This window comes from Flavobacterium melibiosi (assembly GCF_048158545.1).
Taxonomy (GTDB): domain Bacteria; phylum Bacteroidota; class Bacteroidia; order Flavobacteriales; family Flavobacteriaceae; genus Flavobacterium; species Flavobacterium melibiosi.
Genome location: NZ_JBLNKU010000013.1, coordinates 57672 through 115342 on the forward strand (window position 1 = coordinate 57672; position 57671 = coordinate 115342).

At 32.6% G+C, this 57671-nt stretch carries 54 protein-coding genes (2 of these 54 cut by a window edge); 39 read left to right on the forward strand and 15 right to left on the reverse strand.

Going from position 1 to position 57671, the window contains the following annotated elements; all coding sequences use genetic code 11:
• Positions 1-162, reverse strand: the start of a protein-coding gene (locus tag ACM55F_RS14855; RefSeq protein WP_416854602.1) for a type I restriction enzyme HsdR N-terminal domain-containing protein. Its footprint begins 288 nt before the window's first position; only the first 162 of its 450 coding nucleotides appear in the window; the start codon lies at positions 160-162; its stop codon lies off the left edge, out of view.
• A gap of 91 nt (positions 163-253) precedes the next feature.
• Here ACM55F_RS14855 and holA point away from each other — a divergent pair, with 91 nt between their 5' ends.
• Genes holA through ettA form a run of 3 tightly spaced genes read left to right on the forward strand, consistent with a single transcriptional unit; the run spans position 254 to position 3239 of the window.
• On the forward strand, positions 254-1258 hold the full coding sequence (gene holA / locus ACM55F_RS14860) for a DNA polymerase III subunit delta (RefSeq protein WP_416854603.1): 1005 nt from the start codon (positions 254-256) through the stop codon (positions 1256-1258).
• A gap of 60 nt (positions 1259-1318) precedes the next feature.
• On the forward strand, positions 1319-1501 hold the full coding sequence (locus tag ACM55F_RS14865) for a CAL67264 family membrane protein (RefSeq protein WP_416851025.1): 183 nt from the start codon (positions 1319-1321) through the stop codon (positions 1499-1501).
• A gap of 43 nt (positions 1502-1544) precedes the next feature.
• Positions 1545-3239, forward strand: a complete 1695-nt coding sequence (gene ettA / locus ACM55F_RS14870; protein WP_416854604.1) for an energy-dependent translational throttle protein EttA — start codon at positions 1545-1547, stop codon at positions 3237-3239.
• A 66-nt stretch (positions 3240-3305) separates the two neighbouring features.
• Here the strand turns inward: ettA and ACM55F_RS14875 are convergent, their stop codons facing one another.
• From ACM55F_RS14875 to ACM55F_RS14885, 3 genes are all read right to left on the reverse strand, one after another.
• Positions 3306-3431 (reverse strand): hypothetical protein, encoded by a 126-nt coding sequence (locus tag ACM55F_RS14875; protein WP_291247331.1) that lies wholly within the window; start codon positions 3429-3431, stop codon positions 3306-3308.
• A 76-nt stretch (positions 3432-3507) separates the two neighbouring features.
• A complete protein-coding gene (locus ACM55F_RS14880; RefSeq protein ID WP_416854605.1) occupies positions 3508-3924 on the reverse strand; it encodes a thiol-disulfide oxidoreductase DCC family protein in 417 nt (138 codons plus the stop codon).
• Between the two features lie 166 nt (positions 3925-4090).
• Positions 4091-6256, reverse strand: a complete 2166-nt coding sequence (locus tag ACM55F_RS14885) for an endonuclease MutS2 (RefSeq protein WP_416854606.1) — start codon at positions 6254-6256, stop codon at positions 4091-4093.
• A gap of 112 nt (positions 6257-6368) precedes the next feature.
• Between ACM55F_RS14885 and ung the strand changes: the two genes are divergently transcribed.
• Entirely contained in the window at positions 6369-7049 is a 681-nt protein-coding gene (gene ung / locus ACM55F_RS14890) for a uracil-DNA glycosylase (protein ID WP_416854608.1), read from the forward strand.
• Between the two features lie 227 nt (positions 7050-7276).
• Here the strand turns inward: ung and ACM55F_RS14895 are convergent, their stop codons facing one another.
• The 5 genes from ACM55F_RS14895 to porX all read right to left on the reverse strand — a co-directional run bounded on the left by ACM55F_RS14895 (position 7277) and on the right by porX (position 11495).
• Positions 7277-7651 (reverse strand): DUF4258 domain-containing protein, encoded by a 375-nt coding sequence (locus ACM55F_RS14895; protein WP_416854609.1) that lies wholly within the window; start codon positions 7649-7651, stop codon positions 7277-7279.
• Positions 7652-7687: 36 nt separating this feature from the next.
• Positions 7688-8887 (reverse strand): alanine dehydrogenase, encoded by a 1200-nt coding sequence (locus tag ACM55F_RS14900; RefSeq protein ID WP_416854610.1) that lies wholly within the window; start codon positions 8885-8887, stop codon positions 7688-7690.
• 93 nt (positions 8888-8980) lie between these two features.
• Positions 8981-9454, reverse strand: coding sequence for a GNAT family N-acetyltransferase (locus tag ACM55F_RS14905; protein WP_416854611.1), 474 nt, complete (start codon positions 9452-9454; stop codon positions 8981-8983).
• Positions 9455-9465: 11 nt separating this feature from the next.
• The gene (gene tsaE, locus ACM55F_RS14910) at positions 9466-9873 is read right to left on the reverse strand and encodes a tRNA (adenosine(37)-N6)-threonylcarbamoyltransferase complex ATPase subunit type 1 TsaE (protein WP_416854613.1); all 408 of its coding nucleotides are present in this window, start codon (positions 9871-9873) and stop codon (positions 9466-9468) included.
• Positions 9874-9941: 68 nt separating this feature from the next.
• Complete coding sequence (gene porX, locus ACM55F_RS14915; protein ID WP_416854674.1) at positions 9942-11495, reverse strand: T9SS response regulator signal transducer PorX; 1554 nt, start codon at positions 11493-11495, stop codon at positions 9942-9944.
• A 439-nt stretch (positions 11496-11934) separates the two neighbouring features.
• Between porX and ACM55F_RS14920 the strand changes: the two genes are divergently transcribed.
• From ACM55F_RS14920 to ACM55F_RS14945, 6 genes are all read left to right on the forward strand, one after another.
• The gene (locus tag ACM55F_RS14920) at positions 11935-12651 is read left to right on the forward strand and encodes a hypothetical protein (RefSeq protein ID WP_416854614.1); all 717 of its coding nucleotides are present in this window, start codon (positions 11935-11937) and stop codon (positions 12649-12651) included.
• Positions 12652-12799: 148 nt separating this feature from the next.
• Entirely contained in the window at positions 12800-13105 is a 306-nt protein-coding gene (locus ACM55F_RS14925; protein ID WP_416854615.1) for an RDD family protein, read from the forward strand.
• Positions 13106-13451: 346 nt separating this feature from the next.
• On the forward strand, positions 13452-13823 hold the full coding sequence (locus tag ACM55F_RS14930) for a VOC family protein (RefSeq protein WP_416854675.1): 372 nt from the start codon (positions 13452-13454) through the stop codon (positions 13821-13823).
• Between the two features lie 112 nt (positions 13824-13935).
• Positions 13936-14220, forward strand: a complete 285-nt coding sequence (locus tag ACM55F_RS14935) for a toxin-antitoxin system YwqK family antitoxin (protein ID WP_416854616.1) — start codon at positions 13936-13938, stop codon at positions 14218-14220.
• Complete coding sequence (locus ACM55F_RS14940) at positions 14217-14756, forward strand: GNAT family N-acetyltransferase (RefSeq protein ID WP_416854618.1); 540 nt, start codon at positions 14217-14219, stop codon at positions 14754-14756. Before ACM55F_RS14935 ends, ACM55F_RS14940 begins: the two co-directional genes overlap by 4 nt.
• Positions 14757-14790: 34 nt before the next feature.
• Entirely contained in the window at positions 14791-15270 is a 480-nt protein-coding gene (locus ACM55F_RS14945; protein WP_416854619.1) for a GyrI-like domain-containing protein, read from the forward strand.
• Between the two features lie 114 nt (positions 15271-15384).
• Here the strand turns inward: ACM55F_RS14945 and ACM55F_RS14950 are convergent, their stop codons facing one another.
• From ACM55F_RS14950 to ACM55F_RS14965, 4 genes are read right to left on the reverse strand one after another with little or no spacing between them, the layout of a single operon-like run.
• A complete protein-coding gene (locus ACM55F_RS14950) occupies positions 15385-16785 on the reverse strand; it encodes an efflux transporter outer membrane subunit (RefSeq protein ID WP_416854621.1) in 1401 nt (466 codons plus the stop codon).
• Positions 16786-16813: 28 nt separating this feature from the next.
• Positions 16814-19945 carry an efflux RND transporter permease subunit gene (locus tag ACM55F_RS14955; protein ID WP_416854622.1) on the reverse strand — a complete coding sequence of 1044 codons (3132 nt, stop codon included), beginning with the start codon at positions 19943-19945 and terminating at the stop codon, positions 16814-16816.
• Positions 19946-19978: 33 nt separating this feature from the next.
• The gene (locus ACM55F_RS14960; RefSeq protein WP_416854623.1) at positions 19979-21085 is read right to left on the reverse strand and encodes an efflux RND transporter periplasmic adaptor subunit; all 1107 of its coding nucleotides are present in this window, start codon (positions 21083-21085) and stop codon (positions 19979-19981) included.
• A gap of 30 nt (positions 21086-21115) precedes the next feature.
• Positions 21116-21610 (reverse strand): GbsR/MarR family transcriptional regulator, encoded by a 495-nt coding sequence (locus tag ACM55F_RS14965; RefSeq protein ID WP_416854624.1) that lies wholly within the window; start codon positions 21608-21610, stop codon positions 21116-21118.
• Positions 21611-21866: 256 nt separating this feature from the next.
• Here ACM55F_RS14965 and ACM55F_RS14970 point away from each other — a divergent pair, with 256 nt between their 5' ends.
• The 15 genes from ACM55F_RS14970 (at position 21867) to ACM55F_RS15040 (ending at position 38789) form a co-directional block, all read left to right on the forward strand.
• The gene (locus tag ACM55F_RS14970; RefSeq protein ID WP_416854625.1) at positions 21867-22661 is read left to right on the forward strand and encodes a 3-keto-disaccharide hydrolase; all 795 of its coding nucleotides are present in this window, start codon (positions 21867-21869) and stop codon (positions 22659-22661) included.
• 122 nt (positions 22662-22783) lie between these two features.
• Complete coding sequence (locus ACM55F_RS14975; protein WP_416854626.1) at positions 22784-24013, forward strand: HD domain-containing protein; 1230 nt, start codon at positions 22784-22786, stop codon at positions 24011-24013.
• 40 nt (positions 24014-24053) lie between these two features.
• On the forward strand, positions 24054-25097 hold the full coding sequence (gene lpxD / locus ACM55F_RS14980; RefSeq protein WP_416854627.1) for a UDP-3-O-(3-hydroxymyristoyl)glucosamine N-acyltransferase: 1044 nt from the start codon (positions 24054-24056) through the stop codon (positions 25095-25097).
• On the forward strand, positions 25090-26478 hold the full coding sequence (locus ACM55F_RS14985) for a bifunctional UDP-3-O-[3-hydroxymyristoyl] N-acetylglucosamine deacetylase/3-hydroxyacyl-ACP dehydratase (protein ID WP_416844559.1): 1389 nt from the start codon (positions 25090-25092) through the stop codon (positions 26476-26478). Before lpxD ends, ACM55F_RS14985 begins: the two co-directional genes overlap by 8 nt.
• Before the next feature lie 88 nt (positions 26479-26566).
• On the forward strand, positions 26567-27352 hold the full coding sequence (gene lpxA, locus ACM55F_RS14990) for an acyl-ACP--UDP-N-acetylglucosamine O-acyltransferase (RefSeq protein WP_143388917.1): 786 nt from the start codon (positions 26567-26569) through the stop codon (positions 27350-27352).
• Positions 27353-27405: 53 nt separating this feature from the next.
• Positions 27406-27972 (forward strand): elongation factor P, encoded by a 567-nt coding sequence (gene efp, locus ACM55F_RS14995; protein ID WP_416854628.1) that lies wholly within the window; start codon positions 27406-27408, stop codon positions 27970-27972.
• Between the two features lie 68 nt (positions 27973-28040).
• The gene (locus ACM55F_RS15000; protein WP_416854629.1) at positions 28041-28970 is read left to right on the forward strand and encodes a UDP-3-O-(3-hydroxymyristoyl)glucosamine N-acyltransferase; all 930 of its coding nucleotides are present in this window, start codon (positions 28041-28043) and stop codon (positions 28968-28970) included.
• Between the two features lie 2 nt (positions 28971-28972).
• The gene (locus ACM55F_RS15005; protein WP_416850943.1) at positions 28973-29335 is read left to right on the forward strand and encodes a nuclear transport factor 2-like protein; all 363 of its coding nucleotides are present in this window, start codon (positions 28973-28975) and stop codon (positions 29333-29335) included.
• Between the two features lie 86 nt (positions 29336-29421).
• Positions 29422-30294 (forward strand): succinate--CoA ligase subunit alpha, encoded by an 873-nt coding sequence (sucD, locus tag ACM55F_RS15010; RefSeq protein ID WP_114754538.1) that lies wholly within the window; start codon positions 29422-29424, stop codon positions 30292-30294.
• 215 nt (positions 30295-30509) lie between these two features.
• Positions 30510-30932, forward strand: coding sequence for a hypothetical protein (locus ACM55F_RS15015; RefSeq protein ID WP_416854630.1), 423 nt, complete (start codon positions 30510-30512; stop codon positions 30930-30932).
• 141 nt (positions 30933-31073) lie between these two features.
• The gene (locus ACM55F_RS15020; protein WP_416854631.1) at positions 31074-33773 is read left to right on the forward strand and encodes a DUF7619 domain-containing protein; all 2700 of its coding nucleotides are present in this window, start codon (positions 31074-31076) and stop codon (positions 33771-33773) included.
• A gap of 192 nt (positions 33774-33965) precedes the next feature.
• The gene (fabG, locus tag ACM55F_RS15025) at positions 33966-34712 is read left to right on the forward strand and encodes a 3-oxoacyl-[acyl-carrier-protein] reductase (RefSeq protein WP_416854632.1); all 747 of its coding nucleotides are present in this window, start codon (positions 33966-33968) and stop codon (positions 34710-34712) included.
• Positions 34713-34780: 68 nt separating this feature from the next.
• Complete coding sequence (locus ACM55F_RS15030; protein ID WP_416854633.1) at positions 34781-36808, forward strand: hypothetical protein; 2028 nt, start codon at positions 34781-34783, stop codon at positions 36806-36808.
• A gap of 31 nt (positions 36809-36839) precedes the next feature.
• Positions 36840-37736 carry a LysR family transcriptional regulator gene (locus ACM55F_RS15035; RefSeq protein ID WP_416854634.1) on the forward strand — a complete coding sequence of 299 codons (897 nt, stop codon included), beginning with the start codon at positions 36840-36842 and terminating at the stop codon, positions 37734-37736.
• 75 nt (positions 37737-37811) lie between these two features.
• Positions 37812-38789 carry a YeiH family protein gene (locus tag ACM55F_RS15040; protein WP_416854635.1) on the forward strand — a complete coding sequence of 326 codons (978 nt, stop codon included), beginning with the start codon at positions 37812-37814 and terminating at the stop codon, positions 38787-38789.
• A gap of 21 nt (positions 38790-38810) precedes the next feature.
• Here ACM55F_RS15040 and ACM55F_RS15045 read toward each other — a convergent pair whose 3' ends face one another.
• Positions 38811-39542 (reverse strand): YoaK family protein, encoded by a 732-nt coding sequence (locus tag ACM55F_RS15045; protein ID WP_416854636.1) that lies wholly within the window; start codon positions 39540-39542, stop codon positions 38811-38813.
• 96 nt (positions 39543-39638) lie between these two features.
• On the opposite strand from ACM55F_RS15045, the gene ACM55F_RS15050 reads away from it, so the two are divergent.
• Complete coding sequence (locus ACM55F_RS15050) at positions 39639-40637, forward strand: zinc dependent phospholipase C family protein (protein ID WP_416854637.1); 999 nt, start codon at positions 39639-39641, stop codon at positions 40635-40637.
• Positions 40638-40692: 55 nt separating this feature from the next.
• On the opposite strand, the gene ACM55F_RS15055 is transcribed toward ACM55F_RS15050, so the two are convergent.
• A complete protein-coding gene (locus ACM55F_RS15055; RefSeq protein ID WP_416854638.1) occupies positions 40693-42792 on the reverse strand; it encodes an LTA synthase family protein in 2100 nt (699 codons plus the stop codon).
• Positions 42793-42956: 164 nt separating this feature from the next.
• Between ACM55F_RS15055 and ACM55F_RS15060 the strand changes: the two genes are divergently transcribed.
• The 13 genes from ACM55F_RS15060 to hisD form a co-directional block, all read left to right on the forward strand.
• Complete coding sequence (locus tag ACM55F_RS15060) at positions 42957-43391, forward strand: thioredoxin family protein (RefSeq protein WP_416854639.1); 435 nt, start codon at positions 42957-42959, stop codon at positions 43389-43391.
• Complete coding sequence (locus ACM55F_RS15065) at positions 43391-44374, forward strand: FAD:protein FMN transferase (RefSeq protein WP_416854640.1); 984 nt, start codon at positions 43391-43393, stop codon at positions 44372-44374. Before ACM55F_RS15060 ends, ACM55F_RS15065 begins: the two co-directional genes overlap by 1 nt.
• Before the next feature lie 16 nt (positions 44375-44390).
• Complete coding sequence (locus tag ACM55F_RS15070; protein ID WP_416854676.1) at positions 44391-44603, forward strand: DUF4266 domain-containing protein; 213 nt, start codon at positions 44391-44393, stop codon at positions 44601-44603.
• A gap of 44 nt (positions 44604-44647) precedes the next feature.
• Entirely contained in the window at positions 44648-46105 is a 1458-nt protein-coding gene (locus tag ACM55F_RS15075) for a DUF3570 domain-containing protein (RefSeq protein ID WP_416854642.1), read from the forward strand.
• Between the two features lie 3 nt (positions 46106-46108).
• Complete coding sequence (locus ACM55F_RS15080) at positions 46109-46777, forward strand: response regulator transcription factor (RefSeq protein WP_416854643.1); 669 nt, start codon at positions 46109-46111, stop codon at positions 46775-46777.
• A gap of 3 nt (positions 46778-46780) precedes the next feature.
• Entirely contained in the window at positions 46781-48160 is a 1380-nt protein-coding gene (locus ACM55F_RS15085) for a sensor histidine kinase (RefSeq protein ID WP_416854644.1), read from the forward strand.
• 199 nt (positions 48161-48359) lie between these two features.
• Positions 48360-48749, forward strand: coding sequence for a hypothetical protein (locus tag ACM55F_RS15090; protein WP_416854645.1), 390 nt, complete (start codon positions 48360-48362; stop codon positions 48747-48749).
• Positions 48750-48846: 97 nt separating this feature from the next.
• The gene (locus ACM55F_RS15095) at positions 48847-53190 is read left to right on the forward strand and encodes a CusA/CzcA family heavy metal efflux RND transporter (protein ID WP_416854646.1); all 4344 of its coding nucleotides are present in this window, start codon (positions 48847-48849) and stop codon (positions 53188-53190) included.
• A complete protein-coding gene (locus tag ACM55F_RS15100; protein WP_416854647.1) occupies positions 53187-54311 on the forward strand; it encodes an efflux RND transporter periplasmic adaptor subunit in 1125 nt (374 codons plus the stop codon). The genes ACM55F_RS15095 and ACM55F_RS15100 overlap by 4 nt, the downstream gene beginning before the upstream one ends.
• A 116-nt stretch (positions 54312-54427) precedes the next feature.
• Positions 54428-55546 carry a VIT1/CCC1 transporter family protein gene (locus ACM55F_RS15105; protein ID WP_416854648.1) on the forward strand — a complete coding sequence of 373 codons (1119 nt, stop codon included), beginning with the start codon at positions 54428-54430 and terminating at the stop codon, positions 55544-55546.
• 76 nt (positions 55547-55622) lie between these two features.
• Positions 55623-56153, forward strand: a complete 531-nt coding sequence (locus tag ACM55F_RS15110; protein WP_416854649.1) for a DUF2231 domain-containing protein — start codon at positions 55623-55625, stop codon at positions 56151-56153.
• A 291-nt stretch (positions 56154-56444) separates the two neighbouring features.
• Positions 56445-57302: an ATP phosphoribosyltransferase gene (gene hisG, locus ACM55F_RS15115; protein ID WP_416854650.1), complete on the forward strand. Its 858-nt coding sequence runs from the start codon at positions 56445-56447 to the stop codon at positions 57300-57302.
• Positions 57303-57389: 87 nt separating this feature from the next.
• On the forward strand, positions 57390-57671 hold the start of the coding sequence (gene hisD / locus ACM55F_RS15120; protein WP_416854651.1) for a histidinol dehydrogenase. 1011 nt of this gene lie beyond the right edge of the window; only the first 282 of its 1293 coding nucleotides appear in the window; it begins with the start codon at positions 57390-57392; its stop codon lies beyond the right edge, outside the window.

Genomic DNA, 57671 nt, shown 5'->3' on the forward strand with positions numbered 1-57671 from the left:
AGGATATTTTTTTTCTTCCAATAAAAACTGAACTACATGCTGACGAACCCATTCTTCAGGAGTAAGAATGATAAATTTTTTCCTGATTTCATCAAAAATGGAGACTTTATTTTCGCTATTTTTGAAACGAAAATTATAAAGTTGAAAATTGAGTTTTTGCATGAAGCAAAAGTATTAAATAAGTTTAAAATTTAAAGTTTAAAGTTTCATTCGAAGCAACAAACTTTAAACTTCAAACTTTAAAGACAAAGAAATGGACGAGGTTATAAAAATTGTAAATGATATAAAAAGCGGCAACATCAAACCAATCTATTTTTTGATGGGAGAAGAGCCTTATTATATTGACAAACTTTCGGATTATATCGAAGAAAAAATCTTATCCGAAGAGGAAAAAGGTTTTAATCAAACCGTTTTATATGGAAGAGATGTTTCAATAGAAGATATTATTTCGACCGCCAAGCGTTATCCAATGATGGCGGAGCGTCAGGTTGTGATTGTAAAAGAAGCACAGGATTTAATTCGGACGATTGATAAATTGGAAAGTTATGCTGAAAACCCGATGCCTTCAACCGTTTTGGTTTTTTGTTACAAATATAAAACTTTGGATAAGCGTAAAAAATTGACAAAACTATTAGCGAAACATGGTGTCGTTTATGAGAGTAAAAAATTGTACGAAAACCAAGTAGGCGAGTGGATTAAACGCGTTTTAGCAGGAAAAAAATATTCGATTGAACCTAAAGCAAATGCCATGCTAGTGGAATTTCTTGGAACGGATTTAAGTAAAATAAACAATGAACTGGAAAAACTACAAATTATCCTGCCTGTTGGAAGTACCATAACTCCTAAACATATCGAGGAAAATATTGGTTTCAGTAAAGATTTTAATGTATTTGAATTACGAAAAGCACTAGGAGAACGGAACCAGTTAAAAGCCTATACGATTGCCGAAAATTTTGCCCAAAATCCAAAAGACAATCCTATGGTGGTGACAACGAGTTTGGTGTTTGGCTTTTTTATTCAATTGTTGAAATACCATGGATTGAAAGACAGAAATCCTAAAAATGTGGCTGCGGTATTAGGTGTAAATCCGTTCTTTTTGAAAGAATATGATGTGGCTTTGAAGAATTATCCCATGAAAAAAGTAAGTCAAATTATTGGGGCTTTAAGAGATATTGATGTAAAAAGTAAAGGTGTTGGCGCTAATGCGTTGTCACAATCTGATTTATTAAGAGAAATGCTCTATAAAATATTTAATTAGCGACTAAAATTACCGATATTTGCACTCCGAAACTTCGGGATAAATATAATATACCTAAATATGGGAATGAATAAAAATACTATCTTAGGTTGGGCTACTTTAATAATGATTATAATGGGTTTGCTCTTAATAGGATTAGGAGCTTTCCGATATGATGACGTAGCTGGTTGGGGATTTGCAGCCGTAGGTGTTGGTTTTTTGGCTAATGCATGGGTTTTTAGTTCGCTTAAAGGCAGACTTTAATAGTTATTTTAAATGTTGAATTTTAAATTTTAAATTAAAAAAAATGGCAGACGATAAAAAAGTAATATTCTCAATGTCAAAATTGAGTAAAACCTATCAAGGAGCAGATAAACCAGTACTTAAAAATATCTATTTGAGTTTCTTTTACGGGGCTAAGATTGGTATTTTGGGTTTAAATGGTTCCGGAAAATCTTCCTTATTAAAAATTATTGCTGGTGTTGATAAAAACTATCAAGGTGATGTAGTTTTTGCACCGGGCTATACAGTTGGTTATTTAGAACAAGAACCTATTTTAGATGATAGTAAAACGGTTATTGAAATTGTAAGAGAAGGTGTTGCAGAAACGATGGCTGTTCTAGAAGAATTCAATAAAATCAATGATAGTTTTGGTTTGCCGGAAGTATATGAAAATGCGGATAAAATGGAGCAATTGATGGATCGTCAAGCGCTTTTGCAAGATAAAATTGATGCATTGGGAGCTTGGGAAATCGATACTAAATTAGAAATTGCCATGGATGCTTTACGTACTCCGGAAGGTGATACGCCAATTAAGAATTTATCTGGTGGAGAGCGTCGTCGTGTAGCTTTATGTCGTTTGTTGTTACAACAACCAGACGTGTTACTTCTGGATGAGCCTACGAATCACTTGGATGCGGAAAGTGTACTTTGGCTAGAACAACATTTAGCACAATATGCCGGAACTGTAATTGCAGTAACGCACGATAGATACTTTTTGGATAATGTTGCCGGTTGGATTTTGGAATTAGATAGAGGTGAGGGAATTCCTTGGAAAGGGAATTATTCTTCTTGGTTAGACCAAAAATCAAGTCGTATGGCACTGGAAGAAAAAGTAGCTTCTAAACGCAGAAAAAATTTAGAACGTGAGTTGGACTGGGTCCGTCAAGGAGCCAAAGGCCGTCAAACGAAACAAAAAGCGCGTTTGCAGAATTACGATAAATTATTGAATGAAGACCAAAAACAATTGGATGAAAATCTGGAAATTTATATTCCAAATGGTCCACGTTTAGGAACTAATGTAATTGAAGCCAAAAATGTCGCTAAAGCATTTGGAGATAAATTGCTATATGATAATTTAAATTTCACGTTGCCACAAGCAGGAATTGTTGGGATTATTGGACCAAATGGTGCTGGTAAATCAACAATTTTCAAAATGATTATGGGCGAAGAAAAGCCTGATGCAGGAGAATTTTTAATTGGGGATACTGTAAAAATCGCTTATGTAGATCAAGCGCACTCTAATATAAATCCTGATAAATCGATTTGGGAAAACTTCGCTGACGGTCAGGAATTGATTATGATGGGTGGAAAGCAAGTTAATTCAAGAGCTTATTTGTCACGATTTAATTTTGGCGGTGGAGAACAAAACAAAAAGGTTTCCATGCTTTCCGGAGGAGAACGTAACCGTTTGCACCTTGCGATGACTTTGAAAGAAGAAGGAAACGTATTGTTATTGGATGAGCCTACGAATGATTTGGATATTAACACGCTTCGTGCATTAGAAGAAGGTTTAGAGAATTTTGCCGGTTGTGCAGTAGTAATTTCTCACGACAGATGGTTTTTGGACAGAATTTGTACACACATTCTAGCTTTCGAAGGAAACTCTGAAGTATATTATTTTGAAGGTGGTTTCTCTGATTATGAAGAGAATAAGAAAAAACGTTTGGGTGGTGATTTAACTCCGAAACGATTGAAATACAGAAAATTAATCAGAAGTTAATACCTTTCGAATATCGTTAATATCATCAAGAGGATGTCCCATAAAGGCATCCTCTTTTTTGTGCTATTATTTCTTTTTATCAGAATTCATCATAATTAAAACAGCGGCAACTAATCCTATTATTACCAAACCGAATACGACAATCATTATAAATGAACCGTTATCCCAAGAAAAAAGTGATGTGTCTTTCATAATTTAAATTTTAAGATTGGTCAAATATAGGATTACTGTTAAAAGTAATGCATGATAATTATCATAATTAATAATTTTATTCTAAAAACTTAGCTTGTAACTCTTTTGTAGGAATCATACAGCTTTGCTTTTTTCCATACCATTTGTAGCGGTTTTTAGCAATATAATCGTAAATGTAATTATTGAATGTAGTTGGTAATATTGAAAATAAAGTTCCTAAATAAAATATTCCATTTAAATCTTTTGCAATTTCCAAAATGGCCTCTGATTTGTAATAATACGCAAAACCTGGCTGATACAGAATAATACTATCCGTTTTTTTTGTGTCAATTCCTAAGTGCTTGATGGTTTTTTGACCTAAATCAGATTGTAAGGCAACAAACCTGAAAACATCTTTTGTATCATGTTTAATGATCATTTGAACGGCTGTATCGCAAAGATTGCAAATGCCATCAAAGAGGATAATTTTTTTATCTTTAGGTAAGTTTTCCATTTTTTTGTCATTACGAGGAACGAAGCAATCGCATTTCGTATATCGTTTCAATTAATCATTAAATTTAGTTTGTAAATCTCTATTTCATTAAGTTTACTCTTGTTAGTGGGTTTGCTTCGTTCCTCGCAATGACTTACAGCAACTGAATACTGTAAACGGAACTTCCTTACTTTTTCCCTGCTTCAACGAATTCCAGTGCTTCAAGGCTTACTTTCGAAGTAAATACGCCATAATTCACTACCGCTTTGTTCTTTTCAATCTTATCAATACTTCCTACTGATTTTCCGTCCAGCATTCGGACACGATCACCCACTTTAAGAATGGCTTTTGGTTTTACAACTACGGGTTTTAGTTTTTTTTCTTTCTTTTCCTGGCGAATTTCTTCTACATGAACGGTGATTTCTTCAATAACTTCTTTTTTCTTCTCAATAATAGCTTTGGCCTCTTTTGGAGTGGCTTTCTTACGTTTTGAATTTTCAATTTCAATAATTTTTAAAAACTCCCCAATTAGGTCTTTTTTATTTTTGTTATTAAAATATTTCTCGGCTATATCTTCAATTTTTTGACCAATGTAAATCGTTTTCTGATTACTATCATATAATTCCTGATAGCTTTCCAGTTTTTGTTTGATTTTCACATTGATGTTTTCCATTTTCTTGCCTTCTTCACGCACTTTTGTTTCCTCTTCTTTGAGCGTTTGTGAGGTTTTTTCCATTTTCGAACGCTCTTTCTGAAGGGTAGCAATCGTTTTATCGAAACGCACTTTTCCAACTTCAATTTTCTTTTTGGCGCGATTAATTAAACTAAATGGAATTCCGTTTTTCAAAGCGACTTCAAATGTAAAAGAACTTCCTGCTTGTCCTAAAACCAATTTGTATAAAGGTTCTAATGTTTTTTCGTCAAAAAGCATATTGGCATTCGTTGCATAAGGCAATTCATTAGTCAGAATTTTTAAATTCGAATAATGCGTTGTGATGATCCCAAAAGCCTCCCGATGATAAAACTCTTCTAAGAAAATTTCGGCCAATGCGCCACCCAATTCAGGATCAGAACCGGTACCAAATTCATCAATCAGGAACATGGTTTTTTTATTGCACTTCTTTAGAAAGTAGTTCATGTTCTTTAATCGGTAACTATAGGTACTTAGATGATTTTCAATAGATTGATTATCTCCAATATCCGTTAATATGCGATCAAATAAAAATGTTTCACTGCGCTCGTGCACCGGAATCAACATTCCGGATTGTAACATCAATTGGAGTAATCCAACCGTTTTTAACGATATGGTTTTTCCTCCTGCATTTGGGCCTGAAATAACAATGATTCTGCTTTCCTGATTTAATTCAATAGTTTGCGGATGCGTAATTTCGTTTTTCTGCTTGTTATTCAAATACAAAATAGGATGGTAGGCGTCTCTAAAATAGAGTCGGCGATCCTCTGTAATTATTGGTAATATTCCGTTTATTTTGTTTGCATATTTTGCCTTGGCAGCAATCACATCAATATCACTTAAGAAATCCTGGTACTGAATAAGCAACGGTAAAAAAGGACGAATTTTATTCGATAACTGCTTTAGTATTCGGGTGATTTCCTCTTTTTCCTCGTATTCTAAATTGCTTAGTTCACGGGAATATTTGAGTGTCGTTTCAGGTTCGATATACGCAATGCTTCCCGTTTTTGAACTGCCCAGAATTGACCCTTTTACTTTACGGCGATACATGGCAAGAACGGCTAATACTCGTCTGTTTTGAACGAAACTTTCTTTAATGTCATCTAAATAACCTAAGGCATTGTATTGCGTTAACGCTGTTCCAAAACTTTGGTTGACTTTCCCCCGAACTACATTCATATTTCGACGAATATCCAATAAATCAGGTGAGGCATTGTCTTTTATTTCGCCATATTTGTCGACTACTTCGTCGACCATAGTGATGATATCTTTGGTCAATTCGACTTGTAAAGCCCTTGTGTTTAAGTTGGGATAATAATCTTCAAATTTTTTCAGGAAATTCAACAGGAAATTCGCAGTTGATGAAATGGTGGCAATTTTTCTAAAACTACCCACTTCAAGAAAGCTGTCTTCTATGGCAAGAAATTTAATTTCATGCGTTATGGCATCAAAACCATGATTGGGAATGGCATTATTATTCTGGAAAGAGGAAACATATTCAGATGTTTGCATTAATGCTTGCATCAAGGTTTCTTTGTCTTTAAAAGGAGTGATTTCTAATGCTTTTTGTTTTCCAATATCAGTATTACAAATCGTCGAAATAGTATCGAGGACGGTTGGGAATTGTAAATCTTGTAATGTTTTTTCGGTGATGGATATCATTTTATAAGCTAAGTTGTAAAGTTTCAAAGTTACAAAGATTCAAAGTGAAATGCATTAATTTTTTAGCCGACTTTGCGAAAAACTTTGCGAACTTTACGGCAAAATAATTTACATGCAAATCAATCTCAATCCTTCTTGGCAATCCATTTTATCAAACGAAATTCAGAAACCTTATTTTCAGGATTTAATTGAAACTGTTGCCGAAGAATATAATATTCATACTTGCTATCCTCCAAAAGAATTAATATTCGCTGCTTTCAACTATTGCAGTTTCAAAGATATAAAAGTGGTTATTATTGGCCAGGATCCATATCACGGAAAAGGGGAGGCCGATGGTTTGTGTTTCTCCGTTAATGATGGTGTCAGAATTCCGCCTTCTTTGCGCAATATTTTTCGCGAAATGAGTGATGATTTAGGAACTATTTTTATGCCCACTTCCGGCAATCTGGAAGCTTGGGCGAAGCAGGGCGTTTTGCTTTTGAATGCTTCGCTGACTGTGAGAGAAGATAATCCAAATAGCCATAAGCATTTAAAATGGAACGTTTTTACGGATGCTGTAATCCAGAAAATTTCGAAAGAAAAAGAGCATGTGGTGTTTTTACTTTGGGGGAATTTTGCCCATAAAAAAGGACTCAAAATTGATCGAAACAAACATTTGGTATTAGAATCCGGACATCCATCGCCAATGAGTGCGAATCAGGGAAAATGGTTTGGGAATAAGCACTTTAGTAAAACAAACGACTATTTGAAACAAAATAGAATAAAATTAATTAACTGGATTTCAGTAGATTAATTATTTTGTTTAAAGATGTAAATACTTGTTTTACATTGCTCCCGCGTGAGTGATGGTAGTGGAGCTCTTTTTTTTGAGAGGCGTTTCAGCCTCTCAAAAAAAAGCGGGAACGTACAGCACGACCCGAAGTTGCGAGGAGGAACGACGAAGCAATCTGTAGGGTCACGCCCAAATTGAAATCGTGTTTTTTTGTAGAATTAAGTCCTAAATAACAATAATTAAAGCGTCTATTTCTTAATTATTTCTTCCAAAGTAGCTTTACCTTCTTCGTTTTTTATTTTTAGGATAATTTCTTGGCCTTTCAAGGTTTTGCCTTCAATCACGTATACTTTACCTTTACGAAATTCGGTATTGCTTTTGTCAAAGTCAACATCGCCATATTTCAATGTATTTTTTATGTCAATGGTATCAATCCATTTTTCGGCTAATATTTGGGAAGCTTTTTCAGAATAATTAAAGGGTTTGTTTCTTAAGTCATTCAATACTCTGGCATTTGGAAAATAATTGCAACGCGTATCTTTACCGGTAAAAATTGCGGCTACAACAAACAATCCTAATATTAATCCGACAAGATAATAAGCAAAACGATGTACAAACTTCATGTTTTAAATTTTTGGCAAAGGTAAAAGAAAGTTTGCTTAAAAAACAATTAAATTGATATCGTTATCAGGAATATCAAACCAATCTCCAATTGCTTTATTGGTAAGGATTCCATGATAGAGATAAACTCCATTTTTCAATCCTTTATTACATCTTAAAGCACTTTCAATTCCACCATCTTCAGCAATTTGCAATAAATAGGGAGTGATGATATTGCTTATGGATAACGAAGCTGTTTTTGAATACCGGGAAGGAATATTGGGTACGCAGTAATGCAAAACATTATTCTTTATAAAAGTGGGCTTTTCATGTGAAGTCACTTCCGAAGTCTCAAAACAACCTCCTGTATCAATGCTTACATCGACAATGACAGCTCCCTTTTTCATGTATTCAACCATAGTTTCAGTAACTACAACTGGGCAACGTTCCTGGCCTCTCATAGCGCCAATGGCAACATCACATCGTCTTAATGCTTTCAATAAAGATTTGGGTTGTATTGTGGAAGTAAAAACACGCTGATTCAGATTGTTTTGCAGTCGGCGGAGTTTGGTGATCGAATTATCAAATACTTTAACCGTTGCGCCCAGACCAATAGCGGTTCTGGCAGCAAATTCTCCAACGGTTCCTGCACCCAAAATAACAACTTCAGTAGGAGGAACACCGGTAATATTTCCGAATAATAATCCTTTTCCAAATTCATTGGTAATCATTAATTCGGCTGCAATTAAAATCGAGGCGGTTCCTGCAATTTCGCTCAAAGATTTCACTGCCGGATACGTGCCGTCTTCATCTTTTATATATTCAAATGCAAGTGCTGTGATTTTCTTTTTGGTCAAAGCCTCAAAATAGGTTTTCTTTCTGGTTTTCAATTGAATGGCTGATATCAGAATCGTTTCCCGATTCATCATTTCAATTTCGGCTAGGGTAGCGGGCTCCACTTTTAGTATCATGGGACAACTAAATACCTTTTTAGTATCATTAGTGATTTCGGCTCCCGCTTCAAAATATTCTTTGTCCGTATAACTGGAACTTTCACCTGCACCCGCCTCAATCATTACCCGATGACCATGATAAGTTAATGTATTTACAGCATCAGGTGTCAGGCAAATACGGCGTTCTTGATAACTGGTTTCCTTTGGAATACCAATAAAAAGTTCACTTTTTCGTCTTCGTATCTCGAGTTTTTCTTCTTGAGGTAATAACTGCTGTTTAGTAAAAGGTGTTATCGTTATTGGCATTAGTGCTGTAAAATTTAGGGTACAATTTACGGAAAAAGTTTTAGAAAAAGACTATTGAAGTGCTGGAAAATGTGTCGACGCTAAAATTTAAAATTAACTGATGATTCTTTCCATTTTTATATCGGCTCTTTCGTAAATGCCGTCTTCTAAAACTATTTCTACAAAACCAAATTTTTCATACAAATGGATTGCAGGCAGTAATTTTCTGTTCGAATATAAAATAAGCTTTTTAATTCCTTTATCTTCAGCGATATCTATACAGTGAACCATCATTTTTTTTCCTATTCCCAATCCTTGAACCCCATCTTTGACTGCCATTTTGCTCAATTCAAATGTGGTGTCATCGATTTTTATCAAAGAAACCGTGCCGATGATTTCGTCATTATATTTCGCATAAAAAATCATTCCGCCTTTGTCAATGATTTCGCCTTGTGGGTTTGATAATACGATTTCGTCTTTGGGTTCCACCTTGAAATATTTCTTGAGCCATTCTATATTCAAGATTTTTATAGGCTCCGTTAAAGCTGTGGTAAAAGGAATAATTTCTACTGTATTTTCTAAACTCATACGTAATTGTTTTATCTTAATTCTAAAGAACGTTTTCCATCAGCAAGCAAGGTGATTGTAATTACAGAATGTGCATCGGGAATCAAATTTGGAATCTTCTCCGCCCATTCTATAAAACACCAATTACCGGAATACAAATAATCATCAACGCCCATATCCAATGCTTCCTCTTCTTTGTTCAATCTATAGAAATCAAAATGATAAACAATTTGATTATCAATATTTTGATATTCATTAACTAAAGAAAAAGTTGGACTACTTGTTGCACCTATGACACCAAGGTTTTTACACAATTGTTTGATTAATGTCGTTTTCCCAACGCCCATTTCTCCATGAAAAAGAATTACTTTATTGGGGTTTTCGGCTATGATTTTTTGCGCAACTTCCTCGAGTTGATCTAAAGAAAAAATAACATTCATAATTTAAGTGTTCAGTGTTCAGTAATTAGTTTTCAGTGCATTTGTTTTTCTGCAAACTGACTACTTTTCTATTTTGGGTTAAAAACTAAAAAAGGAATAATCATTTCTTCCAATGAAATTCCACCGTGCTGATACGTATTTTTATAATAACTCACATAATGATTGTAGTTGTTGACGTATGCCAAAAACAAATCATTTTTTGCAAAAATATAAGAACTACTCATATTTATGGTTGGTAAACCAATATTTTTTGGTTCTTTCACGGCATAAACATCTTTGTGCTCGTACGTCAGACTGCGTCCTGTTTTGTAACGCAAATTCAAGCTGGTATTTTTATCACCTACTACTTTCGATGGATTTTTCACATTTATTGTTCCGTGATCTGTGGTCAAAATCAATTTGAAACCCATTTTTTGAGCCTGTTGAATGATTTCCAAAAGTGGGGAATTCTTAAACCAACTCAGTGTCAGCGAGCGATACGCTTTATCATCAGAGGCCAATTCTTTCACCACATCCATTTCAGTTTTGGCATGGGAAAGCATATCCACAAAGTTGTAAACAACTGTCACTAAATCATTATCTTTTAATGCTTTAAAACCTTCTGCTAATTTTTTTCCGCCCGCAAGACTTGTTATTTTAAAATAGTCTTCCTTGATATTCAAGCCCAAACGTTTCAATTGTGCCGTTAAAAACTCCGCTTCAAAAAGGTTTTTTCCACCTTCTTCTGGGTCGTTTTTCCAATATTGCGGAAACTGTTTTTCCATTTCCAGCGGTGTCAAACCAGAGAAAATAGCATTTCTCGCATATTGCGTCGCCGTAGGAAGAATAGAGTAGTAGGGCACTTCTTTTTCCAGTTTATAGTAATTTCCCACCACACTTTCAAAGGCTTTCCATTGGTCGTAACGCAGGTTGTCAATTACTACAAATAAAATAGGTTTGTCTTTTTTCTTAAGTTCAGGAAGCACTAATTCTTTGAATAAAGTGTGTGATTGAACCGGTTTATCCGCTTTTGGTTCAAACCAATCTTCGTAATTGCGCTCAATGAATTTTCCAAATTGTGAATTGGCTTCTGTTTTTTGGGATTCCAAAATTTCAACCATGCTCTGATCGTCGATATTCTCCAATTCCAGTTCCCAGAAAATCAATTTTTTATACAACTCAATCCAGTCTTCATAGGAATTCACCATCGCCATTTCCATTGTGATTTTTCTGAATTCCTTCTGATAATCCAGCGTTGTTTTTTGCGAAATCAATCGGGAATGATCCAAATTTTTCTTCAAACTCAACAAAATCTGGTTTGGATTCACGGGTTTGATTAAATAATCGGCAATTTTAGAACCTATGGCTTCCTCCATGATGTATTCTTCCTCGCTTTTGGTAATCATAATCATGGGAACCGAAGATTTTTTCTCTTTCATCTCCGAAAGCGTTTCCAAGCCGCTCATTCCGGGCATATTTTCATCTAGAAAAACAATATCAAAATTGTTGTCCTCAAAAATATCAACCGCATCACGACCGTTATTACAAGTAGTAACTTCGTAATTTTTCTTTTCCAGAAATAAGATATGTGGTTTCAAAAGGTCTATTTCATCATCCACCCAAAGTATTTTTATTTTATCCATAAGTCGTATTAACAAGTGTTCAAAAGTAGTAATTGAAAGTGCCAATTTACTGTTTTTTACAACGGTTAGTTGCTAATATTATGATAATTTTTCGTGCAATAGTGGGGAATATTGCTAAACAAAGATAAGAATTTTTTGTTCTAAAATTGTTTCTGGGCGTGCCCCATTCTCCGTAAACTACGTCTGGGTCGGGCTGTGTGCTGTATCTTTCCTTTTTAAAGAAAAAAGGAAAGGATGTCCCTTCCATCCCTCACGTACTTGCGAGGATGATTGGGGTTTAGTACTGCTTTTGGGTAAGAAAAATTCTCAGAAAACAGAATAAGATTGCTTTACTTGTAATGAATTTATTATACATTTGGAATTGCAATAATCTGATATTTGTCAGACCAAGCCAGCCAAATTTGGGTCGATTGGGATGATTTTTTAGAGCTATTATGAGTTGGCAGATATTGTCCCAGAACTAAAAACAAAAGAAATAATAAAACCTAAAATGAAAAAATTAACTTTACTTATTGGAATATCATTAATTGTAACATCTTGCGTAACAAACAAATATATTAGTAAAAACGTAAAAGCCACTGAAATTACTGAAATTAAATATTTTGCTCCATTATCATATGTGAGTTTAATTGAAAAAGGAAACAAAAGTGTATTAAATGATTCTTTGTCTTCTATTTCAAAAGTTCTTTTAGATTCAGTTATTAGAAATAATAACAATTTTAGAATTGAAAAAAGAATTGACGTAAATGGAATAAAAAACAATATAAAAGTAAATAATGAATTAAGCTTTCTAATTCAAACTATAATGAATAATAGAAAACTTGAAGGAGTAAAATTAACTCCAACAATTGATTCAATAATGAAATCTAACAAGCAACGTTTTGCTATGGCTTCAGTTACGACTGGATTTGGAAGAAAGAAAGGGAATTATGGGAACCAAGTTGCTAAAGGAATTGGAGTTGGCATTTTAACTCTTGGAATGTATGCACCTGTGCCAATTAAATCTAGTTTTTCACTATTTACAATTATATTAGATTCTGAACGAAATGAAGTTGTCTATTATTGTAAAACATTACCAATTGAAAAATCACCAACGGATTTAATGACAATTGAAAAACAATATCGAACATTATACGAAGGATATATTTATGAATAAAATAACATCTGCCTACACACGTTTGTAGTAATGGCTTGGGTTTGGTTTTTTCTTGCAAAAAAACGCAGACAACCTTAAATTTGGTTTTATATCTGTAAAGTTTAGTATTAAATCACAAGTGTCTCATTACAAAAATATTATCAGGTAAATGCAAGAGAAATATCAGCTAGTTTTAGAACGTGTTCAAGCAATTACAATAGATATATGCCTAATAATTGTACTAATGTTTACTTTTACCATTACATTAGAGTATTTTGAAAATGCTCCTAATTGGATTCGTGCTTCCTTATTTTCTGGATTATTTTTATTGTATGAACCAATATGCTCGACTTTTGGAGCTACTTTAGAAAATTATTTTCTTGATATAAGAGTTCGAAAAAATTCTAATTTAGGCAAACAAATTAATTTGATTCAAGCATTTATTAGATATTTTTTCAAGATGCTTTTTGGATGATTTTCTTTCTTGTTAATTTTAACAAATAAAAAGAAAAGAGCACTTCATAATTTAATTTCTGGAACTGTAATGGTAAAATATAAATCTGTTAAAAACCACTGATTGTAAATCAGTACTATTGGATTCTATTATAATCGCTCACAAGAATTATTATTTATAAGCAAAAAAATTGAAACGATTAACTTTAAGATAATATGAAATGAAAAAGAAACTATTGGTAATTATAGGATTTTTGACATCATTTGGACTTGGTTTCTACGTGAATACTTTGGTTTCAAATAAAAAAGATAACAAGAGTGAGATTAAGCAAGAGAAAGATAAAAATAACTTTAAAAAAGAGGGAAATATGAAATTAGGAGCATTTTCAGTGAGTCTTAGTGTCAAGGACATTCAAGTATCAAAACAATTTTATGAGAATCTTGGGTTTTCAGTATTTGCCGGTGGTTTAGAAAAAAATTATCTCATAATGAAAAATGAGAATTCACTAATCGGGCTTTTTCAAGGAATGTTTGAGAATAATATTTTGACTTTTAATCCAGGTTGGGATGAAAATGCTAACAACATAGCAAAGTTTGACGACGTTAGAGAAATTCAACGGGAACTAAAAAGCAAAGGCCTGAAAATTAACCCTGAAGTGGATGAGCAAACTTCTGGACCCGCTGGTTTTATGATAACTGATCCAGATGGAAATGTTATTTTAATTGACCAACATCGTTAATTTATTTTCACACTATGAAAGCTTGAGTATATTTTTCGGTTCGATTGTAGAAATGCTGCTGGTGTTTTTAAAAATGACCAATTCTTAACTAAAAAAATGTAATTAAATTAATATGTTAGATAAAAAATACTATGTAAACGGACAAATAGCCCATGAGTTAGTTGGAGACCAATTAACTTATTTTTTCAAAAACGGAAAAGTGAAAGCAAAAGGCACATTTATTAATGGACTGATGGAAGGTGAGTGGATATTTTATCGGGAGACCGGGCAACTTTGGCAAGTTGGAAATTTCAAAAACAGCAAGAAAAATGGTTCTTTTATTCGGTATGACAGAAACGATCAAGTAGAATATCAAGAGAGTTTTGAAAACGATAAAATCATTAAAAACAAAAAATGAACACCCTAATTCTCAAAACAGAACGATTGATTCTAAGGCCAATTGCATTATTGGATTTGGAATATATTCACGAATTGCATTCTTTGAAAGAAACGGATGAATTCAATACGTTAGGAATTCCTGCAGCTATTGAAGAAACAAAACTACTTTTTGAAAAGTGGATTTTTGAAAATAACAAAGCGTTTACGACCCATTTTACTTTTGCGGTCGAATTGAATACCGGAAACCAAATTATAGGATTAATAGGAATCAATTTGGGAAAAGTAAAATATAAAAATGCCGAAGTTTGGTTTAAATTCCACAAAGATCATTGGAACAAAGGGTACGCTACAGAATCTTTGAAAGAAATTCTCCGTTTTGGTTTTAAGGAACTGAATCTGCATCGTATTGAAGCAGGTTGTGCTGTGGGAAATATAGGTTCAATAAGCGTTTTAGAAAAAACTGGAATGACAAGAGAAGCCCACACCCGAAAATTGTTGCCGTTGTCATCTGGCTGGTCCGATAATTACGGTTACGCTATTTTAGAAACCGATTAATCATTCGCAAATTCTAAAAAAAAAACATTTTTATATGAATCCTAGAATTGAAACGCTACCGGAAACAAAACTTATTGGGAAAAGAATTACACTTTCGTTATCCAATAATAAAACAGCGGAACTTTGGAAAAGCTTTATGCCAAGGCGAAAGGAAATTAAAAATAATATTGATACGGATTTATATTCAATTCAAAAATACGATGCGTCGTATTTTAATACTTTTAATCCCAATACTGAATTCGAAAAATGGGCAGCCGTTGCTGTAACAGATTTCAATGAAATTCCAGAGGCGATGGAACCGATAACTTTGGTTGGAGGATTGTATGCTGTTTTTGTTCATAAAGGCGATGTTACGACTGCTTCAAAAACATTTCAATATATTTTTGGAACTTGGTTACCCAACTCTGAATACGTTTTGGATGACAGATTACATTTTGAACTATTGGGAGAAAAATACAAGAATAATGACCCCAATTCCGAAGAGGAAATTTGGATTCCAATCCAACTGAAATAAATTCCAGATCATTTATCAAAAACACAATAGTAATAAATGACAAAACCACTGCCGGTACAATAAGCAGTGGTTTTGAACAAACAGGAATCAATAATAATTAGTCCAGCAATCTCATTAATGCCAGCCACCACCAAGGGCTCTGTACAATTGAATTATCGCTTTATATTGTTGGAATTTATTGTCTACTAAACTTAATTTAGCATTTAAAGCATCATTTTTAGAAGTCAATACCTCTAAATAATTGGCTAAACCATACGTTAATAATTCATCCGAATAATCAGTGGCTTTATTCAAAGCATCCACTTGTTTTTTTCTAACGGTGAGTTTAAATGTTTCATTGTTGTATTGTGCCAGTGCATTCGAAACTTCTTTTCCTGCGGTTAATAACGACTGCTCAAACTGAATATAGGCTTTCTCTTGATTGGCTTTTGCAATTTCGAACCTCGTTTTAATTTGTCTTTGATTAAAAATAGGTTGCGTTAATCCCGTTACTACATTTGCAAAAATAGAGTTTGCACTGAACCATTCTTTCAAATCAATACTTTGAAGTCCGCCGGTAGCAGTGATTTTTAAGGTAGGATAAAAACCACTTTGAGCAACGTTTGTCATTTCAAAATTGTTGATTAAATTGTATTCGGCTGCAATAACATCAGGTCTATTTCTCAATAAATTGGCAGGAACACCAAGAGTAATGCTTGGCTGCATGTTTTGAGTTTCAAAAGTACTGCGTTCAATTTTATTTGAAGCTTCACCCAAAAGAACACTCATTGTATTTTCTAAAATGATGATGCTGTTCTTCAAATCAGCAATAATAATTTCAGTAGCATATTTTTGTGCTTCAGTTTGTTTTACCCCAACTTCAGTTACATTACCTGCTTTTTTTAATGCTAATATAGTTTCGATACTTTTGTTTCTATTGATCAAAGTTTCTTCGGCAACTTTTATTTGTGCATCAACCGAAAGCAGTTGGTAATAAGTAGAGGCAATATCAGTAATTAATTGGGTTTTTATTGCTTGATTTACCGCAGTTGTTTGTAGATAAGAGGCATTTGCAGCGCGCTTGTTACTTCTTATTTTCCCCCAAATATCAGCTTCCCACGAAAGACTTCCTGTCAACTGATATTGATCGGTACTTCTGTCTTGTAGCAATGCACCAAACTGACTATTTTTAGAAAGTTCTTGGTGCGTCCAATCGGCACCTGCAGAAAGAGTAGGGAAGTAGCCAGCTTTTCCTTGTTTCATTGTCGCTTGTGCAGCGGCAATATTTTGTATCGCAATACGGATGTCTAAATTATTCTCTAACCCTTTTTTAATATACCCCTGCAAAAGTGGATCTGTGAAAATTTTATCCCAAGAAACATTTGCTAATGCAGTAGTGTCTGTTGACATCACTTCATTTCTGTACAAATTTTCTGTTTGTAATTCCGGACGTTTGTAATCTTTAGCAACAAAACACGATTGCATCAGTGTTGCTGTAACTCCCAAGAGTGTGATTCTGTATATATTATTTTTCATTTTTATCATCTAAAAGTGCAACATCTGATTACTGAATTTCTATAGGAAGTGGTTTTGTAGAAATTTTTTCCTGTAATGTTTGGAAAATTATAAACAATACCGGTATTACAAATACCCCTAAAATGGTTCCAATTAACATTCCTCCAATCGCTCCAGTTCCAATAGCATTATTACCAACAGCTCCCGCACCTTTAGCTAACATTAGAGGCAATAATCCAAAGATAAATGCAAACGAAGTCATCAAAATAGGACGTAAACGGGCAACAGCACCATGAATAGCAGCTTGCGTAATACTCATTCCTTTTTTTCTGGAATCAACAGAGAATTCTACTATCAAAATGGCATTCTTGGCGAGCAATCCAATAAGCATAATAAGTGTAATTTGTAAGTAAATGTTATTACTAACATTGAATAAATAAGCAAATATGTAAGCTCCTGCTAAACCAATTGGTAGTGAAATTAATACTGCAAAAGGCAACATATAACTTTCATATTGAGCGGCTAATAAGAAATATACAAAAACCAAACACAATAAGAAAATATACAATGTTTGACCACCTGCGCTAATTTCCTCACGAGTCATTCCAGAAAATTCATAACCATATCCAAGCGGCAAACTCTGACTGGCAACTTCTTCAACTGCTTTAATTGCATCACCAGAACTGAAACCCTCATTTGGAGCACCTGTTATTTTTACTGAGGTAAACAAATTGAATCGGTCTATAGCCTGAGGTCCAAAAACTTTTACTAAAGTCACAAATTGTGAAATAGGAGCCATTTGACCATTACTATTTCTAACCAATACTTTATTTAAGGATTCAGGATTACTTCTAAACTCCGGATCAGATTGATATACCACACGGTATTGTTTACCAAACTTATTAAAATTAGAAGCATAAACTCCACCATAATATCCTTGCATAGTTCCTAAAACATCAGTAACTGTTAATCCTGATTTTTTTATGGCAGCAACATTCAAATCTATTCGGTATTGCGGATAATTTGGTGAAAAAGAGGTAGCCGCATACTTGATTTCGGGACGGCTGTTTAAAGCGGCCAAAAATTTATTGTTTACATCACTTAACTCCTGAATAGTTCCACCTTTTTGATCTTGCAATTGAAACTCAAAACCATTGGTAAAACCAAAACCAACAAGCGTAGGGCGAGCAAAAAAGAGCACTTTTGCATCTTTAACTGTTGCTGCACGCTTAAATAATTCTTGTACAATTGCATTTATTTCCTGATTGGCTTCTTTACGTTCTGCCCAAGGTTTCAATTTTACAATTACCATTCCGTAGTTACTACCAGTACCACTAATTAAACTACGACCAGAAATACGAAGCACTTCTTGTATTTCAGGAATATCTTTTACTTTATTTTCAATTTGCAATAAGACTTCCTCAGTTCTTTGTAATGAAGTTCCCGGTGGAAGTGAAACATCAGAAAGAATGGCTCCTGTATCTTCACCAGGGACAAAAGCCTTTGGCGTAATATTCAATAACAAAATAAAAATTCCTGCAAAAACGGCAATTCCTAAAAAGGCTAACCATTTGCGTTTTATAAAAAACTCAACTGATCTTTTGTATTTTGCGGTTGTTGTTTCAAATCCAGCATTAAATGCAGTATAAAAACGTTCTGCAAAACCTTTTTTCTTTGAACTAGGTACATGTTCCTTTAAGAAAATGGCACACAACGCAGGAGAAAGTGTAAGGGCGTTAATAGCTGACAATACAATTGAAACAGCTAAAGTTAATCCAAACTGTTTGTAGAAAACCCCGGCTGAACCACTAATAAAAGAAACAGGAATAAATACGGCCGACATAACAAGAGTAATGGAAATTATTGCACTACTAATATCTTGCATGGCACTATGAGCCGCTTTTTTTGGATTGTGCTCTCCAGCTTCCATTTTAGCATGGACAGCTTCCACTACTACAATGGCATCATCAACTACAATCCCTACTGCCAGTACTAACGCAAATAGTGTTAACAAGTTAATGGTAAAACCAAATAAACTTAGGAAAAAGAATGTACCTACAATTGCAACCGGTACAGAAATCGCTGGAATAAGTGTTGATCTCCAATCTTGTAAAAAGATAAAAACCACAATAAATACTAATATAAAGGCTTCAATTAACGTATGAATTACTTTTGTAATTGATTCATCCAAGAAGTCATTTGCATTAATTAATGTAGCATATTTTACCCCTTTTGGGAAATTTACTTCAGATTCATTTAATACTTTTAAAGATCCTTCAATAACTTCTTGTGCATTAGAACCAGCAGTTTGTGCAATGGCAATTGCAATAGATTTGTCACCGTTTGTATAGGCATTACTGGCATAATTAACAGCACCAAGCTCAATCTTTGCAACGTCACCTAACTTAAGGATTTCTCCGTTTTCGGTTGAACGAACAATAATTTCTTCAAATTCTTTTACGTTTTGTAAACGTCCTTTGTATTTTAAAGTATATTGAAAAGATTGGTCGCCACTTTCACCCAATTGTCCTGGTGCAGCTTCAATGTTTTGTTCAGCTAATAATGTAGTAATATCAGAAGGAACAAGTCCATAAGCTCCCATTACATCCGGCTTAAGCCAAATACGCATAGAGTAGTCTTTTTGACCAAAAATCATAGCTTCTCCAACTCCGGCTACACGTTTTATTTTTGGTAAAATATTGATATTAGCATAATTTTGAAGAAAAGTATCATCATATTCGGGATTCTCACTATACAATGATAAAATCAAAATATTATCACTTTGCCTTTTTGAAGTTGTAACACCCGCTCTTGTAACTTCCTGAGGTAATAAAGGTGTTGCACGTGATACACGGTTTTGTACATTCACGGCAGCTAAATCAGGATTTGTTCCTAATTTAAAATAGATATTAATCGATGCTGAACCATCATTATTTGAGGTTGAAGTCATGTAACTCATGTCTTCAACACCATTAATTTGTTCCTCTAAGGGAATTACTACCGAGTTCATTACAACTTCGGCACTTGCCCCTTGGTAATTTGCTGATACCGTTACTGTAGGCGGCGCTATTTCTGGATATTGTGAAACTGGAAGCGAGATTAACCCTAAAACTCCCAAAATTACGATGATAATAGAAATCACCGTTGACAATACCGGTCTGTCAATGAATTTTGAAAACATATTTTGTTATTTATTCAACAGTTAGTTTGGCAATTATTTTTTTGTTGGATTGATTATTGAATTAAAATCAACCACTTCAGGTTTAATAAGGGTCCCTTCACTTACCACTCCAACCCCTTCAATAAGAATTTTATCATTTATATTTAATCCGCTATCCACTACAAAAAATTTACCTCCAGGAATTGCACGAACCTCAATTGGGACGGCTTTCACTTTATTGTCTTTATCAACAACAAGGGCTATGCGTTTGTCTTGTAATTCTAATGAAGCATTTTGTGGGATTATAATAACATCTTTTAATTCTGTTGGTATTTGAATCGTTCCGCTTCCTCCAGAACGCAATAATTTGTCCCCATTTGAAAAACGTGCTCTTACGTTAAACGAACCTGTTTGAGAGTTTGCTTGTCCGCTAAAAGTTTCAATTTTTCCCTTTTGCTCATATTGCATGCCATTGCTCAAAATCAAATTTACGTTTTCCATTTTGTTGATTTTTTCTTGAAATGACTTTCCTTCTGCATTCATCATGATGTCTAATTGTTGTTTTTCATTTACTGAAAAATAAGCATAAATGGTACTAACATCTGAAATACGAGTTAATGGTTCTGTTGTTTGACTACTTACATAACTTCCAAGTCTTAAAGGTAACGTTCCGACAATTCCGTTAACTGGACTTTTTATGGTAGCATAGTTAATTGTTGCAACGATACTTTGATAGGTGCTTTTAGCACTAGCTAAATTTGCTTTGGCAGTCTCTAATTGAACATCACTGATTATGTTACGTTCTACTAATGGGATTAAACGATTTACTTCTACCTGAGCTGCGGTTACTTTTGCTTTTGCAGCAGCTGCTTCTTGGTTCGCTGTTTGTGTCTCTAATTTAAAAAGCAATTGCCCTTTTTTAACTTCTTGCCCTTCTGTTACATATATTTTTTCAATGTATCCATCCACTTTTGCACGAATATCAATATCTGTAATTCCTTCTAAAGTTGCAGGATATTCTGCTAGTAAAGTAGTATTAGATGTTCCAATTTCAATTACCTTATAAGGCATAACAGGAGGTGCTGCTTGAGTTGTTTCTTTTTTACAGGAGAGCAAACTTATTGATAACAAAATTGCGCTTATAAAATATTTCTTTTTCATAGGGGAATATTTACTAAATTTAATTGATTATTATTTTTTACTATTATTGATTTCTATTTCCTTAAATTTTTCGATCGTTTTGATCAAAAGTTCTTCAACTTCGCAAACATGGGCTTTATAGGCTTTTACATTTTCCATGTTACATTGTTCTTCTGTGCAAGAAATTGTTTGCTCTCTGTAAGTGATTAATTTGTCTATTATTTTTTTTTCAGAATCAAGTATTTTGATATAATTAGAAAGCCTTTCACTGAACGGAGAGGGCTTAAAATATTTTTTTCGATCACCTGATAAAGTATAATAATTTATTTTATCCATTTTTAGAAGTAGATTTAAGTTCGTAGAAATGGAGCTTTTACTGGCACCAAGTTTTTCAACTATTTCTTCGAAAGTTAATCCTGTTTTGCAACCATCTATTATTAGTAATGCAAGAATTCTTGAACCCAGTGGCGGTAAATTGTATAATAACTCAAAATGAATTCCAAACATCTCGATAAGTTGTTCTCTCTCTTTTTGTATAGCAGTCATGATTTTTTTTGCAAAAGTAAAGTTAGTTCATAATTTACCGAACTAAACGAACTTAAATTTATGTTAAATATTTTTTAACATATTATTACTTTCTGATTTGTTATTTGGGTTTGATGTTTTAGTTTAATATCTAAAGTTTAACAATCAATTAGTTATATTTAGGTTAAAAGTTATTTCGTGAAAAAAAAATGCTTAATATTGAAAAAGAGAACAATTACCCTATATTTATATTTTTTTAAACCAAATGAATTTAACTATGAAATCTAAAAACTTCAAGAATTCTTTTTTTATGATTGCCTTATTTTCTGCAACGGCAGCTATGGCACAACACAAATATGTGAATACTCCGCCGGAGGTTTCCCCAATGCCAATGAAACCCGAAATGACTGAAATTTGGGAACCGGAAGTGAAAGTAATCACGCCTGCTAAAACCCTTGGAAGTGCACCTTCGGATGCGATTATTTTATTTGACGGTAAAAACTTAGATCAATGGGTAAGTCAAAAAGATGTAAACAAACCTGCAGGTTGGAAAATTGTTGACAAAGACTATATGGAAGTCGTTCCAGGTTCCGGAGCCATTCAAACCAAAATGGCCTTTGGTGATTGTCAGTTACACTTGGAATGGAGCGCGCCGGATGTTGTTTTAGATGGAGGACAAGCAAGAGGAAACAGTGGTGTATTTTTCCAAAACAGATACGAATTACAAATATTAGATTCCTACAACAACAGAACGTATAATAATGGTCAGGCGGGAAGTATTTATAAAGATCATCCACCATTAGTAAACGCTGTAAAAACGCCATTAGAATGGAATGTTTACGATGTAATCTACACTGCTCCTCGATTCAAAGCTGATGGCAGAATTGATGCTCCGGCCAGAATCACTGTGTTTTTGAATGGTGTTTTAGTACAAAATAATACTACCATAAACGGGTTGACATTTTACATTGGTTTACATAATTATCCTTCGTCTCATGGCGATGATGTTATTTCGCTTCAAGATCATGATTCTAAAAATCAATTCAGAAATATTTGGATTAGAAAACTTTAAAAAAATATACCAATGGAGCGCTAAAAACGCTCCATTTTTTTGGCTCCAAAACAGAATCAGGAACGTTTCTGTTTTGAAATCTAATTTACTTATATTTGTTGACCTTAAAAACAAACTTAATAGTGAGTCAAATCAATAAGCTAAAAATATTCAATGATCCCATTTATGGGTTTATTACGATTCCAAATGCCTTAATCTACGATTTAGTTCAGCATCCTTATTTTCAACGTTTACGTCGAATTTCCCAAATGGGATTGTCGTATTTAGTATATCCGGGAGCAAATCATACCCGTTTTCATCATGCTTTAGGTTGTATGCATTTGATGCAAAAAGCAGTCGATGTATTGCGATTCAAAGGAGTTTCAATATCTCCGGAGGAAGAAAATGCGTTGTATATAGCTATTTTATTGCATGATATAGGTCATGGGCCTTTTTCACATGCTATGGAAAAAAGCATTGTTGAAGATGTACACCATGAAGAAATATCGCTATTATTTATGAACCAATTAAATGTGGAATTTAACGGTCAGTTAAGTTTGGCAATTCAGGTTTTTAAAGGGGAATATAATAGGAAATTCATGTTACAATTGATTTCCAGTCAATTGGATATGGATCGAATGGATTATCTGAAACGAGACAGTTTTTATTCGGGTGTGGCAGAAGGAAATGTCAATTCAGAGCGACTGATTCAAATGATGAATGTAGTGGATGATTTCTTGGTAATTGAAGAAAAAGGAATTTATTCTGTAGAGAAGTTTCTGATGTCAAGACGCTTAATGTATTGGCAGGCGTATTTGCACAAAACGAGTTTGGTAGCTGAGTTAATTTTGACGAAAGTATTAAAACGCGCCAAAGAATTAACGTTAAAAGGAACGCAACTTCCTTGTAGTGAACCGCTATTGTTTTTCATGCAAAACAAAGTCACTATAGCTACTTTTGATGCTGAAAATTTGGATTTATTTTCTCAATTAGATGATTTTGATATCATTAGTGCATTGAAATCTTGGCAAAAACAAGATGATTTTATATTGTCATCATTGAGTAAAATGATAGTTAATCGTGATTTATTAAAAATAAAATTAACCAGTGAAAAAGTTGATATTGAAGAGTTGCAACCTTTGAAAGAACGATTTGCGCAGGAGAATAATATTTCATTATCAGAGACTAATTATTTTATTTTTAAAGGGAAAATAAAAAACCAAGCCTATAGTAAAGAAGCCGAACCGATACGGATTTTGAAAAAAGACAGAACAATTGAGGACGTTATTGAATCTTCTGATCAGCTGAATTTAAAATCGTTATCTAAATCGGTGACCAAATATTATATATGTTTCCCAAAACAACTTGTATAAAATGAACATTTAAAATCTATTTTTTTATATTTTTGTCGCAATGAAATTTACAGCAGAACAAATAGCGGGAATATTAGATGGCGAAGTTGTGGGGAATCCTATGGCTGAAGTTTCTAGATTGTCAAAAATTGAAGAGGGTGCTGAGGGATCGCTTACTTTTTTGTCAAATCCTAAATACCAAAATTATATTTATTCTACAAAAGCCTCTGTTACAATTGTTAATAATACTTTTTCCTCTGACGCGCCTCTTAGTACCACATTAATAAAAGTGGAGGATGCTTATGCTTCATTTACTAAATTATTGGAATTTTATAATCAGGTTAAATTAAATAAAAGTGGAATCGAACAACCTTCATTTATTGCAGAAAATGTAAAATTTGGAGATAATTTATATTTGGGAAGTTTTAGTTACATAGGACAGCATGCAGTTTTAGGTGAAAATGTAAAAATTTACCCTAATTGTTTCATTGGTGATAATGTAGTAATAGGAAATAATGTGATATTATTTGCTGGCGCAAAAATTTATTCGGAGACTGTTATTGGAAATAATTGCACGATTCATTCTGGAGCTATTATAGGAGCTGATGGTTTTGGTTTTGCACCAAATCCGGATGGTACTTATACTAAAATTCCACAAATAGGAAATGTAATTATTGAAGATAATGTTGATATAGGATCGTGTACTACAATTGACAGGGCCACAATGGGTTCAACAATTATACGAAAAGGAGTGAAGCTAGACAATCAAATTCAGATTGCCCACAATGTCGAAATTGGTGAGAATACTGTAATTGCTGCTCAAACGGGAGTTGCAGGTTCTACAAAAATTGGTAAGAATGGGATGATTGGCGGCCAGGTAGGGATCTCAGGACATTTGACCATTGGTAATAATGTCCGTATTCAGGCTCAATCTGGTGTAGGCAGGAATATAAAAGATGACGAAGTCTTGCAGGGAAGTCCTGCATTTGGATACAATGATTTTAGTAAATCCTATGTTCATTTCAGGAATCTACCTAAAATTGTTGCAGAAATAGAAGAATTAAAAAAACAAATATCAAACCAAAAAAATGGAAAAAATGGTTAAACAGCAGACCATCAAAACAGAAATCTCACTAACTGGAGTTGGATTACACACAGGAAAAGAAGTTAAAATGACTTTTAAACCTGCTCCAGTAAATAATGGTTTTACTTTTGTTCGAGTAGATCTGGAAGGACAACCTGTTATTGAAGCTGATGCAAATTATGTTGTAAATACACAAAGAGGAACCAATTTAGAAAAACTAGGTGTAAAAATTCAAACACCAGAACATGTTTTAGCGGCATTAATTGGTTGCGATTTAGATAATGTTATCATTGAACTAAATGCTTCAGAGCTGCCTATAATGGATGGTTCTTCAAAATATTTTGTCGAAGCCCTTGAAAAAGCAGGTATTGAAGAGCAAAATGCCAAAAGAAATGTGTACGTGGTGAAAGAAGTTATTTCTTTTACTGATGAAGCAACTGGCAGTGAAATTTTAGTGATGCCAAGTGATCATTATTCAGTTACTGCAATGGTGGATTTTGGAACTAAAATTTTAGGAACCCAAAATGCTAACATGAAAAATATTTCAGAATTTAAAACTGAAATATCTGAATCCAGAACGTTCAGCTTTTTACATGAATTAGAATCATTGTTGGAAAACGGCTTAATAAAAGGAGGTGATTTAAATAATGCTATTGTATATGTTGATAAAGAAATATCAGCCGCCACAATGGAGAATTTAAAAGTTGCTTTTGGAAAAGAGGAGTTAACTGTTAAGCCTAACGGTATTTTAGATAATCTTACGTTGCATTATCCTAATGAAGCTGCGAGACATAAACTATTAGATGTCGTAGGTGATTTAGCTTTAATTGGAACAAGAATACAAGGTAAAGTGATTGCCAATAAGCCAGGTCATTTTGTAAATACTCAATTTGCAAAAAAAATGGCTAAAATTATAAAAATAGAACAAAGAAATTATGTTCCTGTTTATGATTTAAATCAAGAGCCTTTAATGGACATCCATAAAATTATGGCTGTTCTTCCTCATAGACCTCCATTTTTATTGATTGACAGAATCATCGAAATGTCTGAAAGTCATGTTGTAGGGATGAAAAATGTTACAATGAATGAAAATTTCTTTGTTGGGCATTTCCCGGAAGCTCCAGTTATGCCAGGTGTTTTAATTGTAGAGGCAATGGCACAAACAGGAGGGATTTTAGTATTAAGTACGGTTCCTGATCCTGAGAACTATTTGACTTTCTTCATGAAAATTGATAAGGTTAAATTCAAACATAAAGTACTCCCAGGTGATACTTTAATTTTTAAATGTGATTTAATAACGCCAATCAGAAGAGGTATTTGTCATATGCAAGCGAATGCTTATGCAAATGGTAAACTAGTTGCAGAAGCGGAGTTAATGGCTCAAATTGCAAAAAAACAATAAATTTAGATTTAAAACTGTATCATTCATTTGGAAAATAATGGGTTTATAGTTTTTTTGGTCTAATTAATATAAAAAATAAAAAAAGTAGATGAATCAACCACTAGCATATGTTCATCCTGGCGCAAAAATAGCCAAAAATGTTGTTATAGAGCCTTTTACTACGATTCACAATAATGTTATTATTGGAGATGGAACTTGGATAGGTTCAAATGTTACCATCATGGAAGGCGCAAGAATTGGAAAAAATTGTAATATATTCCCTGGTGCAGTAATCTCCGCAGTTCCACAAGATTTGAAATTTGGAGGGGAAGATTCTTTAGCGATAATTGGTGACAATTGTACGATTAGAGAATGTGTAACCATCAATAGAGGAACAATAGCATCTGGACAAACTACTTTAGGTAACAATTGCCTGGTAATGGCAACGGCGCACATAGCTCATGATTGTCATATCGGCGATAATGCAATTATAGTAAACGGTGTTGCTTTGGCTGGTCACGTTACTGTAGGTAATTTTGCAGTTATCGGAGGTTTGGCGGCAATTCATCAATTTATTAGCATAGGAGATCATGCAATGATATCTGGTGGTTCTTTAGTAAGAAAAGATGTTCCACCTTATACAAAAGCGGCTAAAGAACCTTTATCATATGTTGGGATTAATTCTGTTGGATTAAGAAGACGTGGTTTTACAACTGAAAAGATCAGAGAAATCCAGGATATCTATAGAATTCTGTATCAGAAAAATTATAATACCTCTCAGGCATTAGATATTATTGAAGCAGAGATGGAAGCAACAACGGAAAGAGATGAAATCATTGATTTTATCAGAAATTCGTCAAGAGGAATAATGAAAGGATATTCAGGAAACTACTAAAACTGTTTTCAGTTATTAAAAAATAAAAAATATTAATAAAAATAAACAATATAATGGCATCTACATCAGACATTAAAAACGGATTGTGTATTAAATACAACAATGATATTTACAAAATCATAGAATTTCTTCACGTAAAACCAGGTAAAGGGCCTGCTTTTGTTCGAACAAAACTAAGAAGTTTAACGAATGGAAAGGTATTGGATAATACTTTTTCTGCAGGACATAAAATTGAAGAAGTTAGAGTAGAAAACCATAAATTTCAATATTTATATCCAGAAGGTGATTTATTTCATTTTATGAACACGGAGACATTTGAACAAATTTCTTTGAATAAAAACATTTTGGATTCACCGGGATTATTAAAAGAAGGAGAAAATGTAATGGTAAGTATCAATACAGAGACTGATTTGCCACTTTCAGTAGATATGCCAGCTTCAGTAGTTCTGGAAGTTACTTATGCTGAGCCCGGAATTAAAGGGAATACTGCTACAAATGCTACAAAATCAGCAACTGTTGAAACTGGTGCAACTGTAAATGTCCCTTTGTTTATTAATGAAGGAGATAAAATTAAAATTGATACTGCATCAGGTTCTTACATGGAACGTGTAAAAGAGTAGATTACAATGTTCAGTATTCAGCTTACAAATGAGCTGAATACTGAATATTGAAACTGAACATTAAATTTATGAAATTCCAAAAAGTTTACACTTTAGAAGAAATTGCAAGTATCATCGACTGTGAATATGTTGGTGATAAAAATTTTCCAGTGACAGGAATGAATGAAATTCATGTTGTTGAATCCGGAGATATTGTTTTTGTGGATCATCCTAAGTATTATGATAAAGCATTAAACTCTGCAGCGACTATTGTTTTAATCAATAAAAATGTAGCTTGTCCGGATGGAAAAGCATTGTTGATTTCTGAAGATCCTTTTAGAGATTTTAATAAATTGACAAACTATTTCAAGCCGTTTCAATTTTCGAATGTTTCAATAGCTACTTCAGCTTTAATAGGTGAAAACACTATAATACAGCCTAATAGCTTTATTGGAAATCATGTTGTTATTGGAAAAAATTGTTTAATCCATTCTAATGTTTCGATTTATGATTATACTGTAATTGGTGATAATGTAATCATTCACGCTGGAACTATTCTTGGTGCTGATGCGTTTTACTATAAAAAGCGTCCTGAAGGATACGATCAATTGCTTTCTGGTGGAAGAGTGGTTATTAAAGACAATGTTGGAATAGGGGCTCTTTGCACCATTGACAAAGGAGTTACAGGTGATACTACTATTGGCGAAGGCACAAAAATTGACAATCAGGTACATGTTGGTCATGATACCGTGATTGGAAAAAAATGTTTGATAGCTTCACAAACCGGAATAGCAGGCTGCGTAATTATTGAAGATGAAGTTACAATTTGGGGACAAGTAGGAACTACCAGCGGAATTACAATAGGAGCGAAGGCAGTTATTCTTGGTCAAACAGGAGTTACAAAATCAGTAGAAGGAGGTAAATCTTACTTTGGTACACCAATCGAAGAATCAAGAGAAAAATTGAAACAACTTGCAAATATCAAAAAGATACCCGAAATTCTTAATAAACTAAAATAATTATGTCTGCTAAAGAAATCGTTCAGAAATTTTATAAATCTGATGCCCTAATTGATAGTGAAGTCATGAAAGATTTTTTGCATCCAGACATAATTGTTGAATGGAATAGCAGTAAAGGATTTATTCAGCATAATTATGAATCATTACTCAATTTAGCTAATGATTTAAGCAAAGCTTATGTTCGCTCTAAAGTTAGAATAAGCCATATTATTTCAGAAAAAGATTTAATTTCGGTACGTTACTCTCATTTTGTAAAAACAATAGAAAACCCACGAGAAGAAATGTTATTAGCACATTTTATAACAATTTGGCAAATAAAAGACAATAAATTGTTCAGGGGGTATCAAATGAGTCAATTATCCTAATATATTTTGACAAAAAAAGGCTTCAAAATAATTTACAAAACCTTACTTTTGCATCACAATTTTAAAAACTACATAAAATATATATCATGAGTGTTTTAGTTAATAAAGATTCCAAAATAATTGTTCAAGGATTTACAGGAAGCGAAGGAACTTTCCATGCTTCTCAAATGATTGAGTACGGTACTAACGTTGTTGGTGGTGTAACTCCAGGAAAAGGTGGGACAACTCATCTAGACAGACCCGTTTTTAATACTGTAAAAGATGCCGTAGAACAAGCAGGAGCTGATACTACTATCATTTTTGTACCGCCAGCTTTTGCTGCTGATGCAATTATGGAAGCTGCAGATGCAGGAATAAAAGTAATTATTGCAATTACTGAAGGAATTCCTGTTGCTGATATGATTAAAGCGAATAGTTATGTTAAGGAAAGAAATGCAAGATTAATAGGTCCTAACTGTCCAGGAATAATAACTCCAGGTGAAGCTAAAGTTGGAATTATGCCAGGTTTTGTTTTCAAAAAAGGAACTATTGGAATTGTTTCTAAATCTGGAACTTTAACTTACGAAGCAGCTGACCAAGTTGTAAAACAAGGATTAGGAATCACTACTGCAATCGGAATTGGTGGAGACCCAATCATTGGAACTACTACAAAAGAAGCAGTAGAATTGTTGATGAATGACCCAGAAACAGAATGTATCGTAATGATAGGTGAAATAGGTGGACAATTAGAAGCTGATGCTGCTCATTGGATCAAAGCTGATGGTAATCGTAAACCAGTAGTAGGATTCATTGCAGGAGTTACTGCTCCTCCAGGACGTACAATGGGACATGCAGGTGCTATTGTTGGTGGGTCTGACGATACTGCTGAAGCTAAAAAACAAATCATGAGAGAATGTGGAATTCACGTTGTTGATTCTCCAGCTGAAATTGGTAAAAAAGTAAAAGAAGTTTTAGGTTAATCTAAACTCTAATTAAATATTTTAAAAGCCTCACAATTTGTGGGGCTTTTTTATTATAAATTGAATTAAAGAAATATCTTTGCACTTTATTAAACGCATCTGTTTTTCAGATGTTATCCTAATAAAAACAAACATAAACGAATGGTTTCTAATGGGCCTCACGATTTTGTGGGGTATTTTTTTGTCGAAGCCAGTTCAAATAAAAATAAAATAATATGTACAAAGAGTTAAAAAAATTCAAAGTTAGCAATCAATTTTCATTTACTACAGATGATAGTTTAGAAGAAGTTTGTAATGCTTCAGAAGGATCTGGAGTGTTTTTAGTATATTCTGTAGGAGATGAAAAAGAGTTAATTATGGTTGGTTCTACTGGAACTGTTCAAAATAACGGAACTTTGAAAATTAAAAATGGTGGTCTTAAGGACAAAATTGTTGAAGGATACCAATTTGCAAAAACAGGAAGAAAATATTCTTGGCCAGCACAAATGAAAATCGAAGATATCAGCACACTAGAAGTGGTTTGGTATGAGACATTCAACGATAAAACTAAAGCAATACCAACATTCGTAGAAGGACAAGTTTTACAAAACTTCCTTGACGAAAATGGAAGATTGCCAAAATGGAATGTAGCTTTTTAAGAAGTTAGGTTTTAATTAAATATAAAATAAGGGCTCTCATTTCTAAAACACTGGAATTGAGAGCTTTTGTTTTATTTAAAATTTATTTAGTAAGAAAAATCTATTTATTATTTTTATATTTACATTAAAAAATAAATATAAATGAAAAAAATCTACTTTCTGTTTTTAACTTTTAGCTTATTTTCGATTTCGAATGCACAGAATATTACTATTCCAGATGCGAATTTTAAAGCTAAGCTTTTGGTGGCTAATACTATAAATTCTATTGCAACTAATAGTGGAGGAGATTCAATGATAGTTGATACCAATAGCGATGGAGAAATTCAAATAAGCGAAGCCTTAAACGTCTCCAATTTATACCTTAATAATTTCGAAATTTCAAATTTAACAGGTATTGAATTCTTTACAAATCTTATTATTTTACAATGTACTGATAATAAATTAACTAGTTTAGATGTTAGTAAATTGGTAAATCTAGACAGTTTGTTTTGCTCTACTAATCTAATGACAAATTTAAATGTTACGGGATTGAGTAGTTTAACTTCTTTGGGGTGTGATGAAAATCAGTTAACCAGTTTAAATCTTACGGGAGTAAACAATCTTTATGTATTAGGGTGTAATGACAATCAATTGACTGGGTTAGATTTAGCAGGTATAAGTAATTTAAATATTTTGCAATGCCAAAATAATCAAATTTCTACATTGGATTTGTCAAATCAAATAGCTAGTCTTACCTCTCTAGATTGTTACAATAATAATTTAACCAATTTGATCATTAACAATCTAAGTCAGTTATCATATTTGGAATGCTCAGATAATCAGTTGTCTGTGTTAGATTTGACTGGTTTAGACAATCTTATGTATTTATTTTGTTCTAATAATCAAATAACAAGTTTAAATGTATTAGGTTTAACTGAACTTGCTTATTTTAATTGCAATTCGAATAAAATTTCTTCTTTAGATTTGACAGGACTAAGTAATTTAATAGACTTAGATTGTGGGGGTAATCAATTATCAAGCATAGATGTAACAGTATTGCCTGAGCTTAAATATTTAGGATTTTGGAAAAATGAAATAAGTACTATTGATTTATCTAATTCAACAAATTTAGAAGAATTATACGCAGGTCATAATCCATTACTACCTTTAGATTATTCGAAAATACCAAATCTCCAAAAATTGTGGATTGGATATACACCGATTACTTCACTTGATTTAAGTACCTTAAAAAATCTTAATGGAATAAATGTTTCCAATTGCCCTAATTTAGAATTCATTAGTTTAAAAAACGGAATAATTGAAGATTTGACTTATTTAGAAGCTGATTTACCAAATATTCAGTTAGACGGCAGAAATTTTTATAACTGTCCGAAACTGCAATACATTTGTGGAGATGAAACTGAATTAGAAGCTATTTCTCAAAAAATTTCAGGCTATAATTATACTAATTGTGCAGTGGGTAGTTATTGTTCCTACAATTCAGGAGGCGTAAATTATACTATTCAAGGAAAGAACAGATTGGATGGTAATAATAATGGTTGTGACGTATCAGATATTGCTGCTGCAAATATTAAATTTACTATCTCTGATGGAACTACAACAGGAACTGTAATATCGGATGAAACTGGAAATTATACTCTAAAAGTTCAAGAAGGTACTTATACTATTACTCCAATATTAGAAAATTCAGACTATTTTACAATTTCACCAACCTCTGTAAATGTTACTTTCTCAACAGAAACGAATCCATTTATTCAGGATTTTTGTATCACACCAATTAATTCCCATAAAGATTTAGAGATTACTTTAATTCCATTAGAAGCAGCTAGACCAGGATTTGATGCAAAATATAAAATCATATATAAAAATAAAGGGACAAATATACAGTCTGGTTCAGTTAATCTAATGTTTAATGATGGCGTTTTAGATTTAATTACTGCAACACCTTCAGTTTCTAATCAATCTACAAATAATTTATCTTGGGATTTTACCAATTTAGCACCGTTTGAAACCAAAGAAATTGCTCTTACGCTGAACGTGAATACTCCTGCTGAAACACCAGCGGTAAATAATGGAGATATTTTAGGATATACAGCAATAATCAGTTCGTTAGAAACTGACGAAACGCCAATTGACAACACTTTTGTTTTTAATCAAACAGTTGTAGGTTCTTTTGATCCCAATGATAAAACTTGTTTGGAAGGAAATGTTATTACTCCAAGTTTGATAGGGGAATACGTGCATTACTTAATCCGTTTTGAAAATACAGGAAACTACCCAGCCCAAAATATTGTAGTGAAAGATTTGATTGATTTGACCAAATTTGATATTTCGACTTTAGTTCCAACAAAAGCCAGCCATTCCTACAGCACTAAAATTTCGGAAGGTAATAAAGTAGAATTTATCTTTGAAAACATCAATCTTCCTTTTGACAATGCAACAAATGACGGTTACATTGCATTCAAAATTAAAACCTTACCAACACTTGTAGTTGGAGATTCTTTTACAAATGAAGCTAATATTTATTTTGATTATAATTTTCCGATACTCACAAATAAAGCTACATCGACCTTTAAAATATTAGAGATATCTGATTTTGAGTTTTCTAATTATTTTAATGTATATCCAAATCCTGCAAATGAGGCCTTAAACATTGGAACAAAAAATGGTATTGATGTTCAATCGATTGGAGTTTATGATATTTTGGGCCAATTAGTAATTGTATTTCCAAATGCTCAAAGTATTTCCAAAATTGATGTTTCTAAATTAACAACTGGAAATTATTTTTTAAAAATGAAAACGAATAAAGGAGTTTCTATCGCGAAATTCATTAAAAAGTAAATTTTAAGTTTCCTTGACGAGAATGGAAGATTGCCAAAATGGAATGTAGCTTTTTAGTACATTTAAAAAATATATAATATAATATTTAAAAGCTTTACTTCGGTAAGGCTTTTTTTGTACTACAAATTTCATAAAACGTCTAAATAATCTATATTTGTACATCAAATTAATAAACATACTTATCATCATTATATGAAATTACTAGAAGGAAAAGTTGCCATAATTACAGGTGCAAGCCGCGGAATTGGAAAAGGAATTGCAGAAGTTTTTGCAAAACACGGTGCAAATGTTGCATTTACTTATAGTTCATCAGTAGAATCTGCTTTGGCATTGGAAAACGAATTGAATGCTCTTGGAATTAAAGCCAAAGGATATCAATCTAATGCAGCCGATTTTAATGAAGCGCAAACTTTTGTGGATGCAGTTTTGGCTGAATTTGGAACGGTTGATATTTTAATTAATAACGCTGGGATTACTAAAGACAACCTTTTGATGCGTATGTCCGAAGAAGATTTTGACAAAGTGATTGATGTCAATTTGAAATCGGTTTTTAATATGACCAAAGCAATTCAAAGAACTTTCTTGAAGCAACGTTCAGGATCTATTATTAATATGAGTAGCGTAGTAGGCGTGAAAGGGAATGCGGGTCAGACTAACTATGCTGCCTCTAAAGCTGGAGTTATTGGATTTACAAAATCAATAGCACTTGAGTTAGGTTCTCGTAATATTCGTTGTAACGCAATTGCACCCGGATTCATTGAAACGGAGATGACGGCAAAATTAAGTGATGATGTAGTGCAAGGTTGGAGAGACGGAATTCCTTTGAAACGTGGTGGTACAACTGAAGATGTTGCTAATGCGTGTCTTTTCTTTGCTTCTGACATGAGTGCATATGTAACTGGTCAAGTTATGAACGTTTGCGGTGGAATGCTTACCTAAAATAATTATAAATTATAAATGATGAATTTTAAATGATGGAAGAATTCAAAATTTAAAATAAAAAAAGAATGACAACAGCTACCGTTCTATTATTACTACTTTCTTTACTAATAGCTGGCAGTCTGTCATTTTACCTATATTTATACAAAGCCAAAAACAAATCTACAGTCAGTTTGTTTTTGGCTTTTTTACGTTTTATGTCCATTTTTGGAATATTATTGTTGTTAATTAATCCAATAACAACTAAAAATACGCTTGAAATTGTAAAAACTCCGTTGCCAATAGTTGTTGATAATTCCAGTTCCATTTCATTCCTGAATGCTAATGAAAAAGTAACCGAATTGTATAAAATTTTAATTTCTAATTCTGCTTTGCAAGATAAGTTTGATGTTCAATCGTATCAATTTGACAGTGAATTTCAACAATTAGAAAAATTTGATTTTAAAGGAATGCAAACCAATCTGGATGCGGTAGCCAAAAATCTAAAAAGCATTAATAAAAATTTAATTTTTCCAACCGTAATTATTACCGACGGAAACCAAACTTCGGGTAACGATTATGTTTATGTTTTTGATGAAGCTAATAAAGTATTTCCATTAATTGTAGGGGATACGACCACTTTTTTAGATTTTAAAATTAATCAACTGAATGTCAATAAATATGCTTTCCACAAAAATAAATTTCCAGTAGAAGTTTTTTTAAACTATTCAGGAACCAAAAATGTAACTGCTGATTTTGTTATTTCTCAAGGGAATTCGGTCTTTAGTAAACAATCAATTTCATTTTCACCATCTAAAAAAACGGCTGTTATCAATGTACTTATACCTGCTAATAAAGTAGGATTAAACATTTTTAAAGCTACTGTTTCATGTAAAGAAAAGGAAAAAAACACTTATAATAATGCCAAAAATTTTGCAGTAGAAGTGATTGAACAGAAAACGAATATCGCTATTTTTTCTGCTATAAATCATCCGGATATTGGTGCTTTGAAACGTGCAATAGAAACCAATGCACAACGTAAAGTAACATTAATTAAACCTAATGATATCAAATCATTACAAGAATATAGTATTTTAATTTTATACCAACCTACCACTGAATTTAAATCAGTTTTTAATGTTGCTAAATTGGCCGGAATCAACACATTCATTATTACCGGAAACAATACAGATTTCAATTTTTTGAATCAACAACAGAATAATTTATCTTTCAAAATGAGTGGTCAAAAAGAAGATTATTTAGTTGGATTTAATTCTCAATTTAATCTCTTTGCGATTGATAATATTGGTTTCGAAAATTTTCCTCCTTTGCAAAACCCTTTTGGAAATATAACTACAAATGGAAACGTTTCGGTATTGCTTTCTTCCAAAATAAGAAACATTGATACCAATTCACCTTTATTAGCTTTTACTGAAAATCAAGGCAAAAGAACGGCTTATTTTTTAGGGGAGAATAGTTGGAAATGGCGTTTACAAAGTCATATCGATAATCAGTCTTTTGAGAAGTTTGATGTCTTTATAGACAAGATTATCCAGTTTTTGGCTTCCAATAATTCAAAAAAAACATTAGTAGTTGAACACGAAAGTTTCTATAATTCAGGTGAAGCAATTGAAATTACAGCACAATATTTCAATAAAAACTATGAGTTTGATGAGAAAGCACGTTTATCTATTGCTTTAACTAATTCTAAAACCAAGCAAACTAAAAATTACGATTTATTAAAAAGCAATAATTCCTATAAAGTCAATCTAGATGGGTTTACTGCTGGAAATTATGATTTTTCGGTAAAAGAGTTGAATTCAAAAACTTCGTATTCCAGTCATTTTGAAATTCTGGATTTTGATATCGAAAAACAATTTGTTAACCCAGACGTAGAAAAATTGACACAATTAGCCTCGCAAACACAAGGAAAAGCCTATTTTCCGGATCAAATTAAGGTGTTAATAAAATCACTTTTGGATAATGAAGAATACAAAGCCGTTCAAAAGAATACTGTGACCAAAACACCTTTGATTGATTGGGTTTGGTTACTCGTTTTAATTTCGTTTTTTCTTTCAACTGAATGGTTTGTTAGAAAATATAACGGATTATTGTAAATTTAAATTCCATTTAATAAAAATATAAATTATGGATTTTAGATTAAAAGTATTTTTTACTGTCGCCAATAGATTAAGTTTTACTAAAGCCGCAACGGAATTATTCATTACGCAACCTGCCATTTCGAAGCATATTCAAGAGCTGGAAGAACAATATAGAATCAAACTTTTTGAAAGAAACGGTTCGAAAATTTCACTTACCAATGCCGGTGAAGTATTGCTTAAGCACACTAAAAATATATTTGAAGTCTATAGAGAAATTGATTTTGACATGAGCGCACTAATCAATCAACAAAAAGGATTACTTCGATTAGGAGCCAGCACAACGATTTCTCAATATATAATTCCGCCTCTTTTGGCCCGCTTTCATCAAAAATTGCAGGATATAAAAGTCAATCTGTTAAACGGAAATACGGAACAAATTGAAAAAGCATTACTGAATAAAGAAATTGAAATAGGAATAGTAGAAGGACAATCTAAAAATCAATCCATCAAATATACCGAATTTTTAAAAGACGAATTAGTTTTGGTTTGTAACAATAGTAATCCTTTGATAAATAAAGAACAAGTTACTTTAGAGGATTTGAAAGACCTGCGATTTGTAACTCGGGAACAGGGTTCTGGAACACTTGAAGTTATTGAACACGCGTTAAAACCTTTTGGAATTAATCTCTCGCAATTGAAAATTGAAATGCAGTTGGGAAGCCCGGAAAGTATAAAATCTTATTTAATGAATTCTGATTGTGTTGCTTTTATTTCCATCCATGCTATAGAAAAAGAGCTTAAAAATAATGAATTAGTTATTCTAGATATTGATAATTTTGTGATTGAACGCTTTTTTTATATCATTACTTTGCAAGGAAAAGTTGATGCGCTATCAGAATTATTTATAAAAAATATATCCAGTCATTATAATTTAAAGTTATAGCAGATTGTTTTTTGCGATTGGTTAATACAGATTAATCGATCCACCTTTGTGTAGTAATAATTCAATTACTTTACAATGGAACGAAATCAGAAAGCAATTCTAAAGCAAGCGCCCCTATTTTTTAAAATAAGTGCAATACAGCAGCAAATTATTTTTGTTGCACTGCTGTTTTTTTGCATGACCTCTGTTGTTTCACCACCAATCGCTTTATTGTTAGGACTTATTGTAGCGAATCTTTCCGGACATCCTTTTTTACATCTCAACCATAAAGCAACAAACATTCTATTGCAGGTTTCTGTTGTAGGTTTAGGTTTTGGAATGAATGTTAACAGTGCTTTATCGGCAGGTAAGGAAGGTTTTATATTTACCATCATATCTATATTTAGTACTCTAATTTTAGGAATATTTCTTGGAAAATGGCTAAAAATTGAAAAGAAAACGTCTCATCTTATTTCCTGTGGAACAGCAATTTGTGGAGGAAGTGCGATTGCTGCGATTGCCCCGGTAATTAAATCAGATGAAAAACAAACTTCTATAGCTTTAGGAGTGATATTTATTTTAAATTCGGTTGCTTTATTTTTATTTCCCGCTGTAGGACATTGGTTGGATTTATCACAAAAAGAGTTTGGGTTATGGTGTGCCATTGCCATTCATGACACAAGTTCCGTAGTTGGTGCAGCCAGTAAATTTGGACCTGAAGCATTGCAAATAGCCACAACTGTAAAATTAGCCCGAGCGCTATGGATTATTCCGGTAGCATTACTTACAGCTGTTGTTTTCAAAAATAAATCCAGTAGAATCAAAATCCCTTATTTTATTGGATTATTTATTTTGGCAATGGGAATGAATACGTATGTTCCGCAAACAGTTATTGTTGCCCCATATTTGGTTTCAATTGCTAAAATTGGACTTACATTAACTTTGTTTTTAATTGGAGCAGGATTGAACAGAAGCATATTGAAATCTATTGGAGTAAAACCATTGTTTCAAGGTCTTTTGCTTTGGATATTTATAGCAATTGCAACGTTACTAACTATTATCTATTTCAATTAGAAATGTTTATTTAAAATAGCATTAACGATGAAACTTTTTTCTCTTGATAGCAAAATAAGTGAGTCTCAAATAATCATAAAAAAGAGCAACAAAAAGAAATAAAGAAGCGATTAAAAGTGTCTTTAATTCAATTATCTGGTAAATCAAACCCCCTGAAACACAGCCAATAAAAAAGAAGGAAATGATTGAAAAGCGTAAATAAATACTCGTTTTTAATTTTGTTACTTCATCTGCTTTTTTGTAAAAAAACAGTTGTGACAATTCTATTCCTAAATCAGTAAAAAGGCCTGTTAAATGAGTTGTTCTGACGGTTGCCTGTGATATTTTTGTCACCAAAGAATTTTGAATCCCCATGGCAAAAAGCATGAAAAAAGCAATCATTTTACCTCCAAAAACGGAGATATCAGATTGAGTTCCAAAAATGGCAACCCCCGTCAAAACCAAAATCTCAAGAGAAATTGGAACAACATGAGACAAATCTGGATGTTTCAATGAGACTAATTCTGATAAAAAGTTAGAAGTAAAGGCGCCAATCAAGAAAAAGATTGTGAAAACAAAAAAAGTTATTGCTGCAGCATAATTGTTAAGCATCAATTCTTCTGCAAAATAAGCAAAGTGTCCCGTGACATTTGTAGTTAACGTTTTTACAGCCAAAACACCTGTAATATTAACAATACCAGCCACGAAAGATAGTAAGGTTGCTAAACGTAAATTGTGAATAAAAGTCCTGTTTTTTCCTTTGTGACGAAACATCTTTAATTAATTTTTTTAAATTAACATAATCTTAAATCAGATTTCATTGAATTATATTTAAAAAAAATACATTTGCAGTTCTAATAAATAAATATAATGAAAAATTTTAAAATTAGACCTACACTTATTGGGTTATCTACAATTGGAATTGCTTTTTTGCTGCTATCATGGGGAGTTGTTGGCCATGAGCGAATCAATAGAGCAGCGGTAATGGCACTTCCAAAACCATTACAAACTTTTTTCTACAATCATATCGATTTTATCACTCAGGAATCCACAGTTCCCGATTTAAGAAAATCTATTTTGAATGACAAAGCCGAAGGACCGCGTCATTATTTTGACATGGAGAATTTTGGAAGCGTTGACAGCTTTCCTAAAACAATGGAAACAGCAAAGAAAAAGTACGATGAAAAATTCTTGTCTAAAAATGGAACATTACCTTGGTACATTCAAGAAATGACGGGTAAATTAACTAAAGCTTTCAAAGAAAAAAGAAAAAACGAAATTCTATTTATTGCCGCAGAACTGGGGCATTACATAGGAGATGCACATATGCCTTTGCACACTTCTGACAATCACGATGGTCAAAATACGAACCAAAAAGGAATTCATTCTTTATGGGAAAGCCGTTTACCGGAATTATTTGTTAAAAACTATAAATTAAATACCGAAGAGGGAAAATATATTGAGAATATAGACCAAGCAACTTGGGATATTATTTTTGACACCCATAGTCTGGTAGTTCCTTTATTAGCAGCTGATAAAAAATTAAGAACTGCAACACCGGAAAACAAAATGTATGTTGTTGATGATGCAGGAAACATTGTAAAAAACAAATACAATGGCGTTTTATATTCAGATTATTATGCAACTAAATTTCACCAAGAATTGAATGGTATGGTTGAAAATCAAATGAAAAAAGCAATTACTGCTACAGCTAGTTTTTGGTATACCGCTTGGGTAAATGCTGGAAAACCAGATTTAAGTAATTTAGATACTGAAGCACTTACCAAACGCAATAAAAAAGGGTTAAAACAAGATTCCAAATTATTTAAAAAAGGAATACTTTTTGGTTTAGTAAACGATAAAGAATAATTTTTAAATCTAAAATAAAAACGGGTGAGATTGATATCTTACCCGTTTTTTTATGCTAATTAATTTTCTGATATTTCTTTTTCTTCAACATATCTGAAGCCGTCTGGTAATAGGAAATGGTTTGGTTTACTAAATCAGTTCTTTCTTTTATCAGCGGATTTTGGTCGTAATAAATTTGGAAATCAGGTGCTGTTTTTTGATCTTTTTTTAATGTCAATTGAAATTGTTTCACTTGTTGTTTAGGTGAAATAATAGTCAAAACATTATCTTTTATCAATCCTAAATCCTGATACGTTGCAATTAAAGCTCTTGGTTTATAGTCTGTTTTTAAGACGTCCTCACCATAGAATTTACTTTGATAATTGAAATTCAACAATCCAAATAACGTAGGCATAATATCGATTTGAGACATTAAATTTGTGTAATGCTTTGGCTGAACATAACCCGGACTGTAAATCATTGCCGGAATTCTGTATTTATCAACAGGTAGTTCTGTTTTTCCTGCACTGGAAGCACAATGATCTGCGAGAATCACAAAAACAGTATTAGCAAACCAAGGTTGTTTGCTCGCCATTTCGAAAAATTTCTTCATAGCAAAATCTGTATATTTCACGCCACCATCACGAGATTTAGCATCTCCAGGAATATCAATTTTATTATTCGGATAAGTGAAAGGTCTGTGATTGCTAACCGTCATAATATGGTTAAAAAATGGTTTATTTTCTGTTGCTTCCCCATTCATTATTTTGATAGCTTTATTGTACATATCCTCGTCACAAACGCCCCATACATTCGAAAAAGTAATTTCTTCAGGAGTGAATGTTTTTTTATCCACAATTCCATAACCGTTTCCAGTATAGAAATTTTCCATATTATCAAAAAAAGCATCTCCACCATAAAGGTATTTTACAGTATATCCTTTCTTTTTGAAGATATTTCCAGTCGAAAATTTATTTTTATTATCTTCTCTTTTTACCACGCTTTCACCAGCAGTGGGAGGGAAACACAAAGTAACAGCTTCAAGACCACGAACAGTTCGATTGCCAACTGCGTAAAGATTCGTAAACAACAGACTTTTGGATGATAAACTATCCAAAAATGGCGTAAGATTTTGATCGTTTCCGTATATTTTCATAAAATCCGCACTATAACTTTCGATGGTTATTAAGACAACATTTTTATGGTTTTCGGCAGCTTCGCTTTGGATTTTTCTTAAAGAATTTTCTCCTGAAATTGCAGGAATTTGTTCCTGCAATAAGGCGTAAGCTTCTTTTTCAGGAAGTGTTTTATAGAATTTGAAATAGTCTAATTCACTATTTTTAAATGCCAAATAGAACTTGTATATTCCATTGGATTCTAATTCATTGGTAAAAATATTCTGAGAATTTTCTTGAGCAGATAAAAATGGTATTGATACTAAGGATAGACCAAAAAGAATAAGATAAATTCCAGAAAGCTGTATTTTTTGTACAAATGTTGGAATGCTTTCAATATAAGTTTTTGAACGTTTTACAATCAAATACGTTATTAAACCTGCTACAATAAACAATATTATAAATATTGGAATTACAGGATACGATTGCATGATATTGCCGATTACTTCATTGGTATAAACCAAATAATTTACGGCTATGAAGTTGTATTTTACACCAAATTCGTTCCAAAAAAAGTATTCACTAATTCCATTTTGCAAAATCAGAACGACATACAAGAAAATAACAAATGAGAACAACCACAATCTAATTTGGCTTCGGTATTTTGGCAGAAAAAGTAATAATCCAAATAAGATTGTTTTTATGGCTATAAAAGCAATTCCAATTGTTGGTAAAGCGCCTCCATACTCATTAAGAATGGTAGAGCCAAATGATACATATAACAACAAGGTAACTAATAAACCAAAAAAGATATAGCCATACGGTTTTAAGTATTTTGAATCGGATATAAAAATAAGGTACAACCATAAAAAACCACTAACCAATATAAAAATGAAAAAATCAGATAGCAATCCAAAGCCAAATATTTTAATAACATCCGTAAAAAAAAATGAGCTTTGAGTAATGGGATGAAATAATAAAACTATTCTTAAAATTATGCTTATTGTAATATAAAAAAGCATAAGATTATAAAACGGCGATATTTTTTTCAAAGTACTCATAATTAAATATTTATATACAAATGTAAGATATGTTTAGGTAGTTAATTTTAAGATTTGCTTAATGTTTTTAATTAAATTAATATTCGCTTAAAATCTTTTGCAAAATGTTGAGTTTAGTTATAAATTAATAATTTTACTTCGTAATTTACAAATACAGAATTAAAATGAAAAAATCGTTATTGATACTGTTTCTTTTTATAGGGACATTAGGCTATTCCCAAAACTGGAGACTCAATTTTGAAGAAGCTAAAGCAGAAGCTGTAAAAGAAAACAAAAATATTCTTTTGGTTTTTTCAGGTTCAGATTGGTGTGCACCTTGTATAAAATTGGAAAAAATAGTTTGGAAGTCAGAAGCTTTTCAAATAGAATCAGAAAAAAAATGGATAGTGTACAAAGCCGATTTTCCAAAGAAAAAAGCTAATCAATTATCTGCAGAGCTTACGGAAAGCAATAAAAAACTGGCTGAAAAATATAATAAAAACGGAAGCTTCCCATTAGTCGTTCTTCTAGACAAAACAGGGAAAATTATTGGAATGACCGGTTTTAAAAATGTTAGTGCTCCTGATTATATTAAACTAATTCATTCATTCGAAAAATAATGAAAAAAGGATTATTTGTTTGTATTTTATTTATCTCGTTCTCCTCTTTTGGGCAAATTATTCATAAAAGAAAATTGTCCATGTTGGGAAGTCCATTTGAAGTTACCGCTGTCGCAAATGATACAGTAAAAGCAAATGAATATATTGATTTGGCTGTAGCCGAAGTGAAACGAATAGAAAATCTAATTTCTGATTGGATTCCGGTTTCACAAATATCTGAAGTTAATAGAAATGCAGGAATTAAAGCCGTTAAAGTGGATGCTGAAGTCTACGATTTAATCGAACGGGCTATTAAAGTTTCCCAAATTACTTCTGGTGCTTTTGATATTTCCTATGCATCCATGGACAAAATCTGGAAATTTGATGGAAGCATGAAAACAATGCCAACTGAAGAAGCTATTAAAAAATCAGTTACTAAAATAGGTTATCAAAATATTATCTTGAACAAAAAAGGGCAAACTATTTTCCTGAAATTGGAAGGAATGAAATTAGGTCTTGGTGGTATTGGCCAAGGATATATTGCTGATAAAGTAAAAGAACTATTATATTCTAACGGATGTAAATCAGGAATTGTTAATGTTTCCGGCGATATTAGTGCTTGGGGAAAACAACCCGATGGAAAACCCTGGACAGTAGGAATTGTAAATCCTTTGAATAAAAATAAAATATTTGCTACTTTTCCTTTAGAAGATAGTGCTGTAGAAACTTCTGGTAGCTATGAAAAATATGTTATTTTTAACGGAATACGTTATTCTCATATCATTGATCCAAGAACGGGTTACCCGGCAGCAGGAATTGTGAGTGTTTCGGTTTTTGCAAAACAAACTGAGATTGCAGATGCCCTAGCAACTGGAATTTTTGTTCTTGGAGTAGAAGTAGGTTTGGATTTGGTCAACCAATTGAAAGGAATTGAGTGCATTATCGTTGATGATAAAGGGAAAATTCATTCGTCTAAAGGTATTGATATAAAAAAATATGAATAATAAAAACAATATAGAAATGATCAATAAAATAGCTTTTGCGTTTTTAATACTATTGGGGTTTCAATCGTGTACAGCCGTAAAAGAATACGATAAAATAACCATTAATGATCCTGATATGAAACTTTCTGCTAGAACTTCAGAAAGATATGAGACCGCTTTTCAAGTATATAGAGAAGCTGCAGCTGGAGCTAATGGAGGTAAGTCTGGAGGCGGTTGCGGTTGTAACTAATTTTTAAAGCGCCCTAACTAAAATTTAATACCAAGCTATTTCAAATGAAAATAAAAATTATTTTGCTTTTCGTCCTCTTTACAACAATTGCATTTGGTCAAGAAGTTGATACTACTGTAGTATTCAAAAAAAGGGTTTTAGAGAGTACTGAAGTTGATTTTTTAGCCAGTTATTATAATCAAGATGGAAAAAAATCAGCTGTTTCTGGCGGAATTGGTTCTGAAAAACTAACCGATATTACTTCAAATATTGTCGTAGCCATGCCTTTGAATGATGATGATGTTTTGACCATTGATTTGGGAATATCAGCCTATTCATCGGCCTCTTCAAGTAATATAAATCCATTTAACGCCACTGGTGCTTCAGGAGGAAAAGGTGATGATGACGATAATGAAAATAACAATAACGTAAATAATGGAGCAAATGCTATAGCCCCTTATGGGACACCTTGGCAAGCTTCTTCCGGAGCTTCAAAAAGTGATCAATTAGCGGCAGTAACTGTAAATTACAGTCATAGCAGTGATTCGAGAAATTTTATCTGGAATGCTGATGTTTCTTTTTCAAATGAATATGATTATACTTCTGTAGGTTTTGGTGGTGGAATCGCTACTCTTTTTAATGAAAAAAATACAGAACTTAGTTTGAAAGCTAATGTATATCTGGATCAATGGAGACCAATTTATCCAACAGAACTGCACGAATATTCAAATTATGGTGCTAATTTTTTAAATCAAGGTTATTTTAGTGGCGTGACCGTTTTAGACCAAAACGGACAATCATCAACCAGTTATTTACCTTCCGCATTTAAAACAGTTAATGGCGTTAACAGAAACTCTTATTCGGCATCATTTGGTTTTTCTCAAGTACTGACAAAAAAATTACAATTTTCAATTTTCTTTGATGTGTTACAACAACAAGGATTACTGTCTACACCGTATCACCGAATTTATTTTGCAGATAAAGCCAATTATTACATTGGACAAGCACAGTACATAAATAGTTACGAAAGTCCAAGTAATTCAGGAGTTTATAAACTGGCTGATGATATAGAAAGATTACCGGATTCCCGTTTTAAACTGCCAATTGGAGCACGACTGAATTACTATATCAGTGAACGATTTGTATTACGAACCTATTATCGTTTTTATTCTGACAATTGGGATATCCAGTCACATACTGCCAGTATTGAACTTCCTATAAAGTTATCAGAGAAATTTACCGTTTTTCCAATGTATCGCTATTACACTCAAACGGCAACAAAATATTATGCGCCTTACGAAACCCATTTATCAACCGAAGAATTTTATACGTCAGATTCTGATTTAGCAACATTTGATGCTAATCAATATGGTTTTGGCATAAATTACACTGATATTTTTACGGGGGCTAAAATCTGGAAATTTGGTTTAAAAAATATTGATTTCAGGTTTAATCACTACAAAAGGAGTGATAATTTAACTGCAAATATTGCCACTATTGGCTTTAAGTTCATAATGCAATAAATAATGAAAATTCTAATAGTTGAAGACGAAATAGGAATTGCTAATTTTCTTAAACAAGGTTTAGAAGAGGAAGGCTATGACGTTTTGGTTGCTAATGACGGTAAAACGGGTTATGATTTGGCTTTAAGCCAAAAAGTAAATGTAATTCTCCTAGATTGGATTTTGCCAAAAATGATGGGAATTGAAGTCTGTAAATCCATTCGGAAGACAGATTCAAAAACCCCAATTATATTTCTTACCGCAAAAGATACCGTTCAGGAAACTATTGAAGGTTTAAAAGCCGGTGCCAATGATTACATCAAAAAACCATTCAGTTTTGATGAGCTGCTGGAACGTATTAAAATTCATTTCAGAAATGAAAATGAAAACGACGAAATGAGTCTTGGCAACATTAAAATTATAAAATCAAAGCATCAAATTCTTGTCGATAATCGCGAAATTTCCTTTACCCAAAGAGAATTTGAATTATTAGTTTACCTCATTAAAAACAAAGGGAAAGTATGTACTCGAAATCAAATTATTGAAGACGTTTGGGACATCCATTTCGAATATGATACTGGGGTAATTGATGTTTTTATGAATGCAATTCGAAAGAAACTCAACCTCAATAAGGATGAAGAGCTCATAAAAACTATTCGGGGTGTGGGGTATATTGCTAATGATTTAAATTAAGATATGTTTTCATTTTCATACAAAAATAGAATTGCTTTCAATTATATCTTGAGTACGGGATTGTTGATTTCAGTAGTCTTTTTTGTGATTTATCAAATTATAGATTTTAGCGTTAACACGCACATCAATGACGATATTCAAATGGAAGTGGAGAAACATCTTGAAGAAATTGAAATTGACAGAAACAATACGTATTTAATTCAAGTCGACCAATGGCGCGCGCGAGAACATAATACGGTAAATGTAAATCCTGTTTTCGTACAATTTTTTGACATTAATGATAAACTGATCGATAAATCCCCAAATCTTAAAGGGCTTCAACTAAAATTGTATGATTATAAATTAGACAATAAATTCATTGATACACATCTAAACAATAAGCCAATACGACAAATACAAGTCCCGCTTTTTGATAATAAAAAAATTGTTGGACATCTTTTTGTAGCCATGTCGCTTGACGATGCAACCATGATTCTGACCAATTTGAGAAATACCCTTTTTATTGCGTTTCCGTTAATATTAATCGTATTATTTCTAATAGCCCGATTGATTGCCGGTAGAAGTATTAAACCGGTAGCCATGATTACCAAAACTTCCAGCAGAATTACAAAAGATAATCTTAAAGACCGAATCGAATTACCCAATAACAAGGACGAGTTGTATGTACTTTCTAAAACAATAAACGATTTATTAGATCGAATTGAAAACGCCGTAGAACGAGAAAAACAGTTTACCTCCGATGCTTCCCATGAGCTTAGAACTCCTCTTACTGTTCTTAAAGGAACACTTGAAGTATTGATTCGAAAACCTAGAAGTCAAGAGGAATACGAAGAAAAAATAAACTATAGTATCTCTGAAGTAAATCGATTAAATAATTTAGTAGATCAATTGCTTTTATTGGCCCGATTCGAAAACCAAAAACAAAGTTTAAAAATTGAAAAAGTCTATTTGAATGCTTTAATTCTCGATACTTTAACACTGTATTCCAGTAAAATCAACACTAAAAAAGTTAACGTAAAACACTTATTTTTAGACAATTTTTATATCAATTCCGATAATTATTTGGTTTCTATTATCATCAGTAATATTGTTTCAAATGCAATAAAGTATTCTAATGAAAATGGTGAAATTTCGATACTGCTTTCGCAAAAAAATGGTAAAACCATTTGTTCCATTTCAGATAATGGAATTGGCATTGCCAAAGATGATTTGGATAAAATTTTCAACCCATTTTATCGTTCCGATCCTACCGATCATCCTGAAATTAAAGGGTCCGGTTTGGGACTATCAATAGTAAAACGAATTGCCCAATTACTCCATATCGAATTTGAAATACAAAGTGAAGTCAATAGAGGATCCACAGTTATTTTAAGAATTTCTTAAGTTAATACTTAAATTTATGCTTTACATTTATACTTTCTTTAACTGCATTTGCACAATGAGAAATTAATGGATAAATATTTCACAAGAGGTTATTCGCTTATTTAATCTCCTTATAAAACAAGGAATTTAATTAACTAAAACTTAAGTAAGTATGGTATTTCATTTAAAATAAAATCTAAAAAGTACTTATATTTGTTTCGTGAAATTTTTAAAAAACATAATAGCTTTAATTATTTGCCTACAACTAACGGTTCCTTTTGTTGTTGAGGATAGTTTACGTTTACCTATTTTGGTTTCACATTTTATTCAACACACTTATAATCAAAAAGATGTTACTCTCATCCATTTTTTGACAGATCATTATTTTGACAAACATCATGATGAGAAGCAAGATGATCATGGAGATTTACCTTTTCATAGTCATTCGGATTTTTCTTCTAATCAAAATTTAGCAATAAATTTTGAAATAAAATTATTCAAATTTATTCCTAACTACTATTTTAAAGAACCACAAAAAATAGCTTTCTTGCAAAACTATTTTTCTTCAAGTGTTCTATTATCTGTTTGGAGGCCACCAAAATATTGTTAATTATTTTAATGTTTTTTTACAATTCATCTTCGTATATACATTGATGACGATTTGTATTACAGCATATTCTTAGAAAAATAATTAATAATTATAAATTATGTTGAATAGAATAATTGAATTTTCAATCAAAAATAAACTTATCGTTAGTCTTTTTATTGTCGCTCTTATAGGATATGGGAGTTATCAATTTACCAAATTACCAATTGATGCCGTTCCTGATATTACAGATAATCAAGTTCAGGTAATCACTTCAGCACCATCATTGGGTGCAACCGATATTGAAAGACTAATTACCTTTCCAATAGAACAAGCCAATAGTAATATTCCTGGACTGAAAGAAATTCGAAGTTTTTCTCGTTTCGGTTTATCAGTGGTTACCATTGTTTTTGATGATGCAACTGATGTGTACTGGGCTAGACAGCAAGTTACAGAACGATTAAGTGCTGTTAAAGACCAAATTCCAAAAGGTATTGGTGATCCATTTCTTGCACCAGTGACAACAGGACTAGGCGAAATTTACCAGTATGCTGTCCGAACAAAACCCGGTTACGAAAAAAAATATGATGTAACCGAGTTGAGAACCATTCAAGATTGGATTGTTCGTCGTCAATTATTAAGTGTTGAAGGTGTTGCAGAAGTAAGTAGTTTCGGTGGAAAATTGAAACAATTTGAAATTGCCATAGACCCGAATAAATTGCAATCATATAATATTACAATTACGGATGTTTTTACTGCTTTAGAAAAAAACAATCAAAATACGGGTGGTGCTTATATCGAAAAAGGGCCTAAAGTTTTATACATCCGAAGTGAAGGATTAATTAGTACTATCGAAAATATAAAAGATATTTCTATTAAAAACACGAATAGCGGTAGTCCTTTATTTATTCGGGATGTAGCTGATGTTCGTATTGGTAGTGCTATTCGATATGGTGCAATGACTTTTAATAAAAAAGGAGTGCAATCCGGTGAAGTTTCGGGTGCTGTTGTGATGATGTTAAAAGGTGCCAATAGTAATGTGGTTATTAAAAACATTAAGGATCGTATCGCACAAATTGAAAAAACACTACCTGAAGGCGTTATTCTGGAACCATTTCTAGACCGAACAAAAATGGTGAATAATTCCATTTCAACGGTAGGAACAAACTTATTGGAAGGAGCATTAATTGTATTGTTTGTTTTAATTTTCTTTTTAGGAAATTTAAGAGCAGGATTAATTGTAGCATCGGTTATTCCACTGGCAATGTTGATAGCGGTTATACTGATGAACATGTTTGGGGTGAGCGGTAATTTAATGAGTTTAGGAGCATTAGATTTTGGATTAATTGTGGATGGTGCAGTTATTATTGTTGAAGCGTGTTTGTTTAGTTTACACAGCAGGAAAGCTTCTCAAATCTCACAGCAAGACATGGACAACACCGTATTAAATACCTCAATAAAAATGCGAAATGTATCCGTATTTGGAGAGTTGATCATATTAATCGTGTACATTCCCATTTTTACTTTGCGTGGTATTGAAGGGAAAATGTTTTTACCAATGGCACAAACTATTGCATTTGCATTATTTGGTGCTTTTATATTGTCGTTGACTTATGTTCCGATGATGACTGCTTTATTTTTGAATAAAAATATATCCCACAAAAAAACTTTTTCAGATAGAATGATGGAAAAATTAGAAAATTTCTATCAACCCCTTCTTAACAAAGCATTGGGAATTCCAAGAGCAATTATAGGCGCAACTTTGGGTTTATTTGTTTTAGCCCTGATTACACTTTCGTTTATGGGTGGCGAATTTATGCCCTCATTGGAAGAAGGCGATTTCGCAGTAGAAACAAGGGTTTTGCCGGGAAGTAATTTGCAAACTTCAATGACTGCTATTTCACAAGGCGCAAAAATACTACTAGAAAAATTTCCAGAAGTGGAGAAAATTGTAGGAAAAACTGGAAGTAGCGAAGTGCCAACTGATCCAATGCCCATTGATGCCAGTGATATGATGATTATTTTAAAGGACAAAAGCGAATGGACTTCTGCCAAAACTTTTGATGAATTATCAGAAAAAATGGCAAAGGAATTGGAAGCCGTTCCAGGTGTTTCTTACGGTTTTCAATATCCCGTACAAATGCGTTTCAATGAATTGATGACAGGCGCAAGGCAAGATGTAGTTTGTAAAATATTTGGAGAAAATTTAGATACCCTTGCTTTATACGCCAATAAATTGGGCAAAATTGTAAATACAGTTGAAGGAACTTCTGACCTTTATGTTGAAACCGTTACTGGAATGCCTCAAATAGTAATTGACTACAATCGGGCAACAATAGCACAATATGGTTTAAATATTGAAAATATTAATCGAATAGTAAACACCGCATTTGCAGGACAAAGCACAGGAGTCGTTTACGAAGGCGAAAAAAGATTTGATTTAGTAGTTCGTCTAGAAGGCGAAAAACGTCAGGATTTGGCGGATGTTCAAAATTTATTAATTCCTACGCCAAATGGTTCGCAAATTCCATTGTCACAATTAGCAAAAGTTGAAATTACCGAAGGCCCAAATCAAATACAAAGAGAAGATGCCAAACGTAGAATTGTTGTTGGTTTTAATGTTCGGGGCCGTGATGTGCAAAGTATTGTAACAGAATTGCAAGGTAAAGTTGAAACCCAAATCAAATTTCCTGCGGGTTACTATCCAACGTATGGTGGTGCTTTTGAAAACTTAAACGAAGCCAAAAACCGTTTGATGATTGCTGTTCCAGTTTCATTATTATTAATATTCATTTTGCTCTATTTTGCATTTAATTCAGTAAAACAAGGACTATTGATTTATTCTGCAATTCCACTTTCGGCAATTGGAGGTATTTTCTTTTTAGCATTGCGGGGAATGTCTTTTAGCATCAGTGCGGGAGTTGGTTTTATTGCTTTATTTGGTGTAGCCGTTCTGAATGGATTGGTATTGATTGCAGAATTCAACAGCATACGAAAATCGGGTGAAACCGATTTAAAAGCGATTGTTTTACAAGGTACCAAAATACGTTTACGTCCTGTATTAATGACTGCATTTGTAGCATCATTAGGTTTTTTACCCATGGCATTAAGCAATGGTTCCGGTGCAGAAGTACAAAAACCTTTGGCAACTGTGGTAATTGGTGGATTGTTGATTGCCACATTTTTGACCTTATTTGTTTTACCAATTTTATACATTATGTTTGAAAAAGGAATTAAATTAAAACCCAAAAAGATAAAATCAATTACAACAATCATTATATTGGGACTATTTTTTTCTTTTCAAAATGCAAATGCTCAGGAAAAAATTTCAATTCAGAAAGCTATTCAAACGGCTCTTTCAAATAATATCAAAATTAAAAACGAAAAACTAAATTCAGAGTACTTGCAAAAAATGACCAAAACAGGCTATGATATTTCCAACACGGGAATTATTGGCGAATACGGTCAGTTTAACAGCAATGTAAACGATGTGAAAATTGGTATTTCGCAAAGCATAAAATTTCCAACTGTTTACAAAAGGCAGAAACAACTTTTAATAGAAGAAGCCAAAAAAGGGCAATGGAACGAAGCATTGCAGAGAAAGGAATTGACCAGAAAAGTAACAATCGTATTTTACGAAATGATTTATCTAAAAGAAAAGGAAAAATTGTTGCTGAAAAGTGATAGTATTTATTCCGAATTTTTAAGAAAATCAACACTTCGTTTTGATAAAGGAGAAAGCAATATATTAGAAAAAGCAACCGCCGAAAATCAATCAGGACAAGTAAAAATTCAACTTCTGGAATTACAAAGTGATTACAAAATAGTACAATCGCAATTCAAGTATTTACTTAATACGGATAAAGACTTTGAGCCATTTTCAGATAAATACAAAATGGATTTTGAAGAAAAGTTAGATGAAAATACAATTGCTAATCAACCCAGTCTAAAATTAATTGAGCAAGAAGTAAATAGCAATAAAGCCGAAATTTTATTAGAAAATTCCAAAAAAATACCCGAATTAATTGGGGGTGTTTATTGGCAAACTTTTAAAACTAATACTGCGTTTCAAGATAGTTATAATGGCGTTTATGGACAATTTGGAGTGGCACTTCCGTTATTCAACACAGCAATAAATAACAAGAAAAAAGCATTAGAGATAAACACTCAAATAGCTGAAAATAATTTAAATAATGAGAAACTAAAACTGCAAAGTAAGTATCTGGAATTAGTACAAGAACATAAAAAACACAAAGAAACTATTGCCTATTATGAAAGTCAAGCCTTAAAAAATGTTGATTTAGTAACTGATGCTGCCAATAAAAAATTTATAAATGGCGACATCAATTATCTAGAATGGGTAATGTTGATTAATCAAAATACCGAAATTCAAAGCAACTATATTGAAGCAATTAGAAAAATTAATGAAACGATTCTTAATTTAAGAAACTTAACAACAAAATGAAAAATACAGTCATTACTTTAATAGTATTACTTTTTCTTTCCTCGTGTGGCAACAAGAAAACTGAAAGCGAAACAACAGAAAAGCCAACTATCGAAAACACGACGACTCTTACCGATGCACAAATAAAAAATGCAGGTATTAAAACGGGGAAAATCGAGCAAAAAGAAATTTCATCTACCTTAAAATTAAATGGAAAAATAGATGTGCCGCCTCAAAATTTAGTGTCCATAAGTGTGCCGATGGGTGGTTATTTAAAATACACCAAACTTTTAGAGGGAATGTATGTAACCAAAGGACAAGTATTGTGCGTTGTAGAAGATCAACGATACATTCAACTGCAAGAAGATTACCTTTTGGCAAAAGCAAAAATAGGGTACGCAAAAGCCGAATTCGAAAGACAAAAAGAACTCAACCGAAGCAAAGCCAGCAGCGATAAAGTGTATCAACAAGCACAATCAGAATACAACTCACTATCGGTAATGGTACAATCGTATGGAGAGAAATTAAAATTCGCAGGGATAAATCCAAGTAATGTTTCTACAAAGAATATTTCAAAAAGCATCAATATTTATTCGCCAATAAGCGGTTATGTATCTAAAGTAAACGTAAATATTGGCAAATATGTAAACCCAAGCGATATCTTATTTGAGATTGTTAATCCTTCGGATATTCATTTGGCATTGACCGTTTTTGAAAAAGACATTAATAAATTAGCAATTGGCCAATCGTTGTTTGCTTACACCAACACCAATCCGGAGAAAAAATATCCTTGCAAAATTATTCTGATAGGTAAAGATTTTTCAGAAAACAGAAGTACCGAAATACACTGCCATTTTACAGATTATGACAAAACACTTTTACCGGGAATGTATATGAATGCCGAAATAGAATTAAACAGTCAGCAATCAAATGTATTACCATCTGATGCTATTGTGAATTATGAAAACAAGAATTATATTTTTGTTGCCAAACAAAACAAACAATTTGAAATGAAAGAAGTTACAACAGGAAATACCGAAAATGGATTTACTGAAATTATTTCAGAGGATTTGAATGAGACGACTATTGTGATTAAAGGTGCTTATTCACTTTTAATGAAAATGAAAAATATGGAAGAATAAAATTTTAGATTTATAATCTGAACGGAATAATTTTTAAAATTAAAATCTTTAAATTGGTGAAATGAATAGTGTGGAAAATACTGATATAAATTATTTATTTAGAAAAGAATACTAATATGGATTTAGACAAACTAAAAGAGCAATTACAGACAGAAGTAGATACTTCCTTTTTGTATGATAGTATTGCAGCAATTCAATCAGATGACAATCTTACAAGAGTTTTACGAGGATTGTCGGATATAGAAAAAGGTCATGCTAAACACATGTTAGATAAAGTATTGACTTTGGCGCCGAATTATAAAATGCCTTTGCCTTCAGGAAGAGCTAAATTGCAATTGAAATTAGGTAAAATTTTTGGATATGGTGCAATCATTAGCAACCTTTCGAGTATTGAAAAACAATTTGCGGTTAATGCCATAAAAAACAAAATTGAAAACGGGGAAAAGCCAACAGGTTTTGAACACAATCACCTTAATATTATTGAAGCGGTGAACAATAATGCTGCTTTAAATGTGTCTGGTGGTTTTTTATCTAAATTTGAAAGTAGGCATAAATCAGTTGGCGGTAACGCTTTGCGAGCTGCAGTTTTAGGTTCTAATGATGGATTGGTTTCTAATATGAGTTTGGTCATGGGAGTTGCTGGCGCTGCAGTTTCTAATAATACAATATTGTTAACCGGGATTGCAGGACTTTTGGCGGGAGCAATTTCAATGGCTTTGGGCGAATGGCTTTCGGTACAAAGTTCCAGAGAACTCAATCAACGCCAAATAGAGTTGGAAACAGAAGAATTAGAAGCTTCACCTGAAGAAGAAAAAAAAGAATTAGTATTGCTTTATCAAGCCAAAGGAATGAATGCAGTTGAAGCACAAAAATTGGCAGACAAGGCCTTTGAAAATCCTCAAACGGCAATTGACGCTATTATTACGGAGGAATTGGGAATTGATAAAGAAGAATTAGGTGGTTCAGCCTGGGAAGCGGCAATAGCTTCATTCGTACTTTTTGCCATTGGAGCCATTATTCCATTATATCCCTTTATGTTTTTGGATGGAAAAAATGCCATTTTATTGAGTGTAGGAAGTAGTGTTGTTGGACTTTTTGGTATTGGTGCCGCAATTACCTTATTGACAGGAAAAGGCGTTTTATTTTCCGGATTTAGACAAGTTTCTTTTGGATTGGTTGCTGCTGCGGTAACCTATGGAATTGGCTCACTAATTGGAGTTTCATTAGCTGGATAAAATAAGTAACAGTTTAGAATAGTAATCCATATGATTTTACAAATTTAAATTTTTTAAACCTTAAACAAATTATATTATGAATGATGCTCACTTACACATGGTAGTAAACCATTTTCCAATAATTGGAACGATTTTAGGACTTGGGATTTTAATAACTGGGATAATTTTAAAGAATAATTCAGTAAAAAATACCGCTTATGCTTTATTTATAGTTGCAGCACTTTTTGCACTTGCAAGTATGTCTACTGGTGAAGGAGCAGAGGAAATGGTTGAAGACATGCCTAATATTGGGAAAAGAATAATTCACGAGCATGAAGAAATAGCAGAAAAGCTAGCGATTGTGTTATATTTGCTTGGAGCGATTTCAATTTTAGGTATAGTTTTAAATATAAAAAATCATTCTAAAGCTAAATTTATCTCTTTTGTAGCGGTTATTATAGCAATTTTAGGTGTTTATTTAACGACTTTAGTTGGAACTTCAGGTGGTGAAATTCGTCACACTGAAATTAGAGAAGACAGCACTGATTCAGTTGTTAAAAATAGTCTTGATTCAGAAAAAGAAACTCCTGTTTCAAATAAATCGGAGCCAAAAGAATACGATAGATAGTATTAATTTAACAATAAAATAGCTTTAAGTTAAATTAAAAATTGGATTCTAAATCATTTATCTCTTATATTTGCAGAAGAATTTAAGATCAATACAATTACACAAAACATGTTAACAAATAAATTACATCACCATCATTTTCATTATTGCTCTCAAGCGATGTGTTAATGTTATGTTTGTAAATCATCATAATCTAAAAACCCGTTTGAGTACATCAAGCGGGTTTTTTATTGCCTAATATTTGTACTCAATCATAATATTCTAAACAAAAAAACAAAAACTAAACAAAAAATGAGTACACTAAAAATTGCAATTCAAAAATCAGGACGTTTAAACGAGGACAGTATTCAAATTCTAAAAGATTGTGGAATTTCTATAAACAATGGAAATGACCAACTTAAAGCATCAGCTTCCAATTTCCCATTAGAAGTGTTGTATTTAAGAAACTCCGATATTCCTCAATATTTAATTGATGGAGTCGTGGATGCTGCGATTGTTGGCGATAATCTTTTGGTTGAAAAAGGAAAAAATATTGAAGTTGCGGAAAAACTAGGTTTTTCTAAATGTAAAGTTTCGGTAGCGGTGCCTAAAAATTTCCAATACAATTCGGTAAAAGATTTGGATGGATTGCGAATTGCTACTTCATATCCAAATACTGTTTTAGACTTTTTTAATTCTAAAAATGTAACTGTTGATTTACACCAAATTTCAGGTTCGGTAGAAATTGCTCCAAATATTGGTCTTGCTGATGCAATAGTGGATATTGTTTCTAGCGGAAGTACTTTGTTTAAAAATAATTTGAAAGAAGTAGAAGTTATTTTTAAAAGTGAAGCAGTTTTGGCTATTTCTCCAAAAATAACAACAGAAAATAAAGCTATTTTAGACAAATTGCAATTCAGAATCCAATCCGTTTTAAGAGCGCGTAAATCAAAATACATTTTGATGAATGTGCCAAATGATAAAATCGAGCTTATCAATAAAATTTTGCCTGTATTAAAAAGTCCAACTGTAATGCCTTTGGCACAAGAAGGTTGGTCAAGTGTACACACCGTTATTGAAGAAGACCGTTTTTGGGATGTTATTGATCAATTAAAAGAAGCTGGAGCTGAAGGAATTTTAGTTTGTCCAATTGAGAAAATGGTACTTTAAAAGTTTTAAATTATAACGTATTCTATTTAAGAATTCATTGTGAACTTTACAAAAGCCTTTGTGAACTTCGCGGTTAAAAACAATAAAATGAATAAAATATATAACCCAAAACCAGAAACTTGGTCTTCCATTTTAGAAAGACCAACAAAAACTGTTGATGATATTGAAGCGACAGTAAAAGAAATTTTCAAGGAAGTACTGAAAAAAGGAGATGTTGCCGTAGCAAAATACACGTCGCTTTTTGACGGAGCTAAAATAGATGCAATTGAAGTTACTGAAGCCGAAATCGACCAAGCAATTACGTCAATTTCTACCGAATTAAAAGAAGCGATTTCACTTGCAAAATCAAATATTAAAAAATTCCATACT

What these genes read in the sequence shown, in the direction of transcription:
- holA (WP_416854603.1), top strand. Translation starts at nt 254, where the DNA reads ATGGACGAGGTTATAAAAATTGTAAATGATATAAAAAGCGGCAACATC.
- ACM55F_RS14865 (WP_416851025.1), top strand. Translation starts at nt 1,319, where the DNA reads ATGGGAATGAATAAAAATACTATCTTAGGTTGGGCTACTTTAATAATG.
- ettA (WP_416854604.1), top strand. Translation starts at nt 1,545, where the DNA reads ATGGCAGACGATAAAAAAGTAATATTCTCAATGTCAAAATTGAGTAAA.
- ACM55F_RS14875 (WP_291247331.1), bottom strand. Translation starts at nt 3,431, where the DNA reads ATGAAAGACACATCACTTTTTTCTTGGGATAACGGTTCATTTATAATG.
- ACM55F_RS14880 (WP_416854605.1), bottom strand. Translation starts at nt 3,924, where the DNA reads ATGGAAAACTTACCTAAAGATAAAAAAATTATCCTCTTTGATGGCATT.
- ACM55F_RS14885 (WP_416854606.1), bottom strand. Translation starts at nt 6,256, where the DNA reads ATGATATCCATCACCGAAAAAACATTACAAGATTTACAATTCCCAACC.
- ung (WP_416854608.1), top strand. Translation starts at nt 6,369, where the DNA reads ATGCAAATCAATCTCAATCCTTCTTGGCAATCCATTTTATCAAACGAA.
- ACM55F_RS14895 (WP_416854609.1), bottom strand. Translation starts at nt 7,651, where the DNA reads ATGAAGTTTGTACATCGTTTTGCTTATTATCTTGTCGGATTAATATTA.
- ACM55F_RS14900 (WP_416854610.1), bottom strand. Translation starts at nt 8,887, where the DNA reads ATGCCAATAACGATAACACCTTTTACTAAACAGCAGTTATTACCTCAA.
- ACM55F_RS14905 (WP_416854611.1), bottom strand. Translation starts at nt 9,454, where the DNA reads ATGAGTTTAGAAAATACAGTAGAAATTATTCCTTTTACCACAGCTTTA.
- tsaE (WP_416854613.1), bottom strand. Translation starts at nt 9,873, where the DNA reads ATGAATGTTATTTTTTCTTTAGATCAACTCGAGGAAGTTGCGCAAAAA.
- porX (WP_416854674.1), bottom strand. Translation starts at nt 11,495, where the DNA reads ATGGATAAAATAAAAATACTTTGGGTGGATGATGAAATAGACCTTTTG.
- ACM55F_RS14925 (WP_416854615.1), top strand. Translation starts at nt 12,800, where the DNA reads ATGCAAGAGAAATATCAGCTAGTTTTAGAACGTGTTCAAGCAATTACA.
- ACM55F_RS14930 (WP_416854675.1), top strand. Translation starts at nt 13,452, where the DNA reads ATGAAATTAGGAGCATTTTCAGTGAGTCTTAGTGTCAAGGACATTCAA.
- ACM55F_RS14935 (WP_416854616.1), top strand. Translation starts at nt 13,936, where the DNA reads ATGTTAGATAAAAAATACTATGTAAACGGACAAATAGCCCATGAGTTA.
- ACM55F_RS14940 (WP_416854618.1), top strand. Translation starts at nt 14,217, where the DNA reads ATGAACACCCTAATTCTCAAAACAGAACGATTGATTCTAAGGCCAATT.
- ACM55F_RS14945 (WP_416854619.1), top strand. Translation starts at nt 14,791, where the DNA reads ATGAATCCTAGAATTGAAACGCTACCGGAAACAAAACTTATTGGGAAA.
- ACM55F_RS14950 (WP_416854621.1), bottom strand. Translation starts at nt 16,785, where the DNA reads ATGAAAAATAATATATACAGAATCACACTCTTGGGAGTTACAGCAACA.
- ACM55F_RS14955 (WP_416854622.1), bottom strand. Translation starts at nt 19,945, where the DNA reads ATGTTTTCAAAATTCATTGACAGACCGGTATTGTCAACGGTGATTTCT.
- ACM55F_RS14960 (WP_416854623.1), bottom strand. Translation starts at nt 21,085, where the DNA reads ATGAAAAAGAAATATTTTATAAGCGCAATTTTGTTATCAATAAGTTTG.
- ACM55F_RS14965 (WP_416854624.1), bottom strand. Translation starts at nt 21,610, where the DNA reads ATGACTGCTATACAAAAAGAGAGAGAACAACTTATCGAGATGTTTGGA.
- ACM55F_RS14970 (WP_416854625.1), top strand. Translation starts at nt 21,867, where the DNA reads ATGAAATCTAAAAACTTCAAGAATTCTTTTTTTATGATTGCCTTATTT.
- lpxD (WP_416854627.1), top strand. Translation starts at nt 24,054, where the DNA reads ATGAAATTTACAGCAGAACAAATAGCGGGAATATTAGATGGCGAAGTT.
- ACM55F_RS14985 (WP_416844559.1), top strand. Translation starts at nt 25,090, where the DNA reads ATGGTTAAACAGCAGACCATCAAAACAGAAATCTCACTAACTGGAGTT.
- lpxA (WP_143388917.1), top strand. Translation starts at nt 26,567, where the DNA reads ATGAATCAACCACTAGCATATGTTCATCCTGGCGCAAAAATAGCCAAA.
- efp (WP_416854628.1), top strand. Translation starts at nt 27,406, where the DNA reads ATGGCATCTACATCAGACATTAAAAACGGATTGTGTATTAAATACAAC.
- ACM55F_RS15000 (WP_416854629.1), top strand. Translation starts at nt 28,041, where the DNA reads ATGAAATTCCAAAAAGTTTACACTTTAGAAGAAATTGCAAGTATCATC.
- ACM55F_RS15005 (WP_416850943.1), top strand. Translation starts at nt 28,973, where the DNA reads ATGTCTGCTAAAGAAATCGTTCAGAAATTTTATAAATCTGATGCCCTA.
- sucD (WP_114754538.1), top strand. Translation starts at nt 29,422, where the DNA reads ATGAGTGTTTTAGTTAATAAAGATTCCAAAATAATTGTTCAAGGATTT.
- ACM55F_RS15015 (WP_416854630.1), top strand. Translation starts at nt 30,510, where the DNA reads ATGTACAAAGAGTTAAAAAAATTCAAAGTTAGCAATCAATTTTCATTT.
- ACM55F_RS15020 (WP_416854631.1), top strand. Translation starts at nt 31,074, where the DNA reads ATGAAAAAAATCTACTTTCTGTTTTTAACTTTTAGCTTATTTTCGATT.
- fabG (WP_416854632.1), top strand. Translation starts at nt 33,966, where the DNA reads ATGAAATTACTAGAAGGAAAAGTTGCCATAATTACAGGTGCAAGCCGC.
- ACM55F_RS15030 (WP_416854633.1), top strand. Translation starts at nt 34,781, where the DNA reads ATGACAACAGCTACCGTTCTATTATTACTACTTTCTTTACTAATAGCT.
- ACM55F_RS15035 (WP_416854634.1), top strand. Translation starts at nt 36,840, where the DNA reads ATGGATTTTAGATTAAAAGTATTTTTTACTGTCGCCAATAGATTAAGT.
- ACM55F_RS15040 (WP_416854635.1), top strand. Translation starts at nt 37,812, where the DNA reads ATGGAACGAAATCAGAAAGCAATTCTAAAGCAAGCGCCCCTATTTTTT.
- ACM55F_RS15045 (WP_416854636.1), bottom strand. Translation starts at nt 39,542, where the DNA reads ATGTTTCGTCACAAAGGAAAAAACAGGACTTTTATTCACAATTTACGT.
- ACM55F_RS15050 (WP_416854637.1), top strand. Translation starts at nt 39,639, where the DNA reads ATGAAAAATTTTAAAATTAGACCTACACTTATTGGGTTATCTACAATT.
- ACM55F_RS15055 (WP_416854638.1), bottom strand. Translation starts at nt 42,792, where the DNA reads ATGAGTACTTTGAAAAAAATATCGCCGTTTTATAATCTTATGCTTTTT.
- ACM55F_RS15060 (WP_416854639.1), top strand. Translation starts at nt 42,957, where the DNA reads ATGAAAAAATCGTTATTGATACTGTTTCTTTTTATAGGGACATTAGGC.
- ACM55F_RS15065 (WP_416854640.1), top strand. Translation starts at nt 43,391, where the DNA reads ATGAAAAAAGGATTATTTGTTTGTATTTTATTTATCTCGTTCTCCTCT.
- ACM55F_RS15070 (WP_416854676.1), top strand. Translation starts at nt 44,391, where the DNA reads ATGATCAATAAAATAGCTTTTGCGTTTTTAATACTATTGGGGTTTCAA.
- ACM55F_RS15075 (WP_416854642.1), top strand. Translation starts at nt 44,648, where the DNA reads ATGAAAATAAAAATTATTTTGCTTTTCGTCCTCTTTACAACAATTGCA.
- ACM55F_RS15080 (WP_416854643.1), top strand. Translation starts at nt 46,109, where the DNA reads ATGAAAATTCTAATAGTTGAAGACGAAATAGGAATTGCTAATTTTCTT.
- ACM55F_RS15085 (WP_416854644.1), top strand. Translation starts at nt 46,781, where the DNA reads ATGTTTTCATTTTCATACAAAAATAGAATTGCTTTCAATTATATCTTG.
- ACM55F_RS15095 (WP_416854646.1), top strand. Translation starts at nt 48,847, where the DNA reads ATGTTGAATAGAATAATTGAATTTTCAATCAAAAATAAACTTATCGTT.
- ACM55F_RS15100 (WP_416854647.1), top strand. Translation starts at nt 53,187, where the DNA reads ATGAAAAATACAGTCATTACTTTAATAGTATTACTTTTTCTTTCCTCG.
- ACM55F_RS15105 (WP_416854648.1), top strand. Translation starts at nt 54,428, where the DNA reads ATGGATTTAGACAAACTAAAAGAGCAATTACAGACAGAAGTAGATACT.
- ACM55F_RS15110 (WP_416854649.1), top strand. Translation starts at nt 55,623, where the DNA reads ATGAATGATGCTCACTTACACATGGTAGTAAACCATTTTCCAATAATT.
- hisG (WP_416854650.1), top strand. Translation starts at nt 56,445, where the DNA reads ATGAGTACACTAAAAATTGCAATTCAAAAATCAGGACGTTTAAACGAG.